We start from the raw sequence: 44,151 nt of genomic DNA on the forward strand, positions 1-44,151 counted from the left end.
GCCAACGCCGTACCCAAACTCAACCAAGCCGCCATAGCCGCCGGCACCGCCGACATCGACGCCGTCTCCGGAGCGACCTACACCAGCGCCGGATACAAGGAATCACTCCAGTCGGCCGTGGACCAGGCCGGTGGCTGACGCGGTGGTGGAACCGACAGAAGCTCCCGCCGCGGTACGTCATGCGGAGGAGGTCATGGGGACGGTCTTCTCCTTCGACGTCCGCGGCGGGGACCCCGGTGCCGTGCAGTCGGCACTGGAAGAGGCGGTCGCCGGGCTGCACCGGGCCGACGAGGTGTTCAGCACCTACCGCGACGACAGCCAGATCTCCCGGCTGGTGCGCGGCGAGCTGACCGTCGAGGAGTGCGATCCGGAGGTCGCCGAGGTGCTCGAAATGGGCGCCGAGGCGGAGCGGACCAGCGAGGGCTGGTTCAGCACGTCGTACGAGGGCCGCCTCGACCCGACCGGCATCGTCAAGGGGTGGTCCGTCGAACGCGCGGCACGTGCCCTGGCGACGGTCCCCGGCGTGATCGGCGTGAGCCTCAACGGTGGCGGCGACGTCCAGCTCCTGGGCGTACCGGGCGCACAGCGCCCCTGGCGGGTGGGGGTAGCCGACCCCCTCCGACCGGGCGGCCTGGCTGCGGTGATCTCCGCCGCCGGCCTGCCCGAACTGGCGGTGGCCACATCCGGCACGGCGGAACGCGGCGCCCACATCGTCGACCCCCGCACGGGCCGATCGGCGGTGACGGACCTTGTGGCGGTGACGGTGGTGGCGCCGTCGGTGACCTGGGCGGACTGCTGGGCGACAGCGGCTTTCGCGATGGGTTCGAGACAGGGCTTGCGCTGGCTGGAATCGCTGGAGGGTGTGGAGGCCCTGCTGATCACGGCGGGGGATGAGGTGAGATGCACAGGAGGCCTGGCATCTCGACTGGGCTGAGCTGGATGTCCCCAGGGGCGCGGGGACCTGCGCGACCAGCCACGAACCACCGGAAGCCGACAACCGACAACCACACCCACGGCGACTAGTGCCCGTTCTGAGCCAACCGCAGCAAATGATCAGCCAGAGCCTGACCCCCCGTAGGGTTCCGGCTGATCAACAGCAACGTGTCGTCACCGGCGATGGTCCCCAGGATGTCCTGCAACTCGGCCTGGTCGATGGCCGAGGCCAGGAACTGCGCCGCCCCCGGAGGGGTGCGCAGGACCACGAGGTTCGCGGAAGCCTCCGCGGAGATGAGCAGCTCCTGCGACAACCGCCGCATGCGCTCCTCCTTCGCCGACTCCCCCAGCGGCGCCCGAGGCGTACGAAAACCGCCCTCGCTCGGCACCGCGTAGATCAGGTCACCGTCGTTGTTGCGGATCTTCACCGCGTTGAGCTCGTCCAGGTCCCGGGAGAGCGTCGCCTGCGTGACGCTCAGCCCGTCGTCGGACAGCAGCTTCGCCAGCTGACTCTGCGACCGCACGGGCTGCCGGTTGAGGATGTCCACGATCCGGCGGTGGCGCGCGGTGCGGGTCTGCGGCACGGCAGGCCCGGCGGCCCCGTTGTGCTCGTGGTCCTGCGCCTGACTCATCGTCGTCTCATTTCCCGGATCATCCGTCCCCGTTGGCCAGATCAAGGATGCCGGGAAGGGCCTGAAGAAGCGCCTCCGCTTCGTCGTCCCCGAGGTTCAGGGGCGGCATGAGCCGTACGACATCGGGGGCGGGCGCGTTCACCAGGAATCCGGCGTCCTGAGCCGCCTGCTGCACCTTGGCGGCGTGCGGCTCGGTGAGCACGATACCCAGGAGCAGTCCGGCACCCCGGACATAGTCGATCAGCGGGTGGCCCAGCCCCTCGATCCCGTCGCGCAACTTCTCGCTCTGCCGCTTGACGTTCTCCAGCAACCCGTCGTTCGCGATGGTGGCCAGTACGGCCAGCCCCGCGGCGCACGCGACCGGGTTGCCGCCGAAGGTCGTCCCGTGGTGGCCGGGCTGGAGGAGTTCCGCGGCCCGCCCGAAGGCGACGGTCGCGCCCAGCGGCAGTCCGCCGCCGAGTTGCTTGGCGAGGGTGACGACGTCGGGCAGGACGCCCTCGTGGGCCTGGTACTCGAACCAGTGCCCGGTCCGGCCGATGCCGGTCTGCACCTCGTCGAGGACGAGCAGCGCCCCGCTGGCGGCGGTGATCGCCCGCGCCGCCTTCAGATAGCCGGCCGGCGGCATCACGACCCCGAGCTCGCCCTGGATCGGCTCGATGATCACAAGGGCCGTCTCCTCGGTGACCGCGGCGGCCAGCGCCTGCGCGTCGCCGAACGGCACGTGCGTGACGTCACCGGGCAGCGGCAGGAACGGCTCCCGCTTGCCGGCCTGGCCGGTCATCGCGAGGGCGCCCATCGTGCGGCCGTGGAAGCCGCCCTCGGTGGCGACGACATGGGTCCGGCCGGTCAGCCGGCCGATCTTGAAGGCCGCCTCGTTGGCCTCCGCGCCGGAGTTGCAGAAGAAGACCCTGCCGTCCCGGCCGAAGAGCTGGAGGAGCCGCTCGGCGAGGGCGACGGTCGGCTCGGCCATGAAGAAGTTGGAGATGTGGCCGAGGGACGCGATCTGTGTGCTCACGGCCTCGACGATCGCGGGGTGGGCGTGGCCCAGCGCGTTCGTCGCGATGCCGCCGACGAAGTCGAGGTACCGCTTGCCGTCGGCGTCCCAGACCTTGAGGCCTTCACCGCGTACGAGAGGGAGCCGGGGGGTGCCGTAGTTGTTCATGAGCGAGCCCTGCCACCGCTGGGCGTACTCCTGGTTCCCGGTCATTCGGCATCCCCCTCAGGTGCGTCCGGCACGACCATCGTGCCGATCCCTTCGTCCGTGAAGATCTCCAGCAGGATCGAGTGCTGGACCCGGCCGTCGATGACCCGGGCGGTGGTGACGCCGTTGCGTACGGCGTGCAGGCAGCCCTCCATCTTCGGCACCATGCCGGAGCTCAACTCCGGCAGCAGCTTCTCCAGTTGGGCGGCGGTGAGGCGGCTGATCACCTCGTCGCTGTTGGGCCAGTCCTCGTAGAGGCCCTCGACGTCCGTGAGGACCATGAGGGTTTCGGCGCCCAGAGCAGCAGCGAGTGCCGCAGCCGCCGTATCAGCATTGACGTTGTAGACATGTCCGTCGTCCTGGCTGCGGGCGATCGACGAGACGACCGGGATACGGCCGTCGGCCAGCAGCGCCTCGATCGCGCCCGTGTCGATGGAGGTGATCTCGCCGACCCGGCCGATGTCGACCAGCTCGCCGTCGATCTCGGGCTGGTGCTTGGTGGCGGTGATGGTGTGCGCGTCCTCGCCGGTCAACCCCACGGCCAGCGGCCCGTGTTCGTTGAGCAGGCCGACCAGCTCGCGCTGGACCTGCCCGGCCAGCACCATCCGTACGACGTCCATGGCGTCCTCGGTGGTGACCCGCAGCCCCGCCTTGAACTCGCTGACGATGCCGTGCTTGTCCAGGGCGGCGCTGATCTGGGGGCCGCCGCCGTGCACGACGACCGGCTTGAGGCCGGCGTGGTGCAGGAAGACGACGTCCTGGGCGAAGGCGGCCTTCAGTTCCTCGTCGATCATGGCGTTGCCGCCGAACTTGATGACGACGGTCTTGCCGTTGTGCCGGACCAGCCAGGGCAGCGCCTCGATGAGGATCTGGGCCTTGGGGAGCGCGGTGTGCTTGCGCGCGGGTGAGTTGCTCATGAGGAGTAGGCGCTGTTCTCGTGGACGTAGTCGGCGGTGAGGTCGTTGGTCCAGATGGTGGCGGTCTCGGCACCGGCCGCGAGGTCGGCGACGATGTGGACCTCGCGGTAGCGCATGTCGACCTTCTCGCGGTCCTCGCCGACGCCGCCGTTCTTGCAGACCCAGACGCCGTTGATGGCGACGTTGAGCCGGTCGGGCTCGAAGGCGGCGGACGTCGTGCCGATCGCCGAGAGGACGCGGCCCCAGTTGGGGTCCTCACCGTGGATGGCGCACTTGAGGAGGTTGTTGCGGGCGATGGAGCGGCCCACCTCGACGGCGTCGTCCTCGGTCGCGGCGTTGACCACCTCGACCTTGATGTCCTTGCTGGCGCCCTCGGCGTCCCGGATGAGCTGCTGGCCGAGGTCGTCGCAGACGGTCCGTACCGCCTCGGCGAACTCCGCGTACTCCGGGGTGACCTCGGAGGCACCGGAGGCGAGCAGCAGCACGGTGTCGTTGGTGGACATGCAGCCGTCGGAGTCGACGCGGTCGAAGGTGACCTTGGTGGCGGCGCGCAGCGCCTTGTCCAGTACGTCGCTGTCGAGAGCGGCGTCGGTGGTGAGGACGACCAGCATGGTGGCGAGGCCGGGGGCGAGCATGCCGGCGCCCTTCGCCATCCCGCCGACCGTCCAGCCGTCCTTCGTCACGACGGACGTCTTGTGCACGGTGTCGGTGGTCTTGATGGCGATGGCGGCTTTCTCGCCGCCGTGCTCGGAGAGCTGCGCGGCGGCGGTTTCGACGCCCGGGAGCAGCTTGTCCATGGGGAGGAGGACGCCGATGAGGCCGGTGGAGCAGACGGCCACCTCGATGGCCCCGCGGCCGAGTACCTCGGCCACCTTCTCGGCGGTGGCGTGGGTGTCCTGGAAGCCCTTGGGGCCCGTACAGGCGTTGGCGCCCCCGGAGTTGAGGACGACGGCCGACACCTGGCCGCTCTTCAGCACCTGCTCGGACCACTGGACCGGCGCGGCCTTCACACGGTTGGAGGTGAAGACACCGGCGGCGGCGCGGCGGGGCCCGGTGTTGACCACGAGGGCCAGGTCCGGGTTGCCGTTCTCCTTGATTCCGGCGGCGATGCCCGCCGCCGTGAATCCCTTTGCTGCCGTCACGCTCACGGCGCAACTCCGATCGTCGTCAGTGCGGTGGTCTCGGCGAGACCCAGGGCGAGGTTCATGCTCTGGACGGCACCGCCCGCGGTGCCCTTGGTCAGGTTGTCGATGGCGCTGATCGCGATGATGCGGTTCGCGGCGGCGTCGTACGCGACCTGTACCTGAACGGCGTTCGAACCGTAGACGGACCCCGTGGCGGGCCACTGCCCCTCCGGGAGGAGGCGGACGAAGGGCTCGTCGGCGAAGGCCTTCTCGTAGGCGGCGCGGACGGAGTCCGCCGTGACGCCGGGACGGGCGTTCGCGCTGCAGGTGGCGAGGATGCCGCGGGGCATGGGCGCCAGGGTCGGTGTGAAGGAGACCGAGATCCGCTCGCCCGCGGCCGCGCTGAGGTTCTGGATCATCTCGGGCGTGTGCCGGTGGCCGCCGCCGACGCCGTACGGCGACATGGAGCCCATGACCTCGCTGCCCAGCAGATGGGGCTTGAGCGCCTTGCCCGCGCCGGAGGTGCCGGACGCGGCGACGATCACGGCCTCGGGCTCGGCGAGGCCGGCGGCGTAGGCCGGGAAGAGGGCGAGCGAGACGGCGGTCGGGTAGCAGCCGGGTACCGCGATGCGCTTGGACCCCTCCAGCGCGGCGCGGCCACCCGGCAGCTCGGGGAGGCCGTACGGCCAGGTGCCGGCGTGCGGGGAGCCGTAGAACGTCTCCCAGTCGGCCGCGTCCTTCAGCCGGAAGTCGGCCCCCATGTCGACGACGAGCACGTCCGGGCCGAGCTGCTCGGCGACGGCGGCGGACTGTCCGTGGGGCAGGGCGAGGAAGACGACGTCGTGCCCGGCGAGGACCTCGGGGGTCGTCTCCCGGAGCACGCGGTCGGCGAGGGGCAGCAGGTGCGGCTGGAGCGCACCGAGTCTCTGCCCCGCGTTCGAGTGGCCGGTCAGGGCCCCGATCTCGACCTCGGGGTGCGCCAGGAGCAGACGCAGCAGTTCCCCGCCCGCGTATCCGCTCGCTCCGGCCACTGCCGCACGTACCGCCATGGAATCCTCCTCCTAGATGGCATGACTATACGTTTCGCTGCACGTTTATGCAATCTAGGTCGGATGCCCGTGTCCGGGAGGCGCTGGCTGGTGACCATGATCCGGCCGCTGTCGCTCACGCGTCGCCGCACCCGCACGGCTCCGGTCGGCAACGCCAGCGCGGGAACGTGCCCGCCGGCGTTCCTGACTCCACGCAAGGAGGGCAGTTGGTCGCGAGCACGGGCACGGCGCGCAGCAGGTTCTTGATCACAGACTGGGTGTAGCGGGAGCGGACTGCCACTTTCACCAGGACCGACCGCGCCCTCACCCGTGTGAGCTGCACGTTTCACCGCAGGAACGATCAACTCAGTTGGTCCTCCAGGGGCGTGTATCGAAAGTGCTGGTCGTGACGCATGGCGCGTAGTGTGGTGATCATGACTGGCGAGACTGACCTGCGGAAACTGCTGAGCGGCATGCGTCCGCAGCTGAATGCGGACCGCTACGTATTCACCACGGTCAAGGACGGTGTGCCCACCGGCGTCACCCCGGTCGTCACGGTCGCCGAGGACGAGGGCCTGACCCTGGTCGTACGGCGGGAAGAGGCGGACGCGGCGGGGCTGGCCTACGACTACGTGGCTGGCTGGATCACGTTGCGCATCCACTCCGCGCTTGAGGCGGTTGGGCTGACCGCCATGGTCGCGCGGGAACTCGCCGACGCGGGCCTGAGCTGCAACGTTGTCGCCGGGTTCCACCACGACCACCTGTTCGTCCCGTACGAGCACGCTCACCGGGCGGTGGCCGTCCTGGAGGACCTGGCACGGAGCTCCGCCTGAGCCGACGGGACAGCGTGCCGAGCAGGGCGTCGGCCGCATCCGTGTCCTGTGCCCGTGCAAGGCGTTCCGGTGCCTGCGGGGCCCTCCACCCGCACGCGGCCGGTCGGCGGACAGCGGCGCGGGCCGCGGCTCCCCTCCTGGCCGAACGCTTGCCCGGGGACGACCCCCTGCCAGTCGATGAAGAACGTCGTTCAGGCCGATCACTTGGGACCTTGTCCGGTGGCGGGGCGGCTTAGAACCCCCTAACAAAATGGGATGGCGGATGTGCCCCTGCCAGGGCGAGGATCTCCCGGTACTCGCCAATGAAGGGGCAGCTGTGGACGACATTGTTCCGAGAGAGCTCATCTCTCTTGCTGATGACGAGGGGAACAGCGTCACCGTCAACGTTCTGGGGCGTGATCCCAGGTGGTCCGCCGGGCTGGAAGCCGAGATCGTGGTCAGGACGCCTTTCGTGTCCGGCCGTGTTGACTTGGCGCTGTACACCTCGCGACTGGAGAGCTGGGCGGATGCGCTGAACAGGCTCGATGCCGGCGAGGACGTTGCCTGGATGGAGATGAGCAGTGGGCCGTCGATCTTCATCCAACTCACCGGCGAACGTGACTGTCCGGAGGTGGTCGTGGAGGACGAGTCGGGGTCCATGGTCACCGTTCGGGTGCCGCTCGTGCCGCCGGACGACTGGATTGCTGACCATCAACAGCGTCTGCAGCAGGTGATGAAGCACTGGGTTCCGCTGCTGTCAGCGTAGGGAGACAATCCTCCGCCAGCAGATGAGCGCGCATCCAAGGGTGAGGAAGGCTTCGTGGATGTCGTCGCGTATCTCCCAGCGGATCCGCAGTCGGCGGAACCAGCGCAGGTGAGCGAACGTTGGGCTCCGATGTGGACGCCAGTAGCTCGTTGAGTGACGCCTCCACGAACGCAACCGACGCGAGGATGGAAGCCGCAGCGTAGGAGCGATGCTCGAGCAACTGCTCCTCGCCGAGGGTCTCCAGACGCTTCTCCAATTCCTCGCATTTGCGTGAGAAGAGCGTGGCGGCAGAGGCATGATCACGTGAGTACCCATGCCAAATCTCCGTCCGCACGCTTGCGTCAAACGCCTCTGCTTCCGCCATACCGCCAGTGTGTCCGGTGCCTGCGATTACTGCGGCAGGTTGAACGCCAGCAGACGTACCAAGCACCTGATGGGGCCACCGCGATGGCCGAGGAGGCTGGGAGTATCACCTCGGCTACGAGTGATGAAGCCGGTCGGCCGTGCACTGCGGTCCTACAACCTGGTGGCCGCTCGCCGAGCACGCGATAAGGCCCAACAGAGGCCGCAGCCGCAGCGTTTGTCTAACCTCCCCGTTTCGCTTCGGGTGGCTGAGCTGGAGTGATGGTTGTGAAGTGGGGTTTCTGATCGTTGGCTGCTGGGTGGGCATGGTCGAGGCCCGACGCGCGGGTCGGTTTCTCCTGGGTTCCTCGGGTCGTGGGCGTGCAGAGACGGTGCCGAGGTTCAGGTGGCTGGCCGTGGCAGCGCCGCTAGGCAGGCGAATGCGCTGGTCAGCTCATTGCGCCAGGGCCAGGTCGCGGCGATCCGCAGGTCCATGCGGCGTCCGCTGCGGGTGATGCGGGCAGCTGCGTGTAGCAGCCGGTAGCGGAGCTCTTCGGCTCGGCGGCGGCGAGTTCGCCCTCCAGCAGCAGGAGGCGAGTCCAGGCGACCAGGTCGAGGGCGGTCAGGGACAGCTGGGCGCCGGGATGCGGGCGCTCGCGGCGGACGATGATCCGAGTGTCCTCGGGCAGGCCCGGCAGGTCGACCAGGCCAGTGAGCTCGGCAACTTCGGCGCCTTGCCGCAGGGTGCCGTCCTGTTCGAGGGCAGGGTGCCAGACCTGGTCGGGCAGCTGGCGTATCGCTCGGCGGACCGGTTCGGTGATGGACCATCCCACGGAGAAGGATGTGTGGATCCCGCGCGAGCGTAGCCCGCGGATGTGGGCCAGGAACGCTTTGGCGGAGCCGGCGCTGTCCGCACGAATGAGGATGTTGGTGCCGTGGCGGTGGGCGTCGGGGAGCTGGGCGAGCGCGGCGTCCAGCACGGTGATGTGGTCCTCGGCGGTGTTGGCCGCGGCGTTGCCGGGCCGCAGCAGGCCGGCCAGGGCCTCGCCGGTGTTGTCGAGGAAGCACAGCAGGGGGTGGTAGCCGAAGCCGTGTTTGTAGGTCGGTGCCGCGTGCTCCTTCTCGGGCGTCTCGGATGCCCTTGGGGACTCGACCGCGATCGTTCACCTCATAGTCGTTCTCGCGAGCCCACGCACGAACCTCTTCCGCACTCGGACCGCCCGTGGCCGCCTTAGTTCTCGCGGGGGTCATCGGCCGGACCTCGCGCGTCATTCGCCGTACATGTCGCGTTCGCCGCTCGCGCAGCGGCCGCCGACGGAGGTGAGTCCCGTCAGCGGCCGCGTGTCAGCCCTTCAGGCGCCCGTCACTGCGTCTTCCACTGCAGCGAGGTCTGCAGCAGGTACTTCGCGTACATCGCCCTGGTGATGAACACCACCAGGTCCCAGCCCCACTGGCCCGTGTCGTCGCTCTTGCGGTAGATGTACTGCGTCAGCGCGTTCTCGGGCGTGTCGTCGCGCTCCTCGATCACGAGCTGGTTGAACCGCTTGCTGAACTCCTCCCACCGATTCTCCATCGACACGTAGTGGCCGGGGAGCTGTGCGTGGACGTGGTCCACGTTGGTCGTGGCCATCTGTGCAGCGATGGGCCGGAAGCGGGCGGCCTCGGAGACGGCCTGGGTCATCACCAGGAACGCGCGGGCCTGGTTACGGCTCTCCCTCGTCCCCTTCGCGGTGCCCGTGGCCTTCCGCAGCGTGTTCACGGCGCCGTTGAAGGTGCCCTGGTTGTAGTCGATGCCGGTGCGGTTGCTGCTGCTGCCGCCGGCTTCCTGCTCGATGTCGCCGTAGTTCTCCCCGAACGTCGCCCTGACCGGCCGCCTGTCACTGGCGCCGGAGGACGGCGGCATCTGCTGGTTGGGGTCCACGTAGTGGTACTGCTCGTGGTCGCGGTCACCGGACCACCAGCCGACGAGGTACAGGTTCGAGGCCTGGAGGCGCAGGCGCACGTACCGGTCGCTGTGCTGCTCCTCGACATCGACCGCGATGTACTGGTTGTTGCTGCTGGAGGTGTGGTTCACCCGGTAGCCGGTTCCCGGAACCGGGTCGCCGTCATCGTTGCTCACCGCCCGGCGGATGGCGTTGATGAACTTCGCGTAGCTCGCCTTGTCCCCGACCTTCCAGGTGGGGTTGCCGTCGGCCGCGCTCGCGCTCGACAGCGCGCCGAGCGGGCCGAGGAGGGTGGCGGAGACCGACAGCGCGACCGTGGTGACGATCGAACGGACGGTGATCTTCCGGGCGCGGCGCCGCCGCTGTCCGGGCGCCGGGGTGACGTGTGTGAGGGACATGCACTGTTCTCCAGGTGTACGGAGTGCCGGGATCCGGCCTTGCCCCACCGAGGCTCGCAACCGGAATGTTGATTGGCACGTCCCTTTTGTCAGGTCAATCAATCGACCTGGCAAGCGATCGATCGTCCGCCGTCGCCTTTCATTCACCTGAGCTCAATCTGGGCTTCACTGGGCGACCCGTATGGTCATCGCTCCTGATGTCGCTTTCGCCAGGTGTACGGAGGTACGAGCGCATGGGGCGTCCCGAAAGACCGGTGGACCCGTCGGCGGGTCCCGTCCAGCGGCTCGCCCATGAGCTGCGGGAGCTGCGCAAGGGCGCCGGCGGCCCGTCCTACCGGGCCATGGCCGAGACGGCCGGCTTCTCGGCCACGACGCTGTCCCAGGCCGCGGCCGGCGAACGGCTGCCGTCCCTCGCCGTCCTGCGGGGATACGTACGCGCCTGCGCGGGCGACCCGGACGAATGGGAGCCGACTGGAAGCAGGCGGAGGCGGAGGCTGCGGGCGAGATCAGCGAGGACGACGCGGACGCGCCGCCGCCGTACCGGGGCCTCGCCCGGTTCGAGCCGGCCGACCAAGGGCTGTTCACGCGTCCGCCCCGTCTCCTTCAGCCGTCCTACCTTCCGCCCCTTGTCGATGAACGGCCGGAGCGCCGCATCCAGCTTGTCGTAACTTTCTGGGGTGAGGTCGATTTCGTAGTTCACGCCATTCAGAGCAAACCTGTGTGTGCTGACCTCGTCCGATTCCGCACCGGTGAGGTCGTCCGAGTAAACGGTGACAATCTTCTGAACCATGGGCGGATGCTCCCCATCCGCTCCCGGCACCGTGCACAGAAGATCGTTCTGGCCTGGTCACCATCGCAGCCGGAGAAGAGAACACTCAACCGTCGGTGAGAATGTTTCGATTCCCCTGCGACGGACTACCCACCAGATCATCCTGCCCCTGAGACCTACGGCCATCACGTGCGGCCGCTGCCTCCGCGATACGAGCCGCAGCGTCCTCTTCGGCCCGAGCACGGATCCGCGCGACCTCCTGGGAGGCGTCGTCGATCGGGTAGCCCGCGTCCAGCAGCATCTGCACGGCCGTGTCCAGCGAGAGCACGCCCGCCCCGTACGCCGTGACGACCTCGTCCAGCACTGCGGCCCGGTCCGTCGGTGGTGCGGCGCCCACGCCAGCCGGGCCGAGAAGGACTCCCCGGCCGCCCCGCCCTCCGCGCGACCGGCCTGGTAGAGCCGCTGCACGAACTTCAGCAGTAGTCGGTACTTGTGCTCACGGGCCAGCCTCATCATGCCCACCAGTGCATCGAGCGGCGCCAGCGCCAACTTGAATGCGTACCCCGACGGCACCTCCGCGGCGTCCAGCGTGCCCAGCCCGGCCGCCGTGATCCGCGAGTTCGCCGCGATCCGGTCCAACAAGTGCTCGACCCGGGCCCGCAGCTCCGCCAGCTGCGGTGACGTGTCCAATGCGTCCATGCGGCCCGACTCGCCGAGCTGCCACACCGCGCCGGCCTCCACCTTCAGCTTCTCCGGCCTGCCCAACCGGTCCACCGGCAGCCGTGCCCCCGCCAACCCGATGATCGGCGTGCCCGTCGTCGCGCTTGCGGCCGAGCTGTCCGAGTCCGTCGCGGCCAGCTCATCCAGGCCCTGGAGCACCCGAGCGAGCACGGACCGCCCCCAGTGCTCCCCGGCGTCCGGGATGGTGTTCGTGAGGTGGATGACCGGAACGAAGTCGATCACCAGATCCAGCCGGTTCAGCTCGGTACCGTCCGGCCGTACCCGGAACGCCGCCTTGTCCATTGGCAGCCGGTCCAGCGTCTGCCCGCGCTTGAGGTCTTCCAGCAGCCACTCGGCGTCCGTCAGGTAGCAGGTCACGTTCGACCCGCGGCCCGGCTCCCACGGGTAGTGCCGCACCGCACTGCCGTCCTCCGCTATCGGGCCCAGCTCATATCCTCCGTCGCACCCGGCTCCGGCGACTCCTCATCCGCGTGCTCGGCACCGGCCACTGCAATCTGCTGGTCCGACCCGAGCAGGTAACCCAGCGCCGTATCAACCAGCTCACGCCGCTCCAACGCGGCCTCGTCGCCCCCAGCAGCAGCGAGCCGCCCGGCCTGGTTGTTGTCGTACGAGGCGAGCACCTTGTACGCCGCCAGCCTGCGCAGCTCATGCGGCCCTACCTTCTTGAGTGCGTCCCGAGAGTTCGCGACTCTGGGACTGCGCGGGTGGGGCAGGGATGGCTTTCATGCTGGCTGCCCTCGATGGCTCAGGCCGCTGGTCCCCTGCCCTGCCACTTCTTCCGGACTGCTGATTAGGCACTGCGAACGATCGCTTGGTAGGGCGAGGACAGGCGGAAGGAGTCGCGTCACACACCGCACGAGGAGGGGACCGTGACCACCACCGCAGGCTTCGACATCGCCAAGGACTTCCACTGGCTCGCGGTCGCCGACGACCGGGGACGGCCGCTGCTCAGCCGCCGGGCCGACAACGACCCGGCCGCCATCGACCAGGCCATCGGCGAACTGCACACCATCGAGGCCGACCACGGCCCCGTCACCATCGGGCTGGACATCCTCGGCGGCATAGCAGCCCTGCTGACCGCGATGCTGCTGGCCGAAGGCTTCCGCGTCGTGCACGTGCCCGGCTTGGCGGTCAACCGCGCCCGCCGCGCCACCCGCGGCGGAGAGAACAAGTCCGACCCGCGCGACGCCAAAGTCATCGCCGAACAGGTCATGCTCCGCGAGGACCTGCGCACCGTCGAGCTGCCCGAGGAAGCCACCGTGGAACTGCGGCTCCTGGTCGGCCACCGCACCACGCTGGTCAAGGAGGCCACCGCCCGCACCGCGCGGCTGCGCGACCTGCTCACCGGCATCCACCCCGGCCTGGAGAAAGCCGTCGACGCGACGAACAAGTCGGGCCTCATCCTCCTGGGCCACTACGTCACTCCGGCAGAGATCCGCCGCGCCGGCGTCACCCGCATCACGGACTACCTGCGCAAACGCGGCGTCAGGACGGCCATCGCCCAATCCCTGGCAGACGCGGCACACACCTCAGCGCAGGCCCAGCATGCCGTCGTGCCCGGTGAACGGCGCACCGCCCGCCTCATCCGCGAACTCGCCGACGAACTGCTGGCCGGCAAAACCCGACTGAGCACGCTGGAAACCGAGATCGGGCAGCTGGTGACCGACCACCCAGGTGACCGGGGTGGCGTCGATGCCCAGGACCAGACCTGGCAGTTCGCGTCCGCCTGCACGGGAGGCCGGTATTGCCTCCCGCCTCTCCTCGGCTTGCAGCCAGGCGACCTCGCGGGCGGTCGGTGGCACGGGCTGTGCGCAGAGCACCGAGTGCGGCCGGATCGATGCCCGCCAGCAGTCGCCACGCGGTGGCACTGGACGCGACCGGGCCGAACACCTCGGCCTGATCCCGCAGCAGGGCCAGGTCGGCGATCGCCTCCCCGCCGTCGGCCAGCATCACCGCCAAGTCCACTGCGATCCGGCCGGGGGCGGGCACCGGCGGCCCTTTCTACGATCATGGCCCGCACACGAAGTAGGCCCTGCTCATCGAACAGGAACTCCCTTTGCTGCAACGCACTACAGCGTTCGGTACACCCGAACGGTAACCGGCGGGTGCTCATAGGACTCTGGGCAGTGGTAGATCTGCAATTCTTCGCCGCCCAGATTGATCATGGTCGGGTCGCCCACCGGTGGGTAACCTTTCCGGTCATCGGCGTCGGCATCCTCCAGTGGGCGCCAACCGCCTTCGTTGTCCTCGTTCCATTCACTGAGGCCAACGGTGAACAGGGCCTCGGTCACCGTGCCGCATCCGCATCGTGGCGGGTCGGCGGCATCGGCAAAGTCCGATGAGACGACACCCCAGCCGCCGGTCTTCCAGCCCGGAGCCACCGCGAACTCGGTGTAGTGATGGCCGGTTTCCTCCTGCCACGCGTCCACGCGTGCTCTCACCGCAGCAGGCAGCTGGGTGGGCGCCGGGTACTCGGTCACCTGTTCCGGATGCAGGACACAGGGTGCGGGCCAGTAGTCGTCCAGTTCGATGACAGGCGGCTCCGGTGGGGGCGAAAGAAGTGCGGTGACCTGGTCGGCACGGCGCCAGCGCACGTGGATGGCCGGGATGTCGTCGTCGTGGTCCATGAACGGGCACCACAGGATCTGCAGCAGGTCCATGCCGTCCGGGACAGGCAGGCCGGGGACGTCCCGGACATAGAGCTGAGCCACGGGCAGCAGCGGCACCGGATCTGTATAGGGGCTGTCGGTCTCCTTCGGTGTCCTTCGTTCGAAGATCGACTGTTCCTCGGGCGTGGGCGGTTCATCGTCCGGCCGTGACCACCGGGCGACCGCAATGTGATGCCAGGCGCGCACCGCGTCCAGCTCCACCACCTCGTATACCTCGTGCGACCGTGTGCACGTCGGCCACGGCTCGTCCTGCGGCCACAGCAGCGGGCCACCCACCGAACTGTCCTCAACCGTGGGCAAGCCCGACCGCGGATGGAGCCGAGTGACGTTCCTGGACATCGTGGCCAACTCCGGGAACACCGCGGCCACATCCAAAGGCCGCGGCGGGGTCGTACGTGGCACGGGATCTCCATTCCTCTCACATGCACTGGGCAGGCCATCGAAGCACGCGGCACTGACGGGCCCCCTGGCCGCCGAGAGACGGATCCACCGCCAGACCCGTCACAGGACCCGTCGGACACGCCCTGGTTCGAGGAGCATTTCGACTCACCGATAGCCTGCATCACCATGTTGCGCGCTTGGATCCTGCCGATGCTGCTTGTGCTCAGCGGCTCAGCCGTCGCGACTGGGCAGATCTTCACGGGGAACCCCGGCACAGCCGCAGCACTCCTACTGGCGTTCCTGGCGCTCGCCGGCGTGAACTCACCCCTGATCTTCCCGAGGTCGATCGGTGCGCGGGACGCACAACGCCGCAGTGCGGTCGACGGCCGGCCGGTCGTCTTCTGGCGGCCGGGCTGCAAGTACTGCATACGACTGCGCATCCGGTTGGGCCGCAGTGCCCGCCAGTTGCATTGGGTCAACATCTGGCGCGACCCGGCAGGAGCCGCAGCGGTGAGGGCAGCCAACGACGGCAACGAGACCGTGCCGACCGTCGTCGTGGCGGGCCGACCACGCACCAATCCCGATCCCGAATGGGTGCGCGAACAGCTCTCCCCTTCCGCGTGATCAGAAATCGCGCCCTACCGGAGAGGCGCCCGCAGACCCAAGCGCACAGAGGTCAAAAGACAAGCTCAGAGCTCGCAGAACTCGGTCTCGACGGCCGCGTCCTCCAGTCGCTGCTCGCCCCAGTCGCCGTTGCGGTTCATGGTCATGACGCGTCGGCCGTCCGCCGAGGCGAGCGTCCGGGTCGCGGAGCCGGGGATCATGCCGCCGTGGCCCCATGCCCAGCAGTCCTCCTTGAGCTTGAAGTGGCGTATGCCGAGGCCGTAGCGGTCCTGTGGACCACCGTGTCCCTTGTCCCCGTCGACGTGAACCGCGTCGAGCAACTGCCGCTGCTGGGCGGGCGGCAGCAGCTCACCGGCCAGCAGCTTGGACAGGAAGGTGTTCACGTCGCCGACGGTCGAGATCATCTGCCCGGCGGAGAAGGCGACGGTGGGGCTGAACTCGGTGACGTCGCGCACTTTCACCTCCGGCCCGTCCTCGAACAGCGTGGAGTAGTGCCTCGCGTGTGGTGCGGGCAGTTGGGGCGAGGTGCCCGGCACACTCGTGCCGCGCAGGCCGAGCGGCCGGATGACAAGACGCTCGACCGCCTGCGCGTAGGTGCCGCCGGTGGCCTTCTCGACGACCATGCCGGCGAGGACGTAGTTGGTGTCGGAATAGTCCCACCTGCCGGGCCTGCCGGGCCTGCTGCCCTGCTCCGGCTGGAAGTTGGGCGGGTGGGCGAGCGCGATGTCCACCAGCTCTTGCGGGGACCATCTGATGTGGCGGTTCCGGTCGAACTCGTCCCCCGCGTACAGGGTGCGGAAGCCCTCGTCCATGTTGTAGTCGAAGATGCCGCTCGTGTGGTTGAGCAGGTGCCGCACGGTGATGTTCCCGGGCCGGTAGCCCTTGCCGCGCACCACCCCGGGCAGCCATTCCTCCACGCTGTCGTCCAGCGAAATCCTGCCCTCGGCTTCGAGCCCGAGCAGCACCGTGGCTGTGAAGGTCTTGGTCACGCTGGCGATACGGAACTTCTCGCTGGTGCTCCTCGGCCGCTCGGCGACCAGGTCACCGACACCGGCCCGGCCGTTCCACACCCCGCGCGCGTCTTGTATCCGGGCGATGACGCCGGGGGTGCCTTGCGCGACGATCTCGTCCAGTACGGCCTGGGTCTTCGCGTGCGCGGCCTGGGCGTTCGGGTGTAATCGGGGCGGAGCATGGTGGGGTGGCCCGGCCGGTGCGGCGGTGGCGGCGGTGAGCGTTCCCAGGGCGACGGCTGCGACGGCAAGGGCGATGGGGAGTCCACGAGAGGACTGTTGACGGCTCATGAGAACAGCTGACCAGGTGCCCCATCACCACACCATCGGGAACGTCCCGGAAAGGGGTCGGGGACACGACCTAGGGGTTACCGCCCGCACCTTTGGCGTACCCACGCTGTGCGGCGACCAAGTTCGAAGAGAGCACTTCTGTCGCCGCGCAACAGAGCATCGGCTTCGTTGGCCTTACGTTCCACGGACGGGATGACCGATCCATTCGTAGCCATTCGTAGGGTTGGGTCGCCCAGGGGTGCCGGGTGTGGCTCTTAGTTGGCTGCCGTCCGTGGCTGCAATGGCTTGGCCGCCCGGCGCCCCACGACGACCCGGCCGCCAGGCGAAGCCACCCCGCCCCAGCCCACCGGCTAGGTCCCGATCGGACTTGCGCCAATCGATGCCTGGACGTTCAGGTCCACCTACTGTGCTGGCATGACGTCGATCAAACAGGTCTCGTTAGGCGTGAACGACGACAAGAGGGCAGGCCAGTTCTGGCGGCAGGCACTGGGATACGTGCAGCGGCCTCCACGCTACGAGGGTGATGACTGGATCGTTCTCGAACCGCCGCCGGGTGAGCGCGGGGTCGCTATCGCCATGGACACGAGTGAAAGTCCTGCGGAGGAGTTCCCCCGTATCCACTTCGATCTCGACGCCGGTGACCGGGACCTCGAAGAGGAAGTAGACCGACTGGTGGACCTGGGGGCGCAGCGTGTCGACTGGCAGCACTACCCGGAAAGCCTGCCCCTCGGAGGGCGACCGTACGTTGTGCTGGCCGACCCAGAAGGCAACCGGTTCTGCGTCGAGGGCCACAGTCGCGGCTGACCGCCCTCCCCCTCGTCCGACCCTCCGCCAAGCGGGAGCCACACAGCTTGACTTCTCTATTGGGAAGCCATTTCGGTCGGATTACGTGGCATCTCGAAGTCCTTGGCTTCGATAACGATGATCACACGTCTGGCCGCGTTGATACCAAGCGCACCGATGTCGCCCAGATCGTGACCCTCGGCTGATTTGCCAACAAGGATTCTCCACTCGCTCCCGACCTGCGCGTCTCAGACCATGATTCGCCAACCAAAGTTCTCGGTCACGGTCGGCGGGTGGGGCAGGGAAACCAGCTTTGTCCGGGTCATGCCCATGAGCTACTGTCCCCGGGCATGTGTCAGGGGAGCACGGTGGGTGGGGGACATGGGCGCAGGAAACGGCACGCCTGAGAAGAGAATCAACCCGTGGGGGCAGGCCGTCGCCGCGGTGGCGCTGTTCGCGGCGATCGGTGGCGCTCTGTGGGTGTCCGAGGGGACCTCCGGGAACAGTGGCCCGCCGGCCGCCAGTTGCTCCGACGAGAAACCCGGGAAGGCGACCGGGCGGGTGACCGGAAAGCAGCTGTGCGAGGCGCTGCTCCGGCCCGACCTCGCGGAACTGCTGGGCACACCGGCGGAGACCGCCAAGACCGCCTTCGGCAATGACGGCTCCGTCGGACTCGAAGGCGGCAAGAGCACCCCCATGCCGACCGCGGAGGTCGAGTTCGACACTTACACCGTGACGCTCTCGGCCACCTACGACGACCTCCCCGTGACCTCGTCCTATGAGGTGCTGGGATGGGACGAGACGCAGCGCACGGTGCTGGACCGCCCGGCGGTTCTGTACTCGAACCGCACCATGAGGATCAACTTCCGCCTCGACGGCGGCGACGCCGAGACCGGTACCGGCGTCCCCCTCCGCTCCCTCATGGTGGCCCAGGACACCAAGGACAGCGGCGGTTCCTACGACGTGACCCTGTGGCGCGCGGACGGCATGGTGCCGGACGACGCCGTACTGCTCAGGGTGGCGGAGAAGGTGCTGCCGACGGTCCCGGGGTGGGCCGCCGGCAGCTGAGCGTCTCCGCCCTTGCCCCTGCTACCTCTGCTTGATCCGCAGGAACGTGACGGAGTTCGCCGCGAAGGTGTACGTGAACTTGTCACTCACGCCGCGGAAGGTGGAGCTCACCGGGGTCACCGGCGTGTCCGTCTCGGTGTTCACCGCGTCCTCGTCGGCGGCCAGCGTGGTCACGCGGGCCGTGGAGGCGACCTTGGCGCCGCCGAGGTCGATGGCCGTGCGGGCCTCGGCCGACTGGGCGTTGACGACCTTGACGATCAGGTCACCGGTCCCCGCGTCCTTGGTGACGACCTGGCGGAACGGCTCGGCCGGCTTGTCGTCGGTGAAGCCGCCCCACTCCTTGCCGTCGAGGTAGAGGGTGACCTGGCGGCCGCGCACCTTGATGTCGATGTCGTAGGCGCGGCCCGTCTCGATCGAACCGGCCTTCGTCAGCAGGGTGCCCTTGCCGCCGTCCACGGCCTGCTCGATCGCGGACTGGGTGTTGTTCCAGCCGCCCAGGTTCCACCAGTAGTAGTTGCCGGTGTCCTTGACGCCGAAGGCGACGAGGAAGCCCTCCTTGCCGGACTTCTTGGTGGCCTTCACATGCAGGTCGTAGTCCTTCCAGGCCGGGTCGCCCGCCGTGACCAGGGTGTTCTCGGCGGCGGCGTCGGTCTGGACGTACTGGCCGTCCTGGATGCTCCAGCTGCCCGCGCCGCTGTGCGTCCACTTCGAGGCGTCACCGGAGAAGTCGTCGCTGAGCAGCGTCGCGCCGTCCGCCGAGGTGACCTTCACGTCGTCGTAGGCGGCGCTGGTCGCCCATGTGGAGAGGCCGACGGCACCGGTGATGGGGCCGCTGACGTTCGGCGTGGTGGTGGCCTTCGAGGGGACGACACGGTCGCCGACGTTGGTCATGAACAGCTTCTGGACCTCGTAGTTGGCCGAGTTCCAGGAGGCCCGGTTGTTGAACCAGATCATGTCCGGCCGCCACTGGACGTAGTCCTCGTTGGCGAGCAGCGGGGCGTACGAGGCGAGCTTGACGACGTCCGCGTTGCGCTCCAGACCGGTCATGAAGGCGGCTTCGGAGAGGCCGTTCTTCCAGGCGTTGCCCTGGGAGGCGTACTCGCCGAGGAAGACCTTCGGGCCGCTGCGGTCGTAGGAGTCGTAGCGGTCGTTGTTCTGCAGGAACCAGTTCGGGGCGTTGTAGTAGTGCTCGTCGACCATGTCGACTTTGCCCTCGCGGTTGAGCTGCCAGGCGGTGTCGAACGTCGTACCGGAGTCGTCCGGTCCGGAGTTGGAGATGACGGTGATGTCCGGGTACTTGGCCTTGATGGCGGCCCGGAACTGCTCGAAGCGGGCGAAGAACTCCTTCGGGAGGTTCTCCTCGTTGCCGACCCCGATGTGGGTCAGGTGGAACGGCTTGGGGTGACCCATCTGTGCGCGGACCTTGCCCCACTTGGAGGTCGCCGGGCCGTTGGCGAACTCGATGAGGTCGAGGGTGTCCTGGATGTGCCGCTTGAGCAGCGCCTCGTCGTCGGTGGCCTTGTTCTGGCCGCAGCCGGTCACCAGGGCGGGGACGACGGGCAGCGGCATGGCGCCGATGTCCTCGGAGAAGCGGAAGTACTCGTAGTAGCCGAGGCCGTAACTCTGGTTGTACCCCCAGAAGTTGGCGTTGGTGGCGCGCTCCTCGACCGGGCCTATGGTGTCCTTCCACTGGTAGCTGCGCTTGCGCTGCCAGTTGGAGGCCTCGCTGTAGTCCTCCATGGAGCCGGTGTTGACCAGGCAGCCGCCGGGGAAGCGTACGAAGCCCGGCTTCAGGGCGGCGATCTTCTCGGCGAGGTCCTTGCGCAGGCCGTTCGGCTGGTTCTTGTAGGTGTCGCGCGGGAACAGCGACACCTCGTCGACCGCGGCGGCGCCGGTCGAGGCCACGGCGAGGCGGCCGCGGTTGCTGGTGCGGGTCGCGGTGAAGGTGACCTTGTACTTGGCCCAGCCGCCCTTCACGGCCACCTGCCGGGCGGTGGCCAGCGCGCCGGCGGCGTCCTTCAGGGAGACGGTGAGCGTGGTGCCGCTCTCGGCGCGGGCCCACACGGAGAAGTCGTACGCCTTGCCCTGCTCGACCCGGATGCCGGTGTTGTAACCGGCGTTCGTGACGGACGAACCGGCGCTCAGCGAGAGGTAGTTGCGGTTGCGCTCGTTGAGCCGGCCGGCGTCGTTCACGACCTGGGCCGTGCCGCCGACCGTCCAGGAGGTGAGCGGCGTGTAGGAGCCGTTGTCGGCCGTGGAGTACTCGAAGGACCGGTTCTGCACGAGCTCGGCGTACAGTCCGCCGTCCGCGGCCCGGTTGATGTCCTCGAAGAAGACGCCGTACATCGTGTCGTCGATCGCCGCGCCCTTGGCGGCCGGGTCGACGGTGATCGCGTAGTCGGCGACGTCCTCGGCATGGGCGGGCGACGGGATGAGACCGGCTGCCACCAGGACGGCGGTGGCGGCGAGGCCGAATCTCCAGCGGCTGGAATTGCGTGGCATGGATACTCCGCGGCTCGTTGTTCGAAATATCAAACGCTGATCAGCACTTCGAACGGCAAGATAGGGAGGGGGCATCCAGAGCGTCAACGGGTCGCGCGGTATCGAAAGTGTCGGAAGCGAGGAGCGGATGGGCGAGTTCTGGCCAGTGCCGGATGTGCTGACCTATCTGGCCGGGAGCTGGCGGGTCGAGCGGTCGGTGCGGGATCTCGCGAGCGGGGAAGAGGGGGAGTTCTCCGGTACGACGGTTTTCGGCCCGCTGGACGAGGGCGGCCTCCTGCACCACGAGTCCGGCACTTTCGTCTGGCGGGAAGTGCCGCGCCCCGCCGAACGGACACTGCGGTTCCTGCCGGGAAGCTCACCGGGAACGGCGGACGTCCGCTTCACCGACGGCCGCTTCTTCCACGACCTGGACCTGACGTCCGGTCAGCACATCGCCGGCCATCCCTGCTCGGCCGACCTCTACCGGGGCGAGTTCACCGTCCGGGACGAGGAGCGCTGGCGCACCGTATGGCGGGTGCGCGGCCCGGCCAAGGACCTCGTCCTCACCACGGACTACGCCCGCGAGGGCTGAGCCGACACCCCGTCGAAGCGGAGGTTCCAGCGGCCCGCCCAGCCGGTCACGGTGGTCGTCGACAGAGGGCGTACGTCGATGTTCCAGTACGTGGCGGGCGGCGCCTTCAGCACGTAGACCAGAGCGGCGCGGATCACGGACGGTTCGGCCACGGCGACGATCCGGCCGCCGTCGTCCACAGGGCGGGTGTCGAGCCAGCCGCCGACCCGGGCGATGAACGCGAGCAGCGACTCGCCGCCGTGCGGAGTGCCGCGCGGGTCGGCGAGCCAGGTGTCCACCGCATCCGGCTCCCGGGCCATCGCCTCACCCAGCGTGAGCCCACGCCAGCGGCCCATGTCACAGTCCCGCAGGGCGAGTTGCACCAGCGGCGCGTAGCCGAGGGCGTCACCGGTGGCGCGGCTGCGCGGGGTCGGTGAGCAGTAGCGCAGCTCGGCCGCCGCCAGCGGCAGCAGGTCACGCGCGACGCGCTGCACCTCGTCCCAGCCGGCCTGGTCCAGCGGCCGGTCGTCCTCGAAGCGCTCGGCGAGCAGCGGGGAGCTGCGCGCGGCGGCGACGAACGTGACCCGAAGCGACATGCGGCGATGGTGTGTCGCGAAAGTGCGCAGGTCAAGAGGCGTTGTGCAGGTGTCACCGAGGGTGGACGAAGCCTTACTGCGGGGTCAGGACCAGGCGGACAAGTCGCTGGAAAACGGCTGTTGGACATTCAAGTACAGCCGCGGGAAGCAACCAGCAACAGCCGGCGGGGACTAGAAGGCGACTAGAAGTAGAGCGCCATCCAACGGTCCGGACTCTCCAGCGGTGCGAACCCGATCTTCGCGTAGACCCCCTGCGCGTCCTGCGTGGAGAGCAGCATCCGCTTCAGCCCGTACGGCCTCAAGTGCTCGCGTACGGCCCCGACGAGCGCCGTCCCGATGCCCTTGCCGCGCACCGACGGATCGACGTACACGTCGCACAGCCACGCGAAGGTCACCCCGTCGGTGACGACCCGGGCATAGGCCGCCTGCTCCCCCGAAGCCGTGTCGTACACCCCGAAGTTCAACGAGCCCTCGATCGCCCGGTCCTGCTTCTCCCGCGCCCGTCCGAGCGCCCAGTACGCGTCGGTGGACAGCCACCGGTGCACGCGTTCGGCGTCGATGCGCCGGGCGTCGGTCGAGATCTCGTAGCCGTCGGCGAGGGGCAAGGGCGTGGCGTCTGTCATGTGGCGAGATTCGCAGGACGGCGCGCCGGGCGTCGAGCGGTTTTCCCGGCGGGCGACGGCCGGGTCCACCTGCGGCGCGGCGGCCCCGCTCGCAGCGGCTAGCGCACCTCGTCCCACGCCACCCGCAGGCGCCGTACCCCCTCCGTGATCTCCCCGACTGCGGCCACCGCGGCGAAGCTCAACCGCAGATGCCCCGCCGGAGGCTCCGCGCTGAAGTACGGGCGGCCGGGTGTGATCGCGACGCCCGCGCGCAGGGCGGCGGAGGTCAGACCGGACTCGTCGACGCCGTCGGGCAGGCGGAGCCAGAGGTGGTAGCCGCCGGACGGGATGTGCGGGAGGGCGAGTTCGGGCAGGTGCAGCCGCAGGCCCGCGGTCATGGCGTCGCGGCGGGCCCTGAGTTCGGCGGACAGGGCCCGCAGATGGCGGGGCCAGGAGGGCGAGCCGACGAGTTCCAGGGCCGCCTCCTGGAGCGGGCGGGACACGAAGAAGGTGTCCACGACCTGGATGGCGCGCAGCCGTTCCAGGACCGGGCCGCGCGCGGTGAGGGCACCGACCCGGAAGCTGGGCGAGGTCGCCTTGGTGAGCGAGGAGACATGGACGACGACGCCGTCGGGATCGTCGGCGGCGAGCGGTCGCGGCAGCGGGCCCGCGTCCTCGTGCACCAGTCGTCGTACGAAGTCGTCCTCCACGACGAAGGCACCGGCCTCGCGCGCGATGCGCAGCACCTCCGGGCGGCGCTCGGGGGCGAGGACCGCGCCGGTCGGGTTCTGGAACAGCGGCTGGCAGACGAAGACCCGGGCGCCGGTGGCGCGGAACGCGTCGGCGAGCAGGGCGGGCTTCACTCCGTCCGAGTCCGCCGGTACGGGCACCGGGCGCAGGCCGGCCGCGCGGGCGATGGCCAGCATGCCGGGGTAGGTCGGCGATTCGACCAGCACCGGAGCGCCGGGCGGGGCGAGTGCGCGCAGTGCGGTGGTCAGCGCGGACTGGCCGCCCGCCGCGATCAGCACCTCGGCGGCGGTGACGGTGCCGCCGATCTGGCGGGCGAACCACTCGCGCAGCTCGGGCAGTCCGTCCAGGGGCGGCCGGCCCCAGGCACCGGGTCGGCGGCCGGCCCGGGACAGCGCCGCGGCCATGGCCTTCTCGGGCTGGAGGGCGGGGTGGGGATAGCCGCCGCTGAACTCGATCACCCCGGGCGGCGGCGTGGCGAGACAGACGGTGACGCCGGAGGCGTCCACGGTGCGCGGTACGACGTCGGCGGCGCCGTCGGCGCTGAGGGCGACCTCCTGCCAGGAGGTGTCGCCCGCCGCCGCGAGCGGGAGACGCGGCCGGGCGCGGAAGGCGCCGGCGCCGGGCCGGGTCACCACCAGCCCCTCGGCGGTGAGCTGCGCGAGGGCGCGCGAGACGGTCACCGGGCTCACCCGGAACCGCTCGACCAGTGACCGGCTCGACGGAAGCTTTCCACCTGGAGAGTAGCGGTCAAGTTCCCTTCGAAGCTGTTCCGCCAGGTCAGCCACACTGCTACGCTCTTGCATGAGAACACAGAGTAGCGCTATCGCCCCGATCGGGGTAGCGGTCAGCGGTCGGCCCGGCAACTCGATCGGAACCCTCCAGGCCGCCCTCGGTGTCGCGGCCTTCTCCCTCACCTTCCCGGCCACCGCCTGGGGCCTGGAGGGCTTCGGCCCCTGGTCCCTGGTCGCCGTGCGCAGCGTGCTGGCCGCGCTCATCGCGGGCGGCTGTCTGCTCGCCCTGCGCGTACCGCTTCCCGCCCGCCGGCACTGGACGGGTCTCGCGGTGGTCGTCGCCGGTGTGGTCTTCGGCTTCCCGCTCCTCACCACGCTCGCCCTCCAGACGTCCACCACCGCCCACGCGGCGGTCGTCGTCGGGCTGCTCCCCCTCACCACCGCCCTGTTCTCGGCCCTGCGCGTCGGCACCCGCCCCTCCCGCACCTTCTGGACGGCGGCGCTCGCGGGCGCGGCCGCGGTGGTCGCCTTCACCGTGCAGCAGAGCGGCGGCGCCCTGACGACGGCCGACCTGTATCTCTTCGGGGCGCTGCTGATCTGTGCGGCCGGCTACACCGAGGGCGGCCGGCTGGCCCGGGTCATGCCGGGCTGGCAGGTGGTCGGCTGGGCGCTGGTGCTGTGCCTGCCGCTGAGCGTGCCGGCCGCCGTACTGGCGCTGTCGTACGAGCCGGTCCAGCTGACCTGGCACAGCGTCACCGGACTGCTGTGGGTGGCGGCGGGGTCGCAGTTCCTCGGTCTGGTCGTCTGGTACCGGGGCATGGCGGCCATCGGCATCCCGAAGGCCAGCCAGTTGCAGTTGGCCCAGCCCCTGCTCACACTGGTGTGGTCGGTGCTGCTGCTGGGCGAGCACCTGACAGTGGCCGCCCCGCTCACGGCCGCGGCGGTGCTGGTGTGCATCGCCGTGACCCAGCGGGCGCGTGGCTGAGCGGGGCCTTGACTACCCACTGCCTATCACCGCTCCACGCCGTAGACTCAAGGCCACGGACCGCTGCTCCCGCACCTGGTGAGGAGGACCGACAGATGCGTGCAACCGTGGGCGACCAGCTTGTCCAGCACGGCAGGGTGGTCGGGCAACACGACAAGGTCGGCGAGATCGTCGAAGTCATGGGCCAGGAGGGCAACCCTCCGTACCGCGTCCGCTTCGAGGACGGGCACGAGGGTCTGTGCTCCCCCGGCCCGGACACCGAGATCCGTCACAGGGACACGATCAAGTAGCTGGGCGAGCAGTTAGCGCGGGGGAATCGCCGGCTGCTCATAGTGGTCGGCGACGACCCGTGCCATGGCCCCGATCCGGTCGGTCGCCACGTCCTTCGCCGCGAAATAGACGTGACCGCAGACCTCCGCGTGCTCCTTGGCCAGAGTGAGATGCCGGGACAGCTCGGCCGGTTCCTGCCAGGCGGCGGGCTGCGCCGGGTCACCGGCCTTGTACAGCGCCTCACCGACGTACAGCTTCGTCCTGCTGCCCCGCGCGACCTCCGACCACCAGGGCACGAGCTTGGCGTAGTCGGCGGCGGCGAAGCCGATGTTCCAGTACAGCTGCGGGCAGATGTAGTCGATCCAGCCCTCGCGGACCCACTTCCGGGTGTCCGCGTACAGGTCGTCGTACGTCTGCACCCCGCCCCGGGTGTCGGAGCCGAGCGGGTCGGTGCCGGCGTTGCGCCACACGCCGAACGGGCTGATGCCGAACTCCGTGCGGGGCCGGATCTTCTTGATGCCGGCCGCCATCTCGCGGACCAGCTGGTCGATGTTGTCCCGCCGCCAGTCGGCCCGGACCGCGAAGCCGCCGCCGTAGCGGTCGTATGCCTCGTCGTCGTCGAAGTTCTGGCCGGCCACCGGATAGGGGTAGAAGTAGTCGTCGAAGTGGACCGCGTCGACCTCGTACTTCTCCACCGCGTCGAGCATCGCCCGCTGCACGAAGGCGCGGACCTCGGGCAGCCCCGGGTTGTAGTAGAGCTTGCCGCCGTACGACACCACCCAGTCCTCGTGCTCGCGGGCGGGGTGCGAGGGCGCCAGCTTGCCGAGGTCCGTGTGGTTGGCGATACGGTACGGGTTGAACCAGGCGTGCAGCTGAAGACCGCGGGCGTGGGCCTCCTCGACGGCCGTGCCCAGCGGGTCCCAGCCGGGGTCCTCGCCCTGAGTGCCGGTGAGGACCTGCGACCACGGCTCGTACGGCGAGGGCCACAGGGCGTCGGCCGTGGGCCGTACCTGGAGGACCACGGTGTTCAGGTGGGACTTCTCCGCCGCGTCGAGGTGGGCGATCAGCTCGGCACGCTGCTTCTGCGCGGTCAGCCCCTGCTTGGAGGGCCAGTCCCGGTTCGCCACGGTCGCCACCCACACGCCGCGCATCTCCCGGGTCGCCCGTCGCCGGTCCCGGTCCTTTCCGCCCGCCATGGCGGAACCGGCGGCCATGGCGCCGCCTGACGCCACGAGTGCCGACAGGGCGGTCACCGTGAACGCCCGTCGTGAGATGCGGGACTTCCGGTGCAGCATCTTCTTCGTACCTCCGTGTGCAGTGGTCAAAGGCCCACCCCGAGACAGACCCGCGCGTACCGGGCCATCCCCGCGTCAGCCTTTCATGAGGCACCCGAACGATCGATCAAGCTTCGCCGAAGGTAACGTGCAGGTTTGGAGCAGGGGCCGAACAACGGCGGACCTGCCGCAGTCGTGGATCAGCGAAGGGGACGATGTGACCGGCATCTCCGGAGATATTGCACGCGTCGGCGTGGTGGGCTGCGGCCAGATGGGAGCGGGCATCGCCGAGGTGTGCGCCCGCGCCGGACTGGACGTGAAGGTCGCCGAGACCACCGGCGAGGCCCTGGAGATCGGCCGCACCCGGCTGCTCAACTCCCTGGCCAAGGCCGCCGAGCGCGGCAAGATCAGCGAGGAGGAGCGGGACTCCACGCAGGCGCGGCTGTCCTTCACCACCGACCTCGGCGAGTTCGCCGACCGTGACCTGGTGATCGAGGCCGTCGTCGAGAACGAGCAGGTGAAGACCGAGATCTTCCAGGTCCTCGACCAGGTCGTGACCCGGCCGGACGCGATCCTGGCCTCCAACACCTCCTCGATCCCCCTGGTGAAGCTGGCGGTCGCCACCTCACGCCCCGACCAGGTCATCGGCATCCACTTCTTCAACCCGGCCCCGGTGCAGAAGCTCGTCGAGCTGATCCCGGCGCTCACCACCTCCGAGGGCACGATCGCCCGCGCCCAGACCTTCGCCGAGAAGCTGCTCGGCAAGCACGCGATCCGCGCCCAGGACCGCTCCGGCTTCGTCGTGAACGCCCTGCTGATCCCGTACCTCCTCTCCGCGATCCGGATGTTCGAGTCGGGCATCGCCAGCCGCGAGGACATCGACAACGGCATGGAGCTCGGCTGCGCCCACCCGATGGGCCCGCTGAAGCTGTCCGACCTGATCGGCCTGGACACGGTCGCGTCGGTGGCGCAGAGCATGTACGACGAGTTCAAGGAGCCGCTGTACGCCGCTCCCCCGCTGCTGCTGCGCATGGTCGACGCGGGCCGGCTGGGCCGCAAGACGAGTTCCGGCTTCTACACCTACGGCTGATTACAGACGGTCAGATTCCGGCCAACCACGCGGGCCCGGCACCGATAAGGTACCGGGCCCGCGTCATTCACACACCGTGTGCGCGCCGGGCTCGCATATGCCCATCGCACACTCTCCCCATGCGTCCACCAGGCGAGTTCACTTTCCCTGCGCATGCAAGGGATGTGAGACCACTACGGAAAGGAGCGGACTCGTGACCGTCGATCCCGAGCATCCGGTCGTAACTGGAGAACTCGCAGAGTTACGACGTCGTCTCGACGTCGCCTACGCCCGTGTGGAGGGCGGGCTGGCTCTGCTCACCCACCGCACCGAGGAGACCGCCAAGGAACTCGACGAGCTGAACACCCGGATCAACACACTGGAACACGCGCGCTGGCCGCTGCCCGCGGTCGCCGCCATCACCGCCGTGGGTGCTCTCGTCGTGGCGATCTGGCAGGCCGTCGGGCACTAGCCCGGAGAGACGCGGGACGTCACTTCAGCGCAGGACGTCCTGCCCGAGCCTGAGATGGTGCAGCAGCAGTAACGCGGCCGCCATGTTGGCGGCCGGGACCTCCCCACGGGCGACCATGTCGGGGACGAGCTTGAGAGGCACCCATTCCCGGCGGTCCGACTCGAAGTCGTCCACGGGATGCCCGACGTACTCGCCCTCGTCGGCCCAGTAGATGTGGTGCCGGGCGTCGGTGAGCCCGTTGGAGGGCTCCACGCTCATGAGGTGGTGCAGGGGTCCCGGCCGCCAGCCGGTCTCCTCCTCCAGCTCCCTGGCGGCCGCGCGGACGATGTCCTCGCCGTCCTCGACGACGCCCGCCGCGAGTTCCCACCCCCAGCTGTCGGTGATGAAACGGTGGCGCCACAGGAGGAGGACTTCATTGGCCTCGTTGACCACCGTGGCCACGGCGACCGGCCGCAGCCGTATGAGGAAGTGGTCCAGGTGCCGGCCGTCCGGCAGCTCCACATCTGCCAGGTTGACGGTGAACCAGCGGTTTTCATACACAGTTTGTTCGTTCTGTTTCGTCCACTGCACGGTTCTGCCACCTTCCGTCGAGTAAGTGGCAATATCGCAGCAGGGACTATGAAGGTGTCGGTGTTCGAGTACCGGCCTGTACCGACTTGTACCGGCCTAAAGCGGTACGCGCAGTGCTCCGTCGATGAGTTCGGCGGCCTCGCCCGTGCCCGCGCAACCGCTGCGCACCAGGTGTTCGCGCACGGCCCGGAGTCTGTCCCGCAGCCGCTGGGACTCCATTCCCCGCGCCTGCTCGGCCATCTGCACCGCGATGGCCACCGCCTTGTCCGCGTTGCCCTGGCGGAGTTCGATCGTGCTCAGCATGGCCAGCCGGTGCACCCGGCCCCGGTCGTGGGCCGGGTTGTCGACGGCGGCCGCGGCGTGCTCCCCCGCCGCCATCAGCTCCCCGAGGCTGAGCAGCGCCTCCGCCACCTGGACGTTGACCAACCCCGGCTGGACATAGCCGGTTTCGTCGGGTTCGTATCCGCGCCGGATGCGTTCGGCGGCCTGTTCGGCACGACGGATGCAGGACAGGGCGCTCGTGCCGTCGCCGAGGTGGGCGTACGCCTTCGCCTGCATCGCGTACAGGTCGGAGGCGAGGGCCGGGGTGATGTGCTTGCCGGCGGCCCGCAACGCGGCCTCCGCGAAGGCGACGGCCTGCCGCCATTCCCGCATGAACAGCGCCTGGTTGACCAGCAAGGCGATCACATACGCGCCGAGTCCCCGGTCCCCGCTGGCCTTCGCCAGCCGCAGGGCCTGGTGGAAGTAGCGCTGGGCGAGGCCGTGCGCGTCGGAGTCGTAGGCGCAGATGCCCGCGATGGCCACCAACCCGCCCGTCGCCCGGTGGAGTTGACGGCCCGTGGCATCGGTGTAGCTGCCGCGCAGCAACGGCGCGGCCTCGGAGTTGAGGAAGCCGACGATCCGGGTCCGGGTCGCTATGCCGCCCGCCTTCCGGTACATCTGCTCGTAGTGGGTGCGGGCGGCACGCAGCATCTCCAGGTCGGCGGGGGTGACCCGGTGCCGGCCGCCACGCGACACATCGACGTCCTCGGGCGGGTTCTCCCACTCCCACACGGGCATGACGGCGGGCGTGCCCGTGACCGCCGGGGCGCCCAGGATATGGGGCCGCTGCTGCTCGTCGGAGCGCCACAGGGCGGTGGCCCGCTCCACGAAGCCGGACAGCGAGGTGGTGTGCACGGCGGACTGCTCACCCGGCACACCGAGACCGATGTCGTCGAGCGTGACGGTACGGTGCAGACGGCCGGCGAGCACCTCGCAGATCAGGTCGGGCACCTGGCCGCGCGGCCGCTGCCCCTTCAACCACCGCGCCACGGCGGTGTGTTCGTATCTGAGCGCGAGCCCGCGCGCCCTCCCCGCCTGATTCACGTGCGCGGCCAGCCCCGCATGCGAGATCCCCGCCTCGTCCAGGATCGCGTCGAGCAGAGTATTGGGCTGCATGTGTGCCCCCCCGGGTGGCTCGGTGCCGACAGAGTAGTGCGAACCGCTTCACACGGGGTGTGAACGGAGTGCCCGAATCCGCAGCGTGCGCGCGCTGTTGCGGAGAGTTTCCGACCGGTTGACTGAAATGCCTCGCAAGAGGCCGGCCGGGCCGCCGGCTCCCCCTCGTACAGTGCGGCGGCCCGCATCCGCGCCGTCCGCCCAGCTGCCTGCCCGACACTCCGTGGCTGGGCGGATGGCTGCCGCCGACTCGGCCGCACGACTGATCGCCGCTGGACTAAAGGTGGTTGGTCGACTGCGGCTGCTCGGTGGCTGGTCGCGCCCCGGCGGCGGAGCCGCCCAGGCCACAGCCCCGCACCCCTGGGGAACCACAGTCGACCCTCGTTCGATCGTTCCGTAGGACCAGTAGCGCTATGTCGTCCGACTGCCTGCCCCTGGTGTGGCGGAGGACAGCCGTGAAAAGGGTGCGCAGGATCATCTGGGGAGTGATCGGTCGGTGCCGTACGGCGCCGACGAGGGCCGCCTGGAGCGAAAAGAACCGGCCTCTGTCGTCCCTCGCGTCCTCGACCCCGTCCGTGTACAGGACCAGGGAGTCGCCGGGCTCCAGGGTGCCGCAACGCAGCGCGGGCAGTTCGGTGGGGAGCGGGAAGAGCCCCAGGGGCGGGAGGGGGTCGGCGCGGGCCAGTGGCTCGACGGTCGTGCCGCTCAGCAGATACGGCCAGGGGTGACCGCAGTTGAGGGTGGTGATCTCGCCGTTCCGGCCGATCTCCAGCAGCAGGACGGTGACGAAGTCCTCGGAGACCGGGTCGTCGCACGCGCGTTCGCGCAGATGCCGCGCCAGGGCCCGGTCCAGTCGGCCCAGCACGCGCCCCAGGTCGGGTTCGTCGTGAACGGCCTCGCGAAAGCTGCCGAGGACCGCGGCGACCGTGCCGATGGCGGCGATGCCATGGCCGCGCACGTCGCCCATCACCGCCCGTACGCCGTGCTCGGTGGCGATGACCTCGTACAGGTCGCCGCCGACACAGGCACCGCGATCCGCGGAGAGCTGGGCGGCGGCGACGTTCAGCCCGCCGACGCGTGCGGGCAGCGGCCGCAGCAGCGCGTTCTGCGCGGCCCCGGCGACCTCGCGGACCTGCCGGAGCTCACGCAACAGAGCTTGCCGGACGTGCGCGATCAGCCCCGTGCCCACGGCGAGGAAGACGGCACTGGTGACGACCCGGGCGCCGAGGCTGTCCTCCCGGGCGAGCGGACAGGCCAGCTTGTACGTGATGGCCATCGCGCCCCAGGCGGTGGGCAGCCCCCACGCGAGCGCCTTGCGGGGAACCCGACCCTTGATGCGGAACATGCCGATGGCCCCCCAATAGGCCCTGACAACGCAGAACGGACCGGCCCCGAAAGGCCGGTCCGATTCTGTCGAGGGATGCCCCGGAAGTACCAGATCACCCGGAGAAGTCACCCTATTGAGTGAGGTGACCACAACGCCCGATGGGGGTGTGGGGGCCATGCCCCCACACCTTGGGCGAACTAGCCCCTCAGAACCGCCCCCGTACGCTCGCCCGCGAGGGCCACCGCAGCGTCCCGAGCCGCCGAAGCCTCATCGACCGTCAGCGTCCGGTCCCCCGCGCGGAAGCGCAACGCGTACGCGAGCGACTTCTTCCCGTCACCGAGCTGCTCGTCGTTGACGTACACGTCGAACAGCCGGATCGCCTCAAGGAGTTCACCCGCCCCCTCCCGAAGCGCGGCCTCGACCTCCGCGGCCGGCACCGGCTTGTCGACGACGAGGGCGACATCCTGCGTGGCCACCGGGAACGTGGAGATGCTCGGCGCCTGCGGCGCACCGTCGCCGACCTGCTCCAAGGCGTCCAGGTCCAGCTCCATGGCACCGGTGCGGGCGGGCAGCCCCAGCGCCTTGAGCACCCTCGGGTGCAGCTCACCGGCGTGACCGATGACCCGCTCCCCGCCGTCGGCGGTGATCGCCAGCTCGGCGCACCGACCGGGGTGCCACGGCCCGTACTGCCCGGTCCGCACGATCAGCTCGGCACCGGCTTCCCGGGCGACGACACGCGCCGCCTCGACCGCGTCGGCCCAGTCGGCCGGACGGCCCTTGCCCCACCAGCCGGCCTGCTCACGCGCACCGGCGAGAACGACGGCGACATGGCGCGGCTGCTCGGGCAGTACGGCGTTCAGCGCGGCGATCTCCTCTTCGGTCGGGCGGCGGTCGACCGGCAGATGCCCGGCGACGCGCCGCTCCTCACGCGGCTGGAAGACCAGACCAGTCTCGAACAGCGCCAGGTCGTGCGAGCCCCGCCCGTCATTGCGGCGCAGCGCGCCGAGCAAACCGGGCAGCAGCGACGTGCGGAGCGCGGGCTCCTCGTCGTTGAGCGGGTTGACCAGCTTGACGACGCGGCGGGCCGGGTCGTCGGCGGCCAGGCCGAGCTGGTCGAACACCTGCTCGCTGACGAAGGGGTAGTTCGGCGCCTCGACGTAGCCCTCGCCGGCCAGCGCGCGGCCGACCCGGCGGTGCAGCCGCTGGCGGTGGGTCAGGCCACGGCCGGACGGCGGCTTGGGCAGCGTGGAGGGCAGGTTCTCATAGCCCTCCAGGCGGATGACCTCTTCGGCCAGGTCGTTCGGCTCCAGCAGGTCGGGCCGCCAGGACGGCACGGTGACGATCAGCTCGTCCTGCCCGTACACGTCGCAGCCGATCTGCTGGAGCCGCCGGACGACGGTCTCGCGGCCGTACTCGACGCCCGCGACCTTGTCCGGGTGGTCGGCCCGGACGGTGAGGGTGTGCGGGGCGGACGGCGTGACGACCTCGGTGACACCGGCATCGGCGGTGCCGCCCGCGAGCAGCACCAGCAGGTCGACCGTGCGCTGGGCGGCCGCCGCGGCGGCGGCCGGGTCGACGCCGCGCTCGTAGCGGCGGGACGCCTCCGAGGACAGCTTGTGACGGCGAGCCGTACGCGCGATGGCGACCTGGTCGAAGTGGGCGGCCTCGATGACCACGTCGGTCGTCGCGTTCTCCACGTCGTCGTGGTCGGCGATCTCCGTGTGGGCGCCGCCCATGACGCCCGCGAGGCCGATCGGGCCGCGCTCGTCGGTGATGACCAGGTCCTCGGCGTGCAGCTTGCGCTCGATGTCGTCGAGGGTGACGAGCCGCTCGCCCTCCTCGGCCCGGCGCACACCGATGGTGCCGTGGACCAGATTGCGGTCGTAGGCGTGCAGCGGCTGGCCGAGCTCCATCATCACGTAGTTGGTGACGTCGACGGTGAGCGAGATCGGGCGCATGCCGACCTTCTGCAGCCGGCGCTGGAGCCAGATCGGGGAGCGCGCCTCGGGGCTGAGGCCGGTCACCGTACGGGCGGTGAAGCGGTCACAGCCGATCGGGTCGGAGACCTGCACCGGGTAGCCGAAGGCGTTGGGGCCGGGCACGTCGAGCAGGGCCGGGTCGCGCAGCGGGAGGCCGTAGCCGATGGCGGTCTCGCGGGCGACGCCGCGGATGGACAGACAGTCGCCGCGGTTGGCGGTGACGGCGATGTCCAGGACCTCGTCGACCAGCTCCAGGAGCTCGATGGCGTCCTTGCCGACCTCGGTCTCCGGCGGCAGCACGATGATGCCGTGGCTGCCGTCGTCGCCCATGCCCAGCTCGTTGCTGGAGCAGATCATGCCGTGCGAGACGCGGCCGTAGGTCTTGCGGGCGGCGATCTCGAAGCCGCCGGGCAGCACCGCGCCCGGGAGCACGACCACGACCTTGTCGCCGACCTGGAAGTTGCGGGCGCCGCAGATGAGCTCCTGGGGCTCGCCGGTGCCGTTGGCCTGGCCGACGTCGACGGTGCAGAAGCGGATCGGCTTCTTGAACTCCGTCAGCTCCTCGATGGTCAGCACCTGGCCGACGACGAGCGGGCCCTTGAGGCCGTCGCCGAGCTGCTCGACGGTCTCGACCTCGAGACCGGCCGAAATGAGCTTGGCCTGGACGTCGCGGCCGGTCTCGGTGGCCGGCAGGTCGACGTACTCCCGCAGCCAAGAAAGCGGGACCCGCATCAGATCTCCATCCCGAACGGCCGGGTGAACCGGACGTCACCCTCGACCATGTCTCGCATGTCCTCGACGTTGTGGCGGAACATCAGCATCCGCTCGATGCCGAACCCGAAGGCGAAGCCGCTGTACTTCTCCGGGTCGACGCCGCAGGCGGTGAGCACCCGCGGGTTGACCATGCCGCAGCCGCCGAGCTCGATCCAGCCTTCGGAGGAGCAGGTGCGGCAGGGGCGGTCGGGGTTGCCGACGGACTCGCCGCGGCAGACGTAGCACACCATGTCCATCTCGGCGGACGGCTCGGTGAACGGGAAGAAGTTCGGCCGCAGCCGGGTCTTCATGCCCTCGCCGAACAGGGCCTGGACCATATGGTCCATGGTGCCCTTGAGGTCGGCCATGGTCAGGCCCTCGTCCACGGCCAGCAGCTCGACCTGGTGGAAGACCGGGGTGTGCGTGGCGTCCAGCTCGTCGGTGCGGTAGACGCGGCCGGGACAGATCACGTAGACCGGCAGCTCACGGTCGAGCAGCGAGCGGACCTGCACGGGCGAGGTGTGGGTGCGCAGCACGACACCGGAGTCGCTGCCGCCGTCGGGGCCCTCGACGAAGAAGGTGTCGGCCTCGCCGCGGGCCGGGTGGTCCGGGCCGATGTTCAGGGCGTCGAAGTTGAACCACTCCGCCTCGACCTGCGGGCCCTCGGCGACCTCGTAGCCCATGGCCACGAAGACGTCCTCGATGCGCTCCGACAGGGTGGTGAGCGGGTGGCGGGCGCCGGCCGGTACGCGGTCGTACGGCAGCGTGACGTCCACCGCCTCCTCGACCAGTACCCGCTGGTCGCGCTCGGCCTCCAGCTCGGCCTGGCGGGCGGCGAGGCCCTTGTTCACGGCGCCGCGGGCCTGGCCGACCAGCTTGCCGGCGGCGGCCTTGGCGTGCGGGGGCAGGGCGCCGATCTCCCGGTTGGCGAGCGCCAGCGGGGACGTGCCGCCGGTGTGGGCGACCTTGGCCTCCTGGAGCGCTTCGAGGGAGTCCGCGCCGGCGAAGGCGGCGAGCGCCTCGTCCCGCATGCGCTCGATCTCTTCCGGTTTCAACGCCTCGACCTCGACAGGGTCGTACGACTTATTCGGTGCCGACATCTCTTCCCGTGCTTCCGATTGGCTGGCTGAAGTGCCCCGTCTCGACCTGGAGACGATCCGTCTCTGGTTTTGGACGCAAAGGTGCCAATGGCCGAGTCTAACGGGGTTGGGGTAAGCGAATGCGCCCGTGGGGCTCGGTCCGGGTCTCAGGTGAGATACGCCGGTGCCGCCACGGGCAACGTAAATCGGAACCGCGCGCCGCCGCCGGGGGCGCGGCCGACCTCGATGGCGCCGCCGTGTGCCTCGACGATGCCCTTGACGATGTAGAGCCCGAGGCCCGTGCCGCCGCGCTTGCTGCCCCGCCAGAAGCGGGTGAAGACGCGGTTCATGGACTCCTCCGGGATGCCGGGCCCCTCGTCGCTCACCGTGACCGACGTGCCGGCGTCCTCCCCCTCGCGCGGGGACGCCGTGGCCGTGATGTCAATGGTGACCGTTCCGTCGCCGTGCCGCACGGCATTTTCGATGAGGTTGCTGAGCACCTGGTCGATCTTGTCGGGGTCGGCCCACAGATCGGGCAGCGGCTGCTCGACACGCAGCTGGAACCGGTCGGCGGGCTGGCCGGCGGCGACGTACGCCTGGATGTGCCGCCCCACGGCCGCGCCGATGTCGACGGGCTGGCGGCGCACCTCCAGCCGCCCGCTGTCGATCCGCGAGATGTCGAGCAGCTCGGCGATGAGCCGGGTGACCCGGTCGGCGTCGGCGTCGACGGTCTCCAGCATCAGCCGCTTCTGGTCGTCGGTGAAACGTGCCCACTTGGCGAGGAGGGTGGCGGTGAAGCCCTTGACGGAGGTGAGCGGGGAGCGCAGCTCGTGCGCGACGGTGGCGATCAGCTCGGCGTGGCTGCGCTCGGTGCGGCGGCGGGCCTCGGTGTCGCGGAGCGAGACCACGACGCGGTGGATGGGGCCGGTGGGCTCGGTACGGACGTACCGCACGGAGACGAGCACCTCACGCCCGCCGGGGAGGAGGAGATTGCGCTCCGGCTGCCTGCGCCGAATGGCGAGGCCGCCGTACGGATCGGTCAGCTGCCACCAGCGCCGCCCCTCCAGGTCCTCTAACGGCAGCGCCTTCTCCAGCCGCTGTCCGAGGGCGTCGGCGGCACGGACGGCGGTGATGCGCTCGGCGGCGGCGTTGAAGCACACGACGTGCCCCTGCTCGTCGGCGACGACGAGGCCGTCGGGCAGGTCGTCGGGATCGATTCCGAGCTCGGCGAGATCACCGGGCCGGGACGCGGACGGCCGCCGCACCTCCCGTGCCCCCGGTGCGCTGCTCGTGCCGACACTCATCCCCGTACCCCACCTCTCACGACGGCTGAGGGGCCCCCGAGCTGGTCACCTTACTAGCTGTCGGTGACGGTGCGGCACCCTCCAAAGGCGCGCTGTGCACGGGCCGACGCATAGAGACATACGGCGGCGGCGGTGGCGAGGTTCAGGCTCTCGGCCTTCCCGTGGATCGGGACGCGCACGACGGCGTCGGCCAGCGCGCGGGTCTCCTCCGGAAGCCCCCAGGCCTCGTTGCCGAACACCCAGGCGGTCGGCCCGCCCATGCTTCCCTTGTCGAGCTCGTCGTCGAGATCGTCCGTCCCCGCCCCGTCCGCGGCGAGAATCCGCACCCCGGCGTCCTGGAGCCCGGCCACGGCCCGCTCGACGGGCACCCCGACGGCGACGGGCAGATGGAACAGTGACCCGACGGAGGCCCGCACGGCCTTGGGGTTGTAGAGATCGACGGAGGCGTCGGTCAGTACGACGGCCTCGGCCCCGGCGGCATCGGCGCACCGCAGCACGGTGCCGGCGTTCCCGGGGTCCCGCACATGCGCGAGTACGGCGACGAGCCGGGGCCGGGCGGCGAGGATCTCCTCGAACGGGGTGTCGATGAACCGGCAGACACCGACGAGCCCCTGCGGTGTGACGGTGGTGGAGATATCGGCGATCACCTGCTCCGCGGCAAGGTGCACTCGGGCGCCCGCGGCACGCGCCTCACCGATGATGTCGGCGTACCGCTCCGCGGCGTCCAGCGTGACGAACAGCTCCACCAGGGTGTCCGCGTGCCCGGCCGCTTCCCGCACCGCCTGCGGTCCCTCGGCCAGGAACAGCCGCTCCTTGCCCCGGAAGTTCCGCTTGCCGAGCCGCCGGGCGGCCAGGACGCGGGGGGAACGGGGGGAGATCAGCTCGGGGGCGCCGGAAGGCATGGGGCTCACTTTCAGAGGATCTTTCCGCCAACACAACGGACCCGCAGGTAAAACCCACGGGTCCGTTCAGTCACGTCGGTTCAAGCCGAGCGCGGCGGTCAGGCCGCCTTGGGGGCGTTGACGTCGCTCGGCAGAGCCTTCTGCGCCACCTCGACGAGCGCGGCGAACGCGTTCGCGTCGTTGACGGCCAGCTCGGCCAGGATCTTGCGGTCGACCTCGACGTTCGCGGCCTTCAGACCCTGGATGAAGCGGTTGTACGTGATGCCGTTGGCGCGGGCAGCGGCGTTGATGCGCTGGATCCACAGCTGGCGGAAGTCACCCTTGCGCTTCTTGCGGTCGTTGTAGTTGTAGACCAGCGAGTGGGTGACCTGCTCCTTGGCCTTGCGGTACAGGCGCGAACGCTGACCGCGGTAGCCGGAAGCCTGCTCGAGGATCGCCCGGCGCTTCTTGTGGGCGTTCACTGCCCGCTTGACGCGTGCCACTTTTTAACTCCTTGTAGCGGGGCCGCGGTTGGACTCACACGGCCCGGAATCGATTGGGTCCCGGTCCAGACGTACGGCGCTCAGTGGAAGCGCCGCGGACGTCACTTGCCGAGAAGCTTCTTGATCTTCGCGGCGTCGCCCGGGGCCATCTCGGCGTTGCCGGTCAGGCGGCGCGTCACGCGGGACGACTTGTGCTCGAGCAGGTGGCGCTTGCCGGCGCGCTCACGGAGCACCTTGCCGGAGCCGGTGATCTTGAAGCGCTTGCTGGCACCGCTGTGCGACTTGTTCTTCGGCATAGCGCCGTTCTCTCCTCGTCGGTGGCGTTCCGGTGCCCGGTCGTGAAACCGGGCACGGTGGAACGTCGCTCTTTGTATCGGTTACGTCCTGGGGACTCGCGTCCCCCGGGATCACGCCTCGGCGGAAGCCTCGGCAGGTGCCTCGGTCTCCTCGGCGATGTCGGAGTCCGCGGCGTTCTGCGACTTGCCGGGGTTGGCCTTCGCTTCTGCCTTGCGGGCTTCCTGCGCCTGGCGGGCCTCGGCCATCGCCTCGGTCTTCTTCTTGTGCGGACCGAGAACCATGATCATGTTCCGGCCGTCCTGCTTCGGGTTCGACTCGACGAAACCGAGGTCCTGGACGTCCTCCGCGAGACGCTGCAGCAGTCGGTAGCCCAGCTCGGGCCGGGACTGCTCGCGACCACGGAACATGATCGTGATCTTGACCTTGTCGCCCTGCTTGAGGAACCGGACGACGTGACCCTTCTTGGTGTCATAGTCGTGCGGGTCGATCTTCGGCCGGAGCTTCATCTCCTTGATGACCGTGTGCGCCTGGTTCTTGCGCGCCTCACGGGCCTTCATGGCCGACTCGTACTTGAACTTCCCGTAGTCCATGAGCTTGCACACGGGCGGACGGGCGTTCGCCGCGACCTCGACCAGGTCCAGGTCGTACTCCTGCGCAAGCTCCAGTGCCTTGGCCAGCGGGACAATGCCCACCTGCTCGCCACTGGGACCGACAAGTCGCACCTCGGGAACGCGAATCCGGTCGTTGATGCGGGGCTCGGCGCTGATGGATCCTCCTCGGTTAGCACCACACGACCGTCTGGCGGACAGCCGCGTATGTCTCTGTTCGACAGACCTAACCGCGCCGAAGCACAAAAAATGCCCCGGACGATCACAGGCGGGGCTCCAAAACACTGCCGGAGCACCGCCGCGATGACGCGGGGCGCGATTTCGGGCGACTCCATCGTCCGTACGGAACGATGGTGGCCGCCTGACCGGGTGACCCGCCGTCCCGGAGGACGATCAGGTGGGAAGTCGGAGCCTCCACTTGTGGGCTGGGCAGTAGCTGTCCAGCCGGTCGTTACACAAGGTTAGCAGCTACCCGGGGGTGGTGCTAATCCGCGTACACCGGGGCCTATCGTGTGGGACATGAGTGACACCCCTCCTGAGTCCCCCGACTTCGACGAGATGACCCGCGACATCGCCGAGGTCCCCGCCGTCGAGGTGATCGTGACGGTCGCCGTCAACCTGATGAGCGCCGCCGCGGTGAAGCTCGGTCTGACCGAGGAGGGCGACAAGCACAAGGACCTGGACGAGGCCCGCAAGCTGGTGCACGCCCTCGCCGGTCTGCTGGACGCGAGCACGACCGAGATCAGCTCGTTCCACGCGGCGCCGCTGCGCGACGGCCTGAAGTCGCTCCAGCTGGCCTTCCGCGAGGCGTCGATCGTCCCGGACGAGCCGGGTCAGGGACCGGGCGAGAAGTACACCGGCCCGGTCTACGGCTAGCCAGGTCACCCTCGTACGTACAGGGGCTCGCCCGGAGGCGTCGTCCCGGCCGGCAGCAGCGCCAGGTCGAGACCGCGTACCAGGCGGGCCCTCAGCGTTTCGTCCGCGGCCAGCCGCTCGGCGACCGCGTGGGCGGCCCGGGCGGGTGCGGCGGAACCGTCCAGGACGAGGGCGAGGGTGCCGTCGGCCTGTCCCGGCCCGAGATGGGCGCTGAGCACGGAGGACTCGGCGGCCACCGCGACCCGCACCGCCTCCCGCACGGCCGGGTCGGCCAGCGGGTCGGTCGTCGTCCGGCCCTCGGCCAGCGCGAGCAGCGCGCGGCCCGTCAGCTCGTACGGCACCGGCCCGGCCATGTCCAGCACGATCGTGTCCGCCTTCTCGTGCGCCGCGGCCTGGAGGGCCTGGTGCAGGGGTACGGCGACAGGGCGGGCCGCCGGGTCCCAGCGGGCGAGCGAGTCGGTGGACGTGAAGGCGGGCAGGGCCACGCGGTCGCCCGCCTTGAGGGTCGGTACGGCCATGTCGCTGGTCTTCTCGTGGCGCAGCCCGTTCTCGTCCTCCTCGACCTCGCCGAGCACGGCCACGACGGGGACGAGCAGCCGGGCCTCCTTCAGTGCCTCCAGGACCGGGGCCTCGGCGGTGCGGTCCTCGGCCCAGGCGGCGAGCGCGGCGCTCAGCCGGGGGGAGGCGGAGCCGTCGTCGTCGGAGAAGGGAGAGTCGGGAATGTTCTTGTTCGCCACGGTCACCGACCCTATCGGGGGGATGCTGCTGCGCTTGTGCGGGCCCGGAAACCCGGCTGTGACGCGTTTCACCGGAATCTCAGATTTCCCTGACACACATCTAACGTCCGTCTAACGGCCCGCACAGTCGCCGCCCCGACGATCGCGGCATGGAGTCCTCCAGAGCCCGCCGCAGCCGCCGCGCTCGTCCGCCCGGAAGCCGCTCGCTGCTGTACGGCGCCCTCGCCACCGTCGCCATGCTGGGCGCCACGGCTGCCGGGGCCGTCTATGTGCAGGCGCAGGCGCACTCGGGGACGGGCGCCGTATCGTCGGCGGCGTCCGTGACGCCGTCGGCGAGCGAGGAGGTTTCGATGGAGTCTGTGGCGCGGCCGACGGTGGACCGCGACGAGCTGCTGGCGACGGCCATGGGGGCGGTGGACGTCCCCGAAGGTGTCGAGGTGGCGGTGGCGGTGCTGGACATGGCGTCCGGCGAGAGCGCCTCGTACGGGGACGGCGCCTTCGACACGGCGAGCATCGTCAAGGTCGACATTCTGGCGGCGCTGCTGCTCCAGGCGCAGGACGCGGGGCGGCAGCTGACGGCGACGGAGAAGTCGTACGCCACCGCGATGATCGAGAACAGCGACAACGCCTCCGCGTCGGAGCTGTGGCGGGCGATCGGGCAGGCGGAGGGGCTGGACGCCGCGAACGGGCGCCTCGGGCTCACGGAGACCGAGGGCGGTGACGGGATGCTGTGGGGGCTGACGCAGACCACCGCCGCCGATCAACTCCGGCTGTTGCGGCAGGTGTTCGGGGAGGACTCGGAGCTGAGCGCGGCCTCGCGGGCGTATGTGCGCGGGCTGATGGGACAGATCGCGGTGGGCCAGCGGTGGGGGGTGTCGGCGGCGGCCGACGGCTCCGGGTGGGCGCTGAAGAACGGGTGGCTGCCGCGTACGGCGACGGGGCTGTGGGACATCAACAGCATCGGCCGGGTGACGGTCGACGGCCGCGACTGTCTGGTGGCCGCGCTGTCGGACGGCAACGCGACGCGGGCGCAGGGGATCGCGCTGGTCGAGGCGGCGGCGGTGGCGGCGGTGGCGGTGTTCGCCGGGGAGGACGCCTCCGCGGCCTCGACCTCGCCCGTGTCCGTTGCCTCGTCCGCGGCCGCCACAACGGTGTCGTAGCCGGTCCCGCTCCGGTCGCTAGAAGTCGTGGCGTGCGCGTCGGCCGCGCCACAGGACGACCGCCCATACCAGCAGGAGGGCGCCGGCGCCGCCCGCGAGCGGGGCGGTCCAACTCGACGCGTCGTCCCCCGAGTCGGCGGCCTCGGGGCCCGAGCCGAAGTACTCCTCGCCGTAGGCCGCCGGCTTGAGGTTCTCCCGCTCCATGCGGGAGGCCTCCTTGATGGCGGCGGCCGGGTCGATGAAGCCGTAGCCTCGGGAGTCGTCCCGGCCGTCGGCGGGGGCGTTGCGGGCCGTGTCCTCCAGGAGCTTCTTGATCTGGGCCGGGGTCAGGCCGGGGTGGGCGGCCTTGACCAGGGCGACCGCTCCGGAGACGAAGGCGGCCGCGGCGCTCGTGCCCCAGCCCTCGTAGTACTTGTGGTCGGGGTCCGCGATGACGACGTTGACGCCGGGGGCGCTGACCGTGGCGTACCAGCGGCGGGTGGAGAAGGAGGCGCGGGTGCCGAACTTGTCGACGGCGGTCGCGGCGATGACGCCCGGATAGGCGGCCGGGTACGAGATGTGGTCGCCCTTCTCGCCGCCGTTGCCGGCCGAGGCGACGACGACGGCGCCCTTCTTCAGGGCGTACTGGACGGCCTCGTCCTCACCGGCTTCGGGGTGGGCGGACTTGGAGTCGTCGCCGAGGGAGAGGTTGATGACGTCGGCGCCGTGGTCGGCGGCCCAGCGGATGCCCTCGGCGAGGGCGTTGCCCCGGGTGCTGCGGGCCTTGGAGCGGGCGGGGTCGCCGTCCTCGAGGATGACGCGGACGGGGAGGATCTTGGCCTCGGGGGCGATGCCCATGACGCCGTCGCCGTTCTCGGCGCCGTGTCCGTGCCCGGCGATGATGCCGGCCATCGCCGTGCCGTGCCGGGCCCAGGCGCGGTCGCCGCGGTCGGCTCCGAAGCCGACCATGTCCTTGCCTTCGAGGACGTTGCCGACGAGGTCCGGGTGGTCGTTCTCGACGCCGGTGTCGAGGACGGCGACGGTGACGCCCGCGCCCTTGGTGGTCTGCCATGCCTCTTCGGTGTGCATGGCGTCCAGGGCCCACTGCTCGGCGCGGATGGAGTCGGCGTGCGCGGCGGTGGACGGCAGGACGGCCAGGCAGGTGCCGAGCAGGACGGCGAGAGGGCCGGTCCGCCAGGTCCTGAAGGGGGTCATGAAGGTCTTCACAGCACTGGTCACGGCACGGGCCGTCGCGTTGTTCACTCCGGGGTCGCGACCGGGGTTCATGTCGGCGCTCATGTCCCTGTTCATGACGACTGCTCCGTGGACGGGCCGACGTTCTTGCGCAGGGCGCGTTCGACGCGGTCGGCGAGACCTTGTGCCTCGTGGCCGAGGCCGGCCTGGGCGACGGCCGTGGTGTCGCCGGACCGTATGGCCTCCTCGGCGGGCTCGGGCTCGTCGACCGTGCGGCCGTCGGCCCAGCCGGAGACCGCGTAGACGACGACCGGGGCGTCGGTCAGGACGGAGATGGTCCAGGAGGCGCGCTGTTCGTCGCCGAATCCGGCGGCCAGGGTGCCCTTCGCGGCGTAGGGGCGGGGCATCAGGTCCGTACGGCGGTCGAGTCCCTCTTTGGTGAAGCTGGTGTCGAGCGAGCGCATGGCGGCGGCGTCGGCGTCGGTGAAGAGCAGGCCGACGGTGGTCACGTAGCTCTGAGTGGCGTCGATGTAGGTGGCGCGCAGGAGTCGCTCGCAGCCGACGGGGGCGAGGGCCTTGCGCAGGAGCGGGTCGAAGGCGTTCGCGCAGCCGCTGTCCGGGGCGACGGCGATCCGCGTCCAGATCCGGTCGGCGCCGCCGGGCCCGGCGCCCTGCCCGGTCACGGTGGGCGGGAACAACTGGTCGACGGGGATGTTGTGCCACAGGCTGCCGGCCGCGGCGAAGGTGTCCTGCGCGTCGCCGTCGCCCGAGTCGCCGATCAGCCAACTCCCGGTCGCGGCCCCGCCGATGAGGCCCAGCCCGAGCACGACACAGGCGGCCGCCGCGGCGATCCGCGGGCGGATCCGCACGCCGAGGGGCCGAGGTCGCGCCTGCTCGTCGTACCCCTCGGGCCGCCCGAACGACACGACGGGCCGCCCGGCCCCCGGAGTACCGCCCGGCGCCATCGGGGCGCTCCAGGAGAGGGATGGGTCGGGCGTGAACGCGGCGGTGCCGTGGCCGTGGCCGTGCGGGAAGTGCTCGGCGGGGCGGGAGGGTCCGGCGGGCGCCGAGCCCGCGTACCCGGGGGCCGCCGGTCCGTCACCGGTCGAGGGCTCGCGTACGGGGCGCTGCGGGGGCAGTGGGACGGAAGCGGGGCGGCGAGGGGGTTCGGCGGGGGCGGAGCCGGGGCGGGTGGCCGGCTGCGGGGGCATGCCGGCGGCACCCTGGGCGGGTG

At 70.0% G+C, this 44,151-nt stretch carries 41 protein-coding genes and 8 pseudogenes; 16 read left to right on the top strand and 33 right to left on the bottom strand.

From position 1 onward, the window contains the following. Both ADK36_RS38680 and ADK36_RS38685 read left to right on the top strand, forming a co-directional pair. The coding region (locus tag ADK36_RS38680) for an FMN-binding protein (protein WP_159391251.1) at window positions 1-138 on the top strand (138 nt) is incomplete at its 5' end. 55 nt (window positions 139-193) lie between these two features. Next, the gene (locus ADK36_RS38685) at window positions 194-934 is read left to right on the top strand and encodes an FAD:protein FMN transferase (RefSeq protein ID WP_053200921.1); all 741 of its coding nucleotides are present in this window, start codon (window positions 194-196) and stop codon (window positions 932-934) included. Between the two features lie 85 nt (window positions 935-1,019). Here the strand turns inward: ADK36_RS38685 and ADK36_RS38690 are convergent, their stop codons facing one another. The 5 genes from ADK36_RS38690 to argC are packed head-to-tail and all read right to left on the bottom strand — an operon-like array spanning window position 1,020 to window position 5,856. After that, window positions 1,020-1,565 carry an arginine repressor gene (locus tag ADK36_RS38690; protein WP_048581150.1) on the bottom strand — a complete coding sequence of 182 codons (546 nt, stop codon included), beginning with the start codon at window positions 1,563-1,565 and terminating at the stop codon, window positions 1,020-1,022. Window positions 1,566-1,584: 19 nt separating this feature from the next. Continuing rightward, the gene (locus ADK36_RS38695) at window positions 1,585-2,772 is read right to left on the bottom strand and encodes an acetylornithine transaminase (RefSeq protein ID WP_053200923.1); all 1,188 of its coding nucleotides are present in this window, start codon (window positions 2,770-2,772) and stop codon (window positions 1,585-1,587) included. Next, on the bottom strand, window positions 2,769-3,683 hold the full coding sequence (argB, locus tag ADK36_RS38700) for an acetylglutamate kinase (RefSeq protein WP_030050404.1): 915 nt from the start codon (window positions 3,681-3,683) through the stop codon (window positions 2,769-2,771). Before argB ends, ADK36_RS38695 begins: the two co-directional genes overlap by 4 nt. After that, on the bottom strand, window positions 3,680-4,831 hold the full coding sequence (gene argJ / locus ADK36_RS38705) for a bifunctional glutamate N-acetyltransferase/amino-acid acetyltransferase ArgJ (protein ID WP_048581153.1): 1,152 nt from the start codon (window positions 4,829-4,831) through the stop codon (window positions 3,680-3,682). Before argJ ends, argB begins: the two co-directional genes overlap by 4 nt. Then, window positions 4,828-5,856, bottom strand: coding sequence for an N-acetyl-gamma-glutamyl-phosphate reductase (argC, locus tag ADK36_RS38710; protein WP_053200925.1), 1,029 nt, complete (start codon window positions 5,854-5,856; stop codon window positions 4,828-4,830). The genes argJ and argC overlap by 4 nt, the downstream gene beginning before the upstream one ends. Window positions 5,857-6,269: 413 nt before the next feature. Here argC and ADK36_RS38715 point away from each other — a divergent pair, with 413 nt between their 5' ends. Both ADK36_RS38715 and ADK36_RS38720 read left to right on the top strand, forming a co-directional pair. Continuing rightward, window positions 6,270-6,668, top strand: a complete 399-nt coding sequence (locus ADK36_RS38715) for an ACT domain-containing protein (protein ID WP_048581191.1) — start codon at window positions 6,270-6,272, stop codon at window positions 6,666-6,668. Window positions 6,669-6,984: 316 nt separating this feature from the next. Continuing rightward, window positions 6,985-7,413 carry a DUF5959 family protein gene (locus ADK36_RS38720; RefSeq protein WP_048581155.1) on the top strand — a complete coding sequence of 143 codons (429 nt, stop codon included), beginning with the start codon at window positions 6,985-6,987 and terminating at the stop codon, window positions 7,411-7,413. Here ADK36_RS38720 and ADK36_RS48450 read toward each other — a convergent pair. The 4 genes and pseudogenes from ADK36_RS48450 to ADK36_RS38730 form a co-directional block, all read right to left on the bottom strand. Beyond that, window positions 7,405-7,521: pseudogene (locus tag ADK36_RS48450) on the bottom strand (IS5/IS1182 family transposase); the annotation flags it as partial. The gene ADK36_RS38720 and the pseudogene ADK36_RS48450 overlap by 9 nt on opposite strands. Before the next feature lie 636 nt (window positions 7,522-8,157). Then, a pseudogene (locus tag ADK36_RS38725) lies at window positions 8,158-8,879 on the bottom strand (transposase); the annotation flags it as partial. Further along, window positions 8,863-8,994, bottom strand: a pseudogene (locus ADK36_RS51095) (Lsr2 family DNA-binding protein); the annotation flags it as partial. The pseudogenes ADK36_RS51095 and ADK36_RS38725, both read right to left, overlap by 17 nt. A gap of 124 nt (window positions 8,995-9,118) precedes the next feature. Continuing rightward, entirely contained in the window at window positions 9,119-10,096 is a 978-nt protein-coding gene (locus ADK36_RS38730; RefSeq protein WP_048581156.1) for a ribosome-inactivating family protein, read from the bottom strand. Window positions 10,097-10,329: 233 nt separating this feature from the next. Here ADK36_RS38730 and ADK36_RS50770 point away from each other — a divergent pair. After that, window positions 10,330-10,697: pseudogene (locus ADK36_RS50770) on the top strand (helix-turn-helix domain-containing protein); the annotation flags it as partial. Between the two features lie 21 nt (window positions 10,698-10,718). On the opposite strand, the pseudogene ADK36_RS50775 reads toward ADK36_RS50770, so the two are convergent. The 3 genes and pseudogenes from ADK36_RS50775 to ADK36_RS38745 all read right to left on the bottom strand — a co-directional run. Next, a pseudogene (locus ADK36_RS50775) lies at window positions 10,719-10,886 on the bottom strand (Lsr2 dimerization domain-containing protein); the annotation flags it as partial. 57 nt (window positions 10,887-10,943) lie between these two features. Beyond that, the gene (locus ADK36_RS38740) at window positions 10,944-12,002 is read right to left on the bottom strand and encodes a hypothetical protein (protein WP_053200927.1); all 1,059 of its coding nucleotides are present in this window, start codon (window positions 12,000-12,002) and stop codon (window positions 10,944-10,946) included. Between the two features lie 17 nt (window positions 12,003-12,019). Beyond that, complete coding sequence (locus tag ADK36_RS38745; RefSeq protein ID WP_053200929.1) at window positions 12,020-12,226, bottom strand: hypothetical protein; 207 nt, start codon at window positions 12,224-12,226, stop codon at window positions 12,020-12,022. Window positions 12,227-12,475: 249 nt separating this feature from the next. Between ADK36_RS38745 and ADK36_RS51690 the strand changes: the two are divergent. Further along, a pseudogene (locus tag ADK36_RS51690) lies at window positions 12,476-12,904 on the top strand (IS110 family transposase); the annotation flags it as partial. A 378-nt stretch (window positions 12,905-13,282) separates the two neighbouring features. On the opposite strand, the pseudogene ADK36_RS48460 reads toward ADK36_RS51690, so the two are convergent. Both ADK36_RS48460 and ADK36_RS38760 read right to left on the bottom strand, forming a co-directional pair. Next, window positions 13,283-13,586, bottom strand: a pseudogene (locus tag ADK36_RS48460) (IS1380 family transposase); the annotation flags it as partial. 89 nt (window positions 13,587-13,675) lie between these two features. Continuing rightward, on the bottom strand, window positions 13,676-14,479 hold the full coding sequence (locus ADK36_RS38760; RefSeq protein ID WP_234330043.1) for a hypothetical protein: 804 nt from the start codon (window positions 14,477-14,479) through the stop codon (window positions 13,676-13,678). A 363-nt stretch (window positions 14,480-14,842) separates the two neighbouring features. Between ADK36_RS38760 and ADK36_RS38765 the strand changes: the two genes are divergently transcribed. After that, the gene (locus tag ADK36_RS38765) at window positions 14,843-15,280 is read left to right on the top strand and encodes a glutaredoxin domain-containing protein (RefSeq protein WP_053200938.1); all 438 of its coding nucleotides are present in this window, start codon (window positions 14,843-14,845) and stop codon (window positions 15,278-15,280) included. Window positions 15,281-15,345: 65 nt separating this feature from the next. Here ADK36_RS38765 and ADK36_RS38770 read toward each other — a convergent pair whose 3' ends face one another. After that, complete coding sequence (locus ADK36_RS38770) at window positions 15,346-16,581, bottom strand: serine hydrolase domain-containing protein (RefSeq protein ID WP_063776830.1); 1,236 nt, start codon at window positions 16,579-16,581, stop codon at window positions 15,346-15,348. Window positions 16,582-16,995: 414 nt separating this feature from the next. Between ADK36_RS38770 and ADK36_RS47255 the strand changes: the two genes are divergently transcribed. Next, window positions 16,996-17,385: a VOC family protein gene (locus tag ADK36_RS47255; RefSeq protein ID WP_078942809.1), complete on the top strand. Its 390-nt coding sequence runs from the start codon at window positions 16,996-16,998 to the stop codon at window positions 17,383-17,385. Between the two features lie 360 nt (window positions 17,386-17,745). Beyond that, on the top strand, window positions 17,746-18,432 hold the full coding sequence (locus ADK36_RS38780; RefSeq protein WP_048581163.1) for a DUF6215 domain-containing protein: 687 nt from the start codon (window positions 17,746-17,748) through the stop codon (window positions 18,430-18,432). A 21-nt stretch (window positions 18,433-18,453) separates the two neighbouring features. Here ADK36_RS38780 and ADK36_RS38785 read toward each other — a convergent pair whose 3' ends face one another. Beyond that, window positions 18,454-20,934 carry an alpha-L-arabinofuranosidase C-terminal domain-containing protein gene (locus ADK36_RS38785; RefSeq protein ID WP_053200942.1) on the bottom strand — a complete coding sequence of 827 codons (2,481 nt, stop codon included), beginning with the start codon at window positions 20,932-20,934 and terminating at the stop codon, window positions 18,454-18,456. 127 nt (window positions 20,935-21,061) lie between these two features. On the opposite strand from ADK36_RS38785, the gene ADK36_RS38790 reads away from it, so the two are divergent. Then, window positions 21,062-21,505 carry a DUF6314 family protein gene (locus ADK36_RS38790; RefSeq protein ID WP_048581165.1) on the top strand — a complete coding sequence of 148 codons (444 nt, stop codon included), beginning with the start codon at window positions 21,062-21,064 and terminating at the stop codon, window positions 21,503-21,505. Here ADK36_RS38790 and ADK36_RS38795 read toward each other — a convergent pair. The 3 genes from ADK36_RS38795 to ADK36_RS38805 all read right to left on the bottom strand — a co-directional run bounded on the left by ADK36_RS38795 (window position 21,487) and on the right by ADK36_RS38805 (window position 24,235). After that, complete coding sequence (locus tag ADK36_RS38795) at window positions 21,487-22,080, bottom strand: histidine phosphatase family protein (protein WP_048581166.1); 594 nt, start codon at window positions 22,078-22,080, stop codon at window positions 21,487-21,489. The genes ADK36_RS38790 and ADK36_RS38795 overlap by 19 nt on opposite strands. A 182-nt stretch (window positions 22,081-22,262) precedes the next feature. After that, on the bottom strand, window positions 22,263-22,703 hold the full coding sequence (locus ADK36_RS38800; protein WP_048581167.1) for a GNAT family N-acetyltransferase: 441 nt from the start codon (window positions 22,701-22,703) through the stop codon (window positions 22,263-22,265). Between the two features lie 98 nt (window positions 22,704-22,801). Next, window positions 22,802-24,235: a PLP-dependent aminotransferase family protein gene (locus tag ADK36_RS38805; protein ID WP_048581168.1), complete on the bottom strand. Its 1,434-nt coding sequence runs from the start codon at window positions 24,233-24,235 to the stop codon at window positions 22,802-22,804. Here ADK36_RS38805 and ADK36_RS38810 point away from each other — a divergent pair. After that, entirely contained in the window at window positions 24,234-25,148 is a 915-nt protein-coding gene (locus tag ADK36_RS38810) for a DMT family transporter (protein ID WP_048581169.1), read from the top strand. The two genes, ADK36_RS38805 and ADK36_RS38810, sit on opposite strands and share 2 nt — an antisense overlap. Before the next feature lie 95 nt (window positions 25,149-25,243). Continuing rightward, window positions 25,244-25,438 carry a DUF1918 domain-containing protein gene (locus ADK36_RS38815; RefSeq protein ID WP_048581170.1) on the top strand — a complete coding sequence of 65 codons (195 nt, stop codon included), beginning with the start codon at window positions 25,244-25,246 and terminating at the stop codon, window positions 25,436-25,438. Window positions 25,439-25,450: 12 nt separating this feature from the next. Here the strand turns inward: ADK36_RS38815 and ADK36_RS38820 are convergent, their stop codons facing one another. Further along, complete coding sequence (locus tag ADK36_RS38820; RefSeq protein ID WP_053200944.1) at window positions 25,451-26,713, bottom strand: glycoside hydrolase family 10 protein; 1,263 nt, start codon at window positions 26,711-26,713, stop codon at window positions 25,451-25,453. A 196-nt stretch (window positions 26,714-26,909) separates the two neighbouring features. Here ADK36_RS38820 and ADK36_RS38825 point away from each other — a divergent pair, with 196 nt between their 5' ends. Next, a complete protein-coding gene (locus ADK36_RS38825; protein WP_078916177.1) occupies window positions 26,910-27,782 on the top strand; it encodes a 3-hydroxybutyryl-CoA dehydrogenase in 873 nt (290 codons plus the stop codon). Between the two features lie 193 nt (window positions 27,783-27,975). After that, window positions 27,976-28,233, top strand: a complete 258-nt coding sequence (locus ADK36_RS38830; protein WP_048581173.1) for a hypothetical protein — start codon at window positions 27,976-27,978, stop codon at window positions 28,231-28,233. 24 nt (window positions 28,234-28,257) lie between these two features. Here ADK36_RS38830 and ADK36_RS38835 read toward each other — a convergent pair whose 3' ends face one another. The 10 genes and pseudogenes from ADK36_RS38835 to infC all read right to left on the bottom strand — a co-directional run bounded on the left by ADK36_RS38835 (window position 28,258) and on the right by infC (window position 39,155). Next, the gene (locus tag ADK36_RS38835; protein WP_048581174.1) at window positions 28,258-28,803 is read right to left on the bottom strand and encodes an NUDIX hydrolase; all 546 of its coding nucleotides are present in this window, start codon (window positions 28,801-28,803) and stop codon (window positions 28,258-28,260) included. 96 nt (window positions 28,804-28,899) lie between these two features. Continuing rightward, window positions 28,900-30,240 carry a hypothetical protein gene (locus ADK36_RS38840; protein WP_048581175.1) on the bottom strand — a complete coding sequence of 447 codons (1,341 nt, stop codon included), beginning with the start codon at window positions 30,238-30,240 and terminating at the stop codon, window positions 28,900-28,902. A gap of 277 nt (window positions 30,241-30,517) precedes the next feature. Continuing rightward, complete coding sequence (locus tag ADK36_RS38845) at window positions 30,518-31,585, bottom strand: PP2C family protein-serine/threonine phosphatase (RefSeq protein ID WP_048581176.1); 1,068 nt, start codon at window positions 31,583-31,585, stop codon at window positions 30,518-30,520. A gap of 179 nt (window positions 31,586-31,764) precedes the next feature. Continuing rightward, window positions 31,765-34,278: a phenylalanine--tRNA ligase subunit beta gene (gene pheT, locus ADK36_RS38850; protein ID WP_053200946.1), complete on the bottom strand. Its 2,514-nt coding sequence runs from the start codon at window positions 34,276-34,278 to the stop codon at window positions 31,765-31,767. After that, window positions 34,278-35,399 carry a phenylalanine--tRNA ligase subunit alpha gene (gene pheS, locus ADK36_RS38855; protein WP_048581178.1) on the bottom strand — a complete coding sequence of 374 codons (1,122 nt, stop codon included), beginning with the start codon at window positions 35,397-35,399 and terminating at the stop codon, window positions 34,278-34,280. Before pheS ends, pheT begins: the two co-directional genes overlap by 1 nt. A 146-nt stretch (window positions 35,400-35,545) precedes the next feature. Then, on the bottom strand, window positions 35,546-36,682 hold the full coding sequence (locus tag ADK36_RS38860) for a sensor histidine kinase (RefSeq protein WP_048581179.1): 1,137 nt from the start codon (window positions 36,680-36,682) through the stop codon (window positions 35,546-35,548). Between the two features lie 53 nt (window positions 36,683-36,735). Then, complete coding sequence (locus ADK36_RS38865) at window positions 36,736-37,584, bottom strand: TrmH family RNA methyltransferase (RefSeq protein WP_048581180.1); 849 nt, start codon at window positions 37,582-37,584, stop codon at window positions 36,736-36,738. A gap of 98 nt (window positions 37,585-37,682) precedes the next feature. After that, window positions 37,683-38,066 carry a 50S ribosomal protein L20 gene (gene rplT, locus ADK36_RS38870; RefSeq protein ID WP_006141703.1) on the bottom strand — a complete coding sequence of 128 codons (384 nt, stop codon included), beginning with the start codon at window positions 38,064-38,066 and terminating at the stop codon, window positions 37,683-37,685. 101 nt (window positions 38,067-38,167) lie between these two features. Beyond that, complete coding sequence (gene rpmI, locus ADK36_RS38875) at window positions 38,168-38,362, bottom strand: 50S ribosomal protein L35 (RefSeq protein WP_003977225.1); 195 nt, start codon at window positions 38,360-38,362, stop codon at window positions 38,168-38,170. 111 nt (window positions 38,363-38,473) lie between these two features. After that, window positions 38,474-39,155: pseudogene (gene infC, locus ADK36_RS38880) on the bottom strand (translation initiation factor IF-3). A 335-nt stretch (window positions 39,156-39,490) separates the two neighbouring features. Here infC and ADK36_RS38885 point away from each other — a divergent pair. Beyond that, a complete protein-coding gene (locus tag ADK36_RS38885) occupies window positions 39,491-39,847 on the top strand; it encodes a DUF1844 domain-containing protein (protein ID WP_030054958.1) in 357 nt (118 codons plus the stop codon). Between the two features lie 5 nt (window positions 39,848-39,852). Here the strand turns inward: ADK36_RS38885 and ADK36_RS38890 are convergent, their stop codons facing one another. Beyond that, window positions 39,853-40,584, bottom strand: coding sequence for an SseB family protein (locus tag ADK36_RS38890; protein WP_053200950.1), 732 nt, complete (start codon window positions 40,582-40,584; stop codon window positions 39,853-39,855). A 149-nt stretch (window positions 40,585-40,733) separates the two neighbouring features. Between ADK36_RS38890 and ADK36_RS38895 the strand changes: the two genes are divergently transcribed. Then, window positions 40,734-41,744 carry a serine hydrolase gene (locus ADK36_RS38895; protein WP_053200948.1) on the top strand — a complete coding sequence of 337 codons (1,011 nt, stop codon included), beginning with the start codon at window positions 40,734-40,736 and terminating at the stop codon, window positions 41,742-41,744. Between the two features lie 18 nt (window positions 41,745-41,762). Here ADK36_RS38895 and mycP read toward each other — a convergent pair whose 3' ends face one another. Together mycP and ADK36_RS38905 are read right to left on the bottom strand one after the other, a co-directional pair. Next, window positions 41,763-42,938: a type VII secretion-associated serine protease mycosin gene (gene mycP / locus ADK36_RS38900; RefSeq protein WP_053200952.1), complete on the bottom strand. Its 1,176-nt coding sequence runs from the start codon at window positions 42,936-42,938 to the stop codon at window positions 41,763-41,765. A gap of 92 nt (window positions 42,939-43,030) precedes the next feature. Further along, on the bottom strand, window positions 43,031-44,151 hold a 1,121-nt coding region (locus tag ADK36_RS38905), incomplete at its 5' end, for a hypothetical protein (protein WP_425315505.1).

Source organism: Streptomyces viridochromogenes, assembly GCF_001270495.1.
Lineage (GTDB): Bacteria > Actinomycetota > Actinomycetes > Streptomycetales > Streptomycetaceae > Streptomyces > Streptomyces viridochromogenes_A.

Bases quoted from the DNA above. Each gene is read 5' to 3' on its own strand.
- ADK36_RS38685 (WP_053200921.1), top strand. From the start codon at position 194: ATGGGGACGGTCTTCTCCTTCGACGTCCGCGGCGGGGACCCCGGTGCC.
- ADK36_RS38690 (WP_048581150.1), bottom strand. From the start codon at position 1,565: ATGAGTCAGGCGCAGGACCACGAGCACAACGGGGCCGCCGGGCCTGCC.
- ADK36_RS38695 (WP_053200923.1), bottom strand. From the start codon at position 2,772: ATGACCGGGAACCAGGAGTACGCCCAGCGGTGGCAGGGCTCGCTCATG.
- argB (WP_030050404.1), bottom strand. From the start codon at position 3,683: ATGAGCAACTCACCCGCGCGCAAGCACACCGCGCTCCCCAAGGCCCAG.
- argC (WP_053200925.1), bottom strand. From the start codon at position 5,856: ATGGCGGTACGTGCGGCAGTGGCCGGAGCGAGCGGATACGCGGGCGGG.
- ADK36_RS38715 (WP_048581191.1), top strand. From the start codon at position 6,270: ATGACTGGCGAGACTGACCTGCGGAAACTGCTGAGCGGCATGCGTCCG.
- ADK36_RS38730 (WP_048581156.1), bottom strand. From the start codon at position 10,096: ATGTCCCTCACACACGTCACCCCGGCGCCCGGACAGCGGCGGCGCCGC.
- ADK36_RS38765 (WP_053200938.1), top strand. From the start codon at position 14,843: ATGTTGCGCGCTTGGATCCTGCCGATGCTGCTTGTGCTCAGCGGCTCA.
- ADK36_RS38770 (WP_063776830.1), bottom strand. From the start codon at position 16,581: ATGAGCCGTCAACAGTCCTCTCGTGGACTCCCCATCGCCCTTGCCGTC.
- ADK36_RS47255 (WP_078942809.1), top strand. From the start codon at position 16,996: ATGACGTCGATCAAACAGGTCTCGTTAGGCGTGAACGACGACAAGAGG.
- ADK36_RS38780 (WP_048581163.1), top strand. From the start codon at position 17,746: ATGGGCGCAGGAAACGGCACGCCTGAGAAGAGAATCAACCCGTGGGGG.
- ADK36_RS38785 (WP_053200942.1), bottom strand. From the start codon at position 20,934: ATGCCACGCAATTCCAGCCGCTGGAGATTCGGCCTCGCCGCCACCGCC.
- ADK36_RS38790 (WP_048581165.1), top strand. From the start codon at position 21,062: ATGGGCGAGTTCTGGCCAGTGCCGGATGTGCTGACCTATCTGGCCGGG.
- ADK36_RS38795 (WP_048581166.1), bottom strand. From the start codon at position 22,080: ATGTCGCTTCGGGTCACGTTCGTCGCCGCCGCGCGCAGCTCCCCGCTG.
- ADK36_RS38800 (WP_048581167.1), bottom strand. From the start codon at position 22,703: ATGACAGACGCCACGCCCTTGCCCCTCGCCGACGGCTACGAGATCTCG.
- ADK36_RS38810 (WP_048581169.1), top strand. From the start codon at position 24,234: ATGAGAACACAGAGTAGCGCTATCGCCCCGATCGGGGTAGCGGTCAGC.
- ADK36_RS38805 (WP_048581168.1), bottom strand. From the start codon at position 24,235: ATGCAAGAGCGTAGCAGTGTGGCTGACCTGGCGGAACAGCTTCGAAGG.
- ADK36_RS38815 (WP_048581170.1), top strand. From the start codon at position 25,244: ATGCGTGCAACCGTGGGCGACCAGCTTGTCCAGCACGGCAGGGTGGTC.
- ADK36_RS38820 (WP_053200944.1), bottom strand. From the start codon at position 26,713: ATGCTGCACCGGAAGTCCCGCATCTCACGACGGGCGTTCACGGTGACC.
- ADK36_RS38840 (WP_048581175.1), bottom strand. From the start codon at position 30,240: ATGCAGCCCAATACTCTGCTCGACGCGATCCTGGACGAGGCGGGGATC.
- ADK36_RS38845 (WP_048581176.1), bottom strand. From the start codon at position 31,585: ATGTTCCGCATCAAGGGTCGGGTTCCCCGCAAGGCGCTCGCGTGGGGG.
- pheT (WP_053200946.1), bottom strand. From the start codon at position 34,278: ATGCGGGTCCCGCTTTCTTGGCTGCGGGAGTACGTCGACCTGCCGGCC.
- pheS (WP_048581178.1), bottom strand. From the start codon at position 35,399: ATGTCGGCACCGAATAAGTCGTACGACCCTGTCGAGGTCGAGGCGTTG.
- ADK36_RS38860 (WP_048581179.1), bottom strand. From the start codon at position 36,682: ATGAGTGTCGGCACGAGCAGCGCACCGGGGGCACGGGAGGTGCGGCGG.
- ADK36_RS38865 (WP_048581180.1), bottom strand. From the start codon at position 37,584: ATGCCTTCCGGCGCCCCCGAGCTGATCTCCCCCCGTTCCCCCCGCGTC.
- rpmI (WP_003977225.1), bottom strand. From the start codon at position 38,362: ATGCCGAAGAACAAGTCGCACAGCGGTGCCAGCAAGCGCTTCAAGATC.
- ADK36_RS38885 (WP_030054958.1), top strand. From the start codon at position 39,491: ATGAGTGACACCCCTCCTGAGTCCCCCGACTTCGACGAGATGACCCGC.
- ADK36_RS38895 (WP_053200948.1), top strand. From the start codon at position 40,734: ATGGAGTCCTCCAGAGCCCGCCGCAGCCGCCGCGCTCGTCCGCCCGGA.
- mycP (WP_053200952.1), bottom strand. From the start codon at position 42,938: ATGACCCCCTTCAGGACCTGGCGGACCGGCCCTCTCGCCGTCCTGCTC.